Annotated in this window: 51 protein-coding genes and 4 pseudogenes (2 of these 55 cut by a window edge); 23 read left to right on the top strand and 32 right to left on the bottom strand. The window is 56.3% G+C overall.

The window, feature by feature from the left end:
- From GRAN_RS24725 to GRAN_RS24715, 3 genes are all read right to left on the bottom strand, one after another.
- Positions 1–1225: the 5' portion of a DUF418 domain-containing protein gene (locus GRAN_RS24725; protein ID WP_161571171.1), read on the bottom strand. Its footprint begins 14 nt before the window's first position; only the first 1225 of its 1239 coding nucleotides appear in the window; it begins with the start codon at positions 1223–1225; its stop codon lies beyond the left edge, outside the window.
- 204 nt (positions 1226–1429) lie between these two features.
- Complete coding sequence (locus GRAN_RS24720; RefSeq protein WP_128915744.1) at positions 1430–2359, bottom strand: helix-turn-helix transcriptional regulator; 930 nt, start codon at positions 2357–2359, stop codon at positions 1430–1432.
- 337 nt (positions 2360–2696) lie between these two features.
- Complete coding sequence (locus tag GRAN_RS24715) at positions 2697–4349, bottom strand: M20/M25/M40 family metallo-hydrolase (RefSeq protein WP_241655141.1); 1653 nt, start codon at positions 4347–4349, stop codon at positions 2697–2699.
- 659 nt (positions 4350–5008) lie between these two features.
- Here GRAN_RS24715 and leuB point away from each other — a divergent pair.
- The 7 genes and pseudogenes from leuB (at position 5009) to GRAN_RS24690 (ending at position 13101) form a co-directional block, all read left to right on the top strand.
- Positions 5009–6115 (top strand): 3-isopropylmalate dehydrogenase, encoded by a 1107-nt coding sequence (gene leuB / locus GRAN_RS24710; RefSeq protein WP_128915742.1) that lies wholly within the window; start codon positions 5009–5011, stop codon positions 6113–6115.
- A 161-nt stretch (positions 6116–6276) separates the two neighbouring features.
- Positions 6277–7713, top strand: coding sequence for a 3-isopropylmalate dehydratase large subunit (gene leuC, locus GRAN_RS24705; protein WP_128915741.1), 1437 nt, complete (start codon positions 6277–6279; stop codon positions 7711–7713).
- Positions 7710–8366: a 3-isopropylmalate dehydratase small subunit gene (gene leuD, locus GRAN_RS24700; RefSeq protein WP_128915740.1), complete on the top strand. Its 657-nt coding sequence runs from the start codon at positions 7710–7712 to the stop codon at positions 8364–8366. The genes leuC and leuD overlap by 4 nt, the downstream gene beginning before the upstream one ends.
- Before the next feature lie 1444 nt (positions 8367–9810).
- A pseudogene (locus tag GRAN_RS27225) lies at positions 9811–10032 on the top strand (site-specific integrase); the annotation flags it as partial.
- Between the two features lie 242 nt (positions 10033–10274).
- Positions 10275–10652 carry a tyrosine-type recombinase/integrase gene (locus GRAN_RS27220; protein WP_421800890.1) on the top strand — a complete coding sequence of 126 codons (378 nt, stop codon included), beginning with the start codon at positions 10275–10277 and terminating at the stop codon, positions 10650–10652.
- A gap of 297 nt (positions 10653–10949) precedes the next feature.
- Positions 10950–12176: a hypothetical protein gene (locus GRAN_RS25680; protein WP_161571170.1), complete on the top strand. Its 1227-nt coding sequence runs from the start codon at positions 10950–10952 to the stop codon at positions 12174–12176.
- Positions 12139–13101, top strand: a complete 963-nt coding sequence (locus GRAN_RS24690) for a site-specific integrase (RefSeq protein WP_161571169.1) — start codon at positions 12139–12141, stop codon at positions 13099–13101. Before GRAN_RS25680 ends, GRAN_RS24690 begins: the two co-directional genes overlap by 38 nt.
- Before the next feature lie 154 nt (positions 13102–13255).
- Here the strand turns inward: GRAN_RS24690 and GRAN_RS24685 are convergent, their stop codons facing one another.
- The gene (locus GRAN_RS24685) at positions 13256–13990 is read right to left on the bottom strand and encodes an SDR family oxidoreductase (RefSeq protein ID WP_241655140.1); all 735 of its coding nucleotides are present in this window, start codon (positions 13988–13990) and stop codon (positions 13256–13258) included.
- Positions 13991–14131: 141 nt separating this feature from the next.
- Between GRAN_RS24685 and GRAN_RS24680 the strand changes: the two genes are divergently transcribed.
- The gene (locus GRAN_RS24680) at positions 14132–15046 is read left to right on the top strand and encodes an AraC family transcriptional regulator N-terminal domain-containing protein (RefSeq protein WP_128915737.1); all 915 of its coding nucleotides are present in this window, start codon (positions 14132–14134) and stop codon (positions 15044–15046) included.
- Positions 15047–16126: 1080 nt separating this feature from the next.
- On the opposite strand, the gene GRAN_RS24675 is transcribed toward GRAN_RS24680, so the two are convergent.
- Entirely contained in the window at positions 16127–16825 is a 699-nt protein-coding gene (locus tag GRAN_RS24675; RefSeq protein ID WP_128915736.1) for an LVIVD repeat-containing protein, read from the bottom strand.
- A gap of 1406 nt (positions 16826–18231) precedes the next feature.
- Between GRAN_RS24675 and GRAN_RS24670 the strand changes: the two genes are divergently transcribed.
- The 3 genes from GRAN_RS24670 to GRAN_RS24655 all read left to right on the top strand — a co-directional run bounded on the left by GRAN_RS24670 (position 18232) and on the right by GRAN_RS24655 (position 21929).
- On the top strand, positions 18232–19428 hold the full coding sequence (locus tag GRAN_RS24670) for a metal-dependent hydrolase family protein (protein WP_161571167.1): 1197 nt from the start codon (positions 18232–18234) through the stop codon (positions 19426–19428).
- A 380-nt stretch (positions 19429–19808) separates the two neighbouring features.
- Positions 19809–21005 (top strand): metal-dependent hydrolase family protein, encoded by a 1197-nt coding sequence (locus GRAN_RS24665; protein ID WP_161571166.1) that lies wholly within the window; start codon positions 19809–19811, stop codon positions 21003–21005.
- A gap of 243 nt (positions 21006–21248) precedes the next feature.
- Entirely contained in the window at positions 21249–21929 is a 681-nt protein-coding gene (locus GRAN_RS24655; protein ID WP_161571165.1) for an aspartate/glutamate racemase family protein, read from the top strand.
- A 306-nt stretch (positions 21930–22235) separates the two neighbouring features.
- Here the strand turns inward: GRAN_RS24655 and GRAN_RS24650 are convergent, their stop codons facing one another.
- The 7 genes and pseudogenes from GRAN_RS24650 to GRAN_RS24615 all read right to left on the bottom strand — a co-directional run bounded on the left by GRAN_RS24650 (position 22236) and on the right by GRAN_RS24615 (position 29054).
- Positions 22236–22718 carry a YybH family protein gene (locus tag GRAN_RS24650; RefSeq protein WP_161571164.1) on the bottom strand — a complete coding sequence of 161 codons (483 nt, stop codon included), beginning with the start codon at positions 22716–22718 and terminating at the stop codon, positions 22236–22238.
- 653 nt (positions 22719–23371) lie between these two features.
- On the bottom strand, positions 23372–24403 hold the full coding sequence (locus GRAN_RS24640; RefSeq protein WP_128915731.1) for an IS110 family RNA-guided transposase: 1032 nt from the start codon (positions 24401–24403) through the stop codon (positions 23372–23374).
- Between the two features lie 217 nt (positions 24404–24620).
- Complete coding sequence (locus GRAN_RS27215) at positions 24621–24902, bottom strand: group II intron maturase-specific domain-containing protein (protein ID WP_421800887.1); 282 nt, start codon at positions 24900–24902, stop codon at positions 24621–24623.
- A 31-nt stretch (positions 24903–24933) separates the two neighbouring features.
- A pseudogene (ltrA, locus tag GRAN_RS24635) lies at positions 24934–25908 on the bottom strand (group II intron reverse transcriptase/maturase); the annotation flags it as partial.
- Between the two features lie 608 nt (positions 25909–26516).
- A complete protein-coding gene (locus GRAN_RS24630) occupies positions 26517–27236 on the bottom strand; it encodes a DUF4386 domain-containing protein (RefSeq protein WP_128915730.1) in 720 nt (239 codons plus the stop codon).
- Between the two features lie 427 nt (positions 27237–27663).
- Positions 27664–28390 (bottom strand): annotated as a pseudogene (locus GRAN_RS25955) (IS91 family transposase); the annotation flags it as partial.
- A 133-nt stretch (positions 28391–28523) separates the two neighbouring features.
- On the bottom strand, positions 28524–29054 hold the full coding sequence (locus tag GRAN_RS24615) for a class I SAM-dependent methyltransferase (protein WP_128915727.1): 531 nt from the start codon (positions 29052–29054) through the stop codon (positions 28524–28526).
- A gap of 308 nt (positions 29055–29362) precedes the next feature.
- Between GRAN_RS24615 and GRAN_RS24610 the strand changes: the two genes are divergently transcribed.
- The gene (locus tag GRAN_RS24610) at positions 29363–29695 is read left to right on the top strand and encodes a hypothetical protein (RefSeq protein ID WP_128915726.1); all 333 of its coding nucleotides are present in this window, start codon (positions 29363–29365) and stop codon (positions 29693–29695) included.
- Between the two features lie 213 nt (positions 29696–29908).
- On the opposite strand, the gene xth is transcribed toward GRAN_RS24610, so the two are convergent.
- The 3 genes from xth to dinB are packed head-to-tail and all read right to left on the bottom strand — an operon-like array spanning position 29909 to position 32198.
- Positions 29909–30667 carry an exodeoxyribonuclease III gene (gene xth, locus GRAN_RS24605; protein WP_277751256.1) on the bottom strand — a complete coding sequence of 253 codons (759 nt, stop codon included), beginning with the start codon at positions 30665–30667 and terminating at the stop codon, positions 29909–29911.
- Positions 30664–31041 (bottom strand): hypothetical protein, encoded by a 378-nt coding sequence (locus GRAN_RS24600; RefSeq protein ID WP_128915724.1) that lies wholly within the window; start codon positions 31039–31041, stop codon positions 30664–30666. The genes xth and GRAN_RS24600 overlap by 4 nt, the downstream gene beginning before the upstream one ends.
- A 5-nt stretch (positions 31042–31046) precedes the next feature.
- Complete coding sequence (gene dinB, locus GRAN_RS24595; protein WP_128915723.1) at positions 31047–32198, bottom strand: DNA polymerase IV; 1152 nt, start codon at positions 32196–32198, stop codon at positions 31047–31049.
- Between the two features lie 104 nt (positions 32199–32302).
- On the opposite strand from dinB, the gene GRAN_RS24590 reads away from it, so the two are divergent.
- From GRAN_RS24590 to GRAN_RS24575, 4 genes are all read left to right on the top strand, one after another.
- Complete coding sequence (locus GRAN_RS24590) at positions 32303–33517, top strand: DUF763 domain-containing protein (RefSeq protein WP_128915722.1); 1215 nt, start codon at positions 32303–32305, stop codon at positions 33515–33517.
- A 453-nt stretch (positions 33518–33970) separates the two neighbouring features.
- On the top strand, positions 33971–34522 hold the full coding sequence (locus tag GRAN_RS24585) for a TetR/AcrR family transcriptional regulator (RefSeq protein WP_161571184.1): 552 nt from the start codon (positions 33971–33973) through the stop codon (positions 34520–34522).
- Between the two features lie 208 nt (positions 34523–34730).
- Complete coding sequence (locus GRAN_RS24580; protein WP_338323471.1) at positions 34731–35603, top strand: aldo/keto reductase; 873 nt, start codon at positions 34731–34733, stop codon at positions 35601–35603.
- Positions 35604–36039: 436 nt separating this feature from the next.
- A complete protein-coding gene (locus GRAN_RS24575; protein WP_128915720.1) occupies positions 36040–37146 on the top strand; it encodes an ABC transporter substrate-binding protein in 1107 nt (368 codons plus the stop codon).
- Between the two features lie 549 nt (positions 37147–37695).
- On the opposite strand, the gene GRAN_RS24570 is transcribed toward GRAN_RS24575, so the two are convergent.
- Genes GRAN_RS24570 through GRAN_RS24560 form a run of 3 tightly spaced genes read right to left on the bottom strand, consistent with a single transcriptional unit; the run spans position 37696 to position 40786 of the window.
- A complete protein-coding gene (locus GRAN_RS24570) occupies positions 37696–38862 on the bottom strand; it encodes a vWA domain-containing protein (protein ID WP_128915719.1) in 1167 nt (388 codons plus the stop codon).
- Positions 38859–39803, bottom strand: a complete 945-nt coding sequence (locus GRAN_RS24565; protein WP_128915718.1) for a hypothetical protein — start codon at positions 39801–39803, stop codon at positions 38859–38861. The genes GRAN_RS24570 and GRAN_RS24565 overlap by 4 nt, the downstream gene beginning before the upstream one ends.
- Entirely contained in the window at positions 39800–40786 is a 987-nt protein-coding gene (locus tag GRAN_RS24560; protein WP_161571162.1) for an AAA family ATPase, read from the bottom strand. Before GRAN_RS24560 ends, GRAN_RS24565 begins: the two co-directional genes overlap by 4 nt.
- A 336-nt stretch (positions 40787–41122) precedes the next feature.
- On the opposite strand from GRAN_RS24560, the gene GRAN_RS24555 reads away from it, so the two are divergent.
- The 3 genes from GRAN_RS24555 to GRAN_RS24545 all read left to right on the top strand — a co-directional run bounded on the left by GRAN_RS24555 (position 41123) and on the right by GRAN_RS24545 (position 45325).
- Entirely contained in the window at positions 41123–42991 is a 1869-nt protein-coding gene (locus tag GRAN_RS24555; RefSeq protein ID WP_128915717.1) for an alpha-amylase family glycosyl hydrolase, read from the top strand.
- A gap of 79 nt (positions 42992–43070) precedes the next feature.
- Positions 43071–45020, top strand: coding sequence for a hypothetical protein (locus GRAN_RS24550; RefSeq protein WP_128915716.1), 1950 nt, complete (start codon positions 43071–43073; stop codon positions 45018–45020).
- A 17-nt stretch (positions 45021–45037) separates the two neighbouring features.
- Positions 45038–45325 (top strand): hypothetical protein, encoded by a 288-nt coding sequence (locus tag GRAN_RS24545; RefSeq protein ID WP_128915715.1) that lies wholly within the window; start codon positions 45038–45040, stop codon positions 45323–45325.
- Positions 45326–45657: 332 nt separating this feature from the next.
- Here GRAN_RS24545 and GRAN_RS25675 read toward each other — a convergent pair whose 3' ends face one another.
- The 4 genes from GRAN_RS25675 to GRAN_RS24530 all read right to left on the bottom strand — a co-directional run bounded on the left by GRAN_RS25675 (position 45658) and on the right by GRAN_RS24530 (position 47640).
- On the bottom strand, positions 45658–45798 hold the full coding sequence (locus GRAN_RS25675) for a hypothetical protein (protein ID WP_161571161.1): 141 nt from the start codon (positions 45796–45798) through the stop codon (positions 45658–45660).
- 136 nt (positions 45799–45934) lie between these two features.
- Complete coding sequence (locus GRAN_RS24540; protein ID WP_128915714.1) at positions 45935–46114, bottom strand: hypothetical protein; 180 nt, start codon at positions 46112–46114, stop codon at positions 45935–45937.
- 370 nt (positions 46115–46484) lie between these two features.
- A complete protein-coding gene (locus GRAN_RS24535) occupies positions 46485–47246 on the bottom strand; it encodes an SDR family oxidoreductase (RefSeq protein ID WP_128915713.1) in 762 nt (253 codons plus the stop codon).
- Positions 47247–47268: 22 nt separating this feature from the next.
- Entirely contained in the window at positions 47269–47640 is a 372-nt protein-coding gene (locus GRAN_RS24530) for a darcynin family protein (RefSeq protein WP_128915712.1), read from the bottom strand.
- 147 nt (positions 47641–47787) lie between these two features.
- Here GRAN_RS24530 and GRAN_RS24525 point away from each other — a divergent pair, with 147 nt between their 5' ends.
- Positions 47788–48345: a TetR/AcrR family transcriptional regulator gene (locus tag GRAN_RS24525; protein WP_206662847.1), complete on the top strand. Its 558-nt coding sequence runs from the start codon at positions 47788–47790 to the stop codon at positions 48343–48345.
- Between the two features lie 176 nt (positions 48346–48521).
- Positions 48522–50261 (top strand): DUF885 domain-containing protein, encoded by a 1740-nt coding sequence (locus GRAN_RS24520; RefSeq protein WP_128915710.1) that lies wholly within the window; start codon positions 48522–48524, stop codon positions 50259–50261.
- 234 nt (positions 50262–50495) lie between these two features.
- Here GRAN_RS24520 and GRAN_RS24515 read toward each other — a convergent pair whose 3' ends face one another.
- A complete protein-coding gene (locus GRAN_RS24515) occupies positions 50496–50675 on the bottom strand; it encodes a hypothetical protein (RefSeq protein WP_128915709.1) in 180 nt (59 codons plus the stop codon).
- 33 nt (positions 50676–50708) lie between these two features.
- On the opposite strand from GRAN_RS24515, the pseudogene GRAN_RS27210 reads away from it, so the two are divergent.
- A pseudogene (locus tag GRAN_RS27210) lies at positions 50709–51034 on the top strand (recombinase family protein).
- Between the two features lie 245 nt (positions 51035–51279).
- Here the strand turns inward: GRAN_RS27210 and GRAN_RS24505 are convergent.
- From GRAN_RS24505 to GRAN_RS24470, 8 genes are all read right to left on the bottom strand, one after another.
- Complete coding sequence (locus GRAN_RS24505) at positions 51280–51885, bottom strand: siphovirus Gp157 family protein (RefSeq protein ID WP_161571160.1); 606 nt, start codon at positions 51883–51885, stop codon at positions 51280–51282.
- Positions 51886–52162: 277 nt separating this feature from the next.
- A complete protein-coding gene (locus GRAN_RS24500; protein ID WP_161571159.1) occupies positions 52163–52726 on the bottom strand; it encodes a PRTRC system protein E in 564 nt (187 codons plus the stop codon).
- Positions 52727–53095: 369 nt separating this feature from the next.
- Positions 53096–53905, bottom strand: coding sequence for a PRTRC system ThiF family protein (locus GRAN_RS24495; RefSeq protein WP_128915706.1), 810 nt, complete (start codon positions 53903–53905; stop codon positions 53096–53098).
- Positions 53906–53966: 61 nt separating this feature from the next.
- Positions 53967–54626: a Fic/DOC family protein gene (locus GRAN_RS24490; protein WP_128915705.1), complete on the bottom strand. Its 660-nt coding sequence runs from the start codon at positions 54624–54626 to the stop codon at positions 53967–53969.
- Entirely contained in the window at positions 54627–54935 is a 309-nt protein-coding gene (locus GRAN_RS24485) for a hypothetical protein (protein ID WP_114210131.1), read from the bottom strand. It lies immediately after the preceding gene.
- Between the two features lie 169 nt (positions 54936–55104).
- Entirely contained in the window at positions 55105–55806 is a 702-nt protein-coding gene (locus tag GRAN_RS24480; protein ID WP_128915704.1) for a PRTRC system protein B, read from the bottom strand.
- On the bottom strand, positions 55757–56899 hold the full coding sequence (locus GRAN_RS24475) for a hypothetical protein (RefSeq protein WP_128915703.1): 1143 nt from the start codon (positions 56897–56899) through the stop codon (positions 55757–55759). Before GRAN_RS24475 ends, GRAN_RS24480 begins: the two co-directional genes overlap by 50 nt.
- 107 nt (positions 56900–57006) lie before the next feature.
- Positions 57007–57219, bottom strand: a complete 213-nt coding sequence (locus GRAN_RS24470; protein WP_128915702.1) for a PRTRC system protein C — start codon at positions 57217–57219, stop codon at positions 57007–57009.
- 79 nt (positions 57220–57298) lie between these two features.
- Between GRAN_RS24470 and GRAN_RS24465 the strand changes: the two genes are divergently transcribed.
- Complete coding sequence (locus tag GRAN_RS24465) at positions 57299–57589, top strand: hypothetical protein (RefSeq protein WP_128915701.1); 291 nt, start codon at positions 57299–57301, stop codon at positions 57587–57589.
- Positions 57590–57622: 33 nt separating this feature from the next.
- Here the strand turns inward: GRAN_RS24465 and GRAN_RS24460 are convergent, their stop codons facing one another.
- Positions 57623–57671: the end of a type II toxin-antitoxin system HipA family toxin gene (locus GRAN_RS24460; RefSeq protein ID WP_128915700.1), read on the bottom strand. The gene runs 1211 nt beyond the window's last position; the window shows 49 of its 1260 coding nt (coding positions 1212–1260); its start codon lies off the right edge, out of view; its stop codon occupies positions 57623–57625.

Below are 57671 nucleotides of genomic sequence, written 5' to 3'. Positions count from 1 at the left end.
TTGTAGTGAGTAGCATCGGCTGACGTTTCCAGTAAGTCAGGGAGCGCCATAGCCATTCCAGCGGGCCGAACGCGAAGACACGCAGCCACAGAGAACTAGCGATCAGGTTCAATGCCCAGATAACCGCAACTACGACGTACCACTGGTAGTATTCAAGTTTGCCGTATAGTTTCCATGGACCCCAGGCAAAAAGGAACTGGCAGAGAATGGTGGTGAGGATGTAGTTGCTGAAGGCAGTACGACCAACAAAGGCGACTCGCTCAAGAGTGCTCCGCAAATGCCCGCTTCTGACCAGAAGCAGCAGAATCGAAGTGTTGGCGAGCGTTCCCGCTAACACCTCTGCGGTGTAAGGAATGGCCAGCCATCGGTCAAAGGCAGCGACCGCGAAGCCTGACTTAAAGACTTGCCAAATCCCGAAGAGAACGAGCGGAAGAGCGAGAGCATAGCCGGCAATCACTAATGAAAGATATGCCTGGACCGGAAGCTTGTTGGTCAAGTATCCAGATTTGTAGAGACCCATTCCAGTGACCATGGCACCGAGCCACTCAAGAAACCAGAAGCTTGGAAACTTCAGTTTGAGTATCGCCACTTCCGTGGTGACTCTGGTCGGCCATCCAGCCAGAAAACCCAACCGGCGGGTCCGTAGAGTCTCTTGAATGGCTGCTGCACCCGCTTGTTGACGTTTTGAAGCGTCCTCTAAGAGCGCTCGCTGTGCAACCGTCGCGGAGGTGCCAGCGGCTTTGGCAGCGTTAAGCTGACTCTCTGTGCGCAACGTCGCGGTTACATCAAATGCCCGTGTACTGCCGAACGTTCCACCTACCAGCCAGAGGATGAGACCCAACATAAGCAGCATACGGGCGCCGAGGCGGCGCAGCGGGTAAAGGAAGATTAGTGCCATCGCTGAATAGTCGATCAGGATATCCCCGAACCACAGGATAAAGCCGTGGCAAACACCAAAGACGAGAAGCCATAGATTACGGCGGTAGTAAATGCTCCTCGCGCGCCTTAGAGCGGAGCGCTTTTCAAGTCGCTCTGTCAGTAGCACCACGCCCGCGCCGAAGAGGATGGAGAACATGCTTCGCATCTTGCCTTCAGCAAACATCCACTTGAGCACGACAATGGTGTAGTCGATCCAGGCATGCCAGCCGCTGAAAGCGGGACGGGGTAGGCCTGTGGGAATGTCCCAAAGAGACTCAGGTCCCGCAAAGTCCTCTATATTAAGCATGAGGATGCCCAGTAAAGCTACGCCCCGAAGGACGTCTAGTGTTGGTAGGCGTTGGGTCTGATGTACGGGAGCCTCAGTCGGTCCAGCCTCTACTTCGGGCGTCCCAGGTGGCAGCGGTTCGATTGAAATGGAAGTAAAGTTCTTATCGGGCATCTGCCGTAAGACTATCCGTTCGGCGGAGCCATCACTTTCGTAAAAACGCCATCAAAGCCTACGGCGATACTCGCTCGGCGTTAGGCCCAACTTTTGACGAAATGCGTAGGTGAAGTGAGCCTGGCTGGCAAACCCACAGTCCAGGGCAATGTCAATTAGGTTCAGAGCGGGCTTCACCATCAGTCGGCGAGCTTTTTCCATCCGCAGATCCAGTACGTATTGATGTGGAGAACGACCTGTATTTGAACGGAAAGAGCGTAGCAGATGCCGTTTGCTGTAGCCGATCTCAGTTGCCAGTGTGTGCAAATCCAGATTGGTCTCCGGTGTTGTCTCCAAGCGATTACTTAGACGACGCAACGTGTCGGCATCTATTTTGTTTTTCAACCATACTCCTCCGCTCGCCCCGCGGGTTATATCAAACAGCCGTGTTCGGAGGGAACGAATCAAACGATTTGCATAAAGGCGACCAGAGTGTCCGCCACGCCTCGCTTCGTCGCTCAACTTTTCGAGAGTGTGCTGCAAAGGCTTATCCATAAAACAACGCTTGTCCTGAGAGATGACGCCATCTGCCACGCTACGCGTGTTGCTCTCATTTAGGATCTCTTGCGAGATCTCATGCTTGAAGTCCGGGTCTAAGGCACAAATAAGACCGTAGGTAGGACAGCTCGGACGCACTGCTGGAAGAGCACCAGCTGTGTAAAGGGACAGGGTGCCGGGGTGAACAAGCTTAGGTACAAAGTTTCCATTGACATCTGGGTGATCGCAGCGGAGCGTCTCCGCATTGTTCCACAGACAAAGAACTAAGCCACTCAACTCCGACGCTGGCCACTCGCCGGCAGGAAACTGATGCTGCTCCAAGAGAAGGCCGGCCCAGCCTAGGCCACGGCTTGAAAACATAAGCTGAGACTTGCCGCGCATAAACTCGCGGATGGCCCGAGTCTTCTTGCACGTCGCAACGGTGTCTGTTTCTGATATCTGCATTGACTAGATCATTTCCCACTGAGCTTATGTTCTGGTCCACGTGGCCGTGGCCACCTCTCATTCTGTGATCTGTTCCACAGAAAAACGCATCTTCCTCATCCAAAGCCTCCCCTTATTCAGATCAGTTTTGGTAGAAGACCAACATTTCACCTGGTACAGAAATAGCGAGGCCGATCAGGTCTTGACTCATGCAAATCTTCACTTGCGTGTGTCTTAAACAATTGGGAGGGAGGCTCTGAATGCTTGTCAAAAGTCAAAATCCACGGCACAAATCTTAAGCTGTGGGCGGCCCGCAATGCTGCTGATACGCGGGAGAGATGTTATTTACACTCTCTCCTCATTTCGTTGCATCGGGGTAAATATCCTTCAGATGGGCGGGAGCTTCGGTTCCGATTGTAAGCGCCGGTCGGGGCAGCATGGTGTCTCGCATCGCGGTGTTGTACAAGAAAATAGCCTCGATCACGGCTGCCTGCTTAAGATCCGGCTCACTGAGGTGCTCATAGGTATCCAGTGACGTATGGTGTGTGCGGCTGACGTAGTCCCGTGGATCCTGAATGAACTGAAAACCCGGCAGGCCAGCCAGTTGAAAGGCGGCATGATCGGTGGCTCCAAAGTTGCGCGTGCTGATCGTGGTTAGGCCCAGATCGCCCAAGGGCTTCATCCACTGGGAAAAGATATCGCTCACACCTTGGTTTCCTTCGGTATAGATGCCCAGTAGCTTCCCGGTACCGTCATCCATGTTGTAGTACGCATCGAGCAAGGCTCCTTCGAATTTTGCGGTAGGAGGAGCGACGATCGGCTTCACGATGTTCACGGTAGCCGCATCATCAGGGCTGGACGAAAAATGTATGTCCGCAAAATGCTTGGCAACATAGGCCTGAGATCCAAGGACACCTTGCTCCTCACCACTCCAAAGTGCGATTCGAATGGTTCGGCGTGGCTGCACGTGCAGAGCGTTGAGGACACGCATTGCCTCGATGGCCACAGCTACACCCGCACCATTGTCCGTCGCGCCTGTGCCGGCATACCAACTATCCAAATGACCGCCGACCATCACAACCTCATCTTTGAGTTTGGGATCGGTGCCTGGGATTTCTGCAAGGACGTTGTAGCCCGGTACGTGCTCATCACCAAAGTGCGTGGCAATGTTGAGGCTGACCGTTACAGGAACCTTGTTATCCAGAAGCCTCTGCATCCGCCCCCAAGCTTGCGTCGTGACGACGGCCTCCGGGATCGGTTGCTTATGATCGGCGCGATATACCGACATTCCAAGGCTATCGAAGATATCGACATGGAGAGCGCCGTCGGAACCACCGGGAATCAAGACCGCGACAACACCTTCGTCCGCAAAAAACTTTCCAACGTGTTCGCGGAAGGCAATGCTCTGGAAAAACTTCCGGTAAAGAGCCAGCATGGCCGGTGTGGTTGCATACTGATCGTTCATGTCGCCGTTCAGCGGATACTGAGCGATCTCCGCAAGTTTTTCGGCTGTATCGTGCACCATCTCCGGACCCTGATTGGCATCGAAGGGTGCTTGTTCATAGAGCACGATTCTGCCTTTGAGCATGCCCTTCCAACGTGCCAGGTCATTTTCCGACGTCAGCTCGGTCAGATGGACCACCTCCGCGTTTACCGTGCCGTTTGTCGAGGGCGACCACGGAGTCGCTTGCGCTACGAAAACGCTGTTCGCGGGCTTGACCAGCGCCAAGGACGTGTTTATCTGTGTCCATGCCATGCCGAACTCGCCCCAGCTTTCATGCCGTACATTCTTGCAGCCCATAGTCGTGAGCTGACTGCGTGCCCAATCATCCGCACGCATCATCGCAGGCGAACCTGAAAGACGCGGGCCGATGTCATCCGAGAGGCCGCCTGCATACTCTATGACATGCGAGTGATTGAACTCCTCGTCGCGAATGCGCGAGTACATACCGAGATCGAGCTTTTCCGGTGTGGTCGCTGTAGGCTCGCCGGCGCGGACCGGATCAGCCACGCGCTGTGCTTCAACAAATCTCGTAGCCGGGATCGAGATCGATAAGAAAAAACCCGTGATCAAGAATGGACAGGAAAAAAACTTACAACTACTTCCAATTACCATTGCGGCGATTCTCTCCCTAGGATGAGGCGATGAACTTCTTGAGTCGAAGTGGCCCGCTCAAGTTCCGGTTTAGGTATGGCTAGAGTATTTAGTGCCGCCGGTGCATGAAGCGGTAAGAGCAAATATCAAAATACTTCTGGACTACGAAACTGTTTGACGACGAGAGAAAAGCTATCGATGGCTTGATCGCAAGCACTTGTCACTTATTGCGCTGATGTTGTCCCAATCGGCACGCCGGGTGGTAGTAGACACGCGCGGTGTCGGGTCAAAGCGGTCGGTTCCTGACGCGAGTCATTCAAGTTGACTACTCGCCGAGTAGTGAGCGCATTTTGTTTTGTTCTAAGTGGGACTGACCCATGTATTCACTTTTGACCGATGCAGCATGCATTGTGGCAGAATCGAGCGGTGACACTACTCTTTACGCGCATCTAACTTTGAGAATCGTTTGGGATGACCAAGGTATGAAGTAGATGCAATGAAGCTTCAGACGCGTCCATTTTGCAACGCAGAAAACCCAGGGAATCTCACGCACCTAAGCGCCTGAAGGATAATCAATGCACCTTAGAATTGCACTACTAGCAGGTGACGGCATTGGCCCGGAGGTCATCCAAGAGGCGGTCAACGTCCTTGATGCCGTTGGGGAGGTCGGCGGACACACCTTCGAGTACATGCCATTGCTCATCGGCGGCGCGGGCATCGACGCGCACGGCACGCCCCTACCCAACGAGACCCTGCAGAAAGCACTCACCTGCGATGCCGCACTGCTTGGCGCGGTAGGTGATAACAAGTTCAACAAGCTAGCCCCCAGCGAGCGCCCCGAAGCCGGCCTGCTCAAGATTCGCGCTGAACTCGGCGGATTCGCCAATCTGCGTCCTGCGATCGCCTACAAGGCACTCGCCAACAACAGCCCGTTACGCCACGAGATAACCGAAGGCGCCGACATAATGTTTGTGCGTGAACTTCTCGGTGGCCTCTACTTCGGTGAACCACGCTTGTGGGACAAGCAACTCCGCCGCGCTCACAACACCATGGTCTACACGCAGGATGAGGTCGAGCGAGTTGCAAGGATTGCCTTCGATATTGCAGCCAAGCGCCCGAAGAAAAAGCTCACCAGCGTAGATAAGGCCAACGTACTCGAGTGCTCGCAGATGTGGCGTTTCGTCGTCGATCAGGTCGCGAACGAGTATCCGAACGTCACGGTCGAGCATCAGCTTGTCGACTCGATGGCCATCCACCTCATGACGCGTCCACGCGATTTCGATGTGGTCCTTACCGAAAACCTCTTCGGTGACATCCTCTCCGACGAGAGCGGGGTCATCACCGGCTCACTCGGCATGCTGCCCTCAGCCACGGTCGGCGGCAAGGTCAACCTCTATGAGCCCATACACGGCTCCGCGCCCGATATCGCCGGCCAGGGCAAGGCCAATCCCATCGGCACCATCCTTACCGCAGCGATGATGCTGCGCATTTCTGGCGGTCTGGAGACCGAAGCAAAGGGCATCGAAGACGCTGTGGTTCAGGTGCTCGAAGCTGGGTACCGCACCCCTGACATTTTAAGCCGCAACGTGGACGGTCAACATGCCGTCGACACGCAGTTGATGGGAAGACTCCTCGTCGACCTCGTCAAGGCAAACTTGGCAGCGACCTTGTCGGCCTTGTAGCGTACCCTTTTGCGCTTCAGCCAACAGCCACCGACCATATTATTCCGACTGCTGTCGGAGCGTGAAGCGCGACGTAGTACTTGCTTCAGCGAAGATAAGTCCGGTCAAATCTGAATTCGGCAGCCTCCGCGCTACCACTGCACTACTCACAATGAGGGAAGATGAGCGAACCAAGAACACTGTTTGAAAAAATCTGGCAACAACACCTAGTCGTCGAACCGGTAGGCGAGCCGCCACTCCTCTATATCGACCTGCAACTAGTGCATGAAGTGACGTCGCCACAGGCATTTGAAGGACTACGCCTGGCTGGCCGTAAGTTGCGTCACCCAGAGCGGCACATCGCCACGGTGGATCACAATGTACCCACCACCAGTGTCGAGGACCGGCTGCACATCATCGACCAGATCGCGTCGAAGCAGGTGCAGACGCTCCGTAAGAACTGCACTGACTTCGGCATTGAATTCTTTGACGTGCAGGATGCGTCGCAGGGGATCGTCCACATGATAGGACCCGAGCTCGGTGCCACCAAGCCCGGCATAACAATCGTCTGCGGCGACTCGCACACCTCAACACACGGCGCTTTTGGCGCACTGGCCTTCGGCATTGGCACGTCTGAGGTCGAGCATGTAATGGCAACGCAGACGCTGCCGCTGACCAAACCCAAGACCTTCCGTATCAACGTCGAGGGGGACCTGCCCTTCGGCGTCACAGCCAAGGACATTATCCTCTATATCATCGGCAAGATCGGCACCGACGGCGCTACGGGCCACGTGATCGAGTACGCGGGCTGCTCCATCCGCGCGCTCAGCATGGAAGGTCGCATGACAATCTGTAACATGAGCATCGAAGCAGGTGCGCGCGCCGGCATGATCGCTCCCGACGAGACGACCTTCGAATATCTAAAAAGTCGCCGCTTCTCGCCACAAGGCGAAGCATGGGAACAAGCCGTCGCCCACTGGAAGACGCTGCCCACCGACGAAGGTGCCATCTTCGACCGCGAACTCCACGTTGACGCTTCAACACTCGTACCTGCCGTAACCTGGGGCACGTCTCCCGGCATGCACGCGACGATTGACGGAAAGGTGCCCTCGCTCGAAGATGCGAAGTCCGACGCCGACCGTAAGAGCTTCGCCAGCGCATACGAGTACATGGACCTGAAGCCCGGCATGCACATGGAAGAAATAACGATCGATACGGTCTTCATCGGCTCCTGCACCAACGGCCGGATCGAAGATTTGCGCGCCGCAGCCGCCGTGGTAAGGGGCCACCACATCGCCACGAAGATTCGCGCGATGGTCGTTCCCGGCTCGCAACAGGTCAAGCGCCAGGCTGAAGAAGAGGGTCTCGACATTGTATTCAAAAATGCAGGCTTCGAGTGGCGCGAGCCGGGCTGCTCCATGTGCCTGGGCATGAACCCCGACATCCTGCAGCCCGGCGAACGCTGCGCCTCCACAAGCAACCGCAACTTCGAAGGCCGCCAGGGTCGCGGAGGCCGCACCCACCTCGTAAGCCCTGAAATGGCCGCCGCCGCCGCCATCACCGGCCATTTCACCGACATACGTAAGTGGAAGTCCGCAGAAGGAGTACTACGCCAATGACCCCCATCAACGAACTCAAATCCAAAGCGATGCCGCTGCCGCTGCCCAACATCGACACGGACCAGATAATCCCAAAACAGTTCCTCAAGCGCATTGAGCGCACAGGCTACGGCGACTTTCTTTTTTACGATTGGCGTTACAACCTAGACGTGCCCGATTCCATTACGCCTAATGCTAGCTTCGTGATCAACAAGCCCGAGTACCACGGCGCGCAGATCCTCATCGCCGAGCGCAACTTCGGCTGTGGCTCCTCGCGCGAGCACGCCGCATGGGCGCTCAACCAGTTCGGCTTCCTCGCCGTCATAGCACCCACCTTCGCCGACATTTTCTATTCCAACGCAGGCAAGAACGGCATCATCCTCGTCCGCCTTCAAGAAGACCACGTGAAGACGCTGATGGGCCGCTCCACCAAGAACCCGGACAGTATCATAACCATCAACCTCGAACATCAGACTGTCACCGACGACGAAGGCTTCCATGCCCGCTTCGAAATCGAACCATTTCGAAAGTTTTGCCTGCTCAACGGCTACGATGACATTAGCCTGACCTTGCAACACACCGAAGCACTGACCTCTTTTGAAGCCGCGCACGAGAAACGTCTTTGGGCTATGCCAAAGTCCCATCTAGCGGGTGCTAATCAGCCGGCAATATGACTTCCGTTGGGGATCGACGCCATGACTTAACTCAGTCACACGCTGCAATGTACGTTACACAGAGCTGCTGCGGTCGCCACCGTTTCTGTGCAATCACCCTCCAGCCACCTCTGCTCTTCAGACCTTAGTCGCGATGATCGGCGTTGTTCGGGTACAAGAAACTCCAGGGCCTAAAAACGCATTGTTCACCCGTTGGGAGGTGCTTGCGTCTGGATATACTAAGGCTTCAGTGACTCTCCAAAAGCAACCTCTGAAGTAACAGACATCGGTAAATCGTCGCAGAGAAACATGTTCCTCCGCGAACGTGGAATTTGTTGATGTCGGCAGCGACGGAAGAGCTGATTTGTTCGCAGAGGGCGGACCAGGGCAGCCCACACTGGTCGAAGAGACCCACAGACGCCGACTTCAAAATAGCCAGGGGCTGTGTTACCAATGTCAGTTCTGAAAGTTGGGTTTTTCGCTTTGGCGCATACACAGCTCTTTTTGGCAGTTTAAGCTGTGACCGTTCCCACGAAGAGAACCGTCTCATTCTGTACAAATGTGGAAGAGGGCTTGGCACCGTTCTGCCGAGTCCCCACAGTTGGCTACAACTCAGTCGCCTCTCCTAATGCGGATGCCAGACATGCTATACGACGCAATCATTGTTGGGGATAGCTATGCTGGTTTATCGGCGGGAGTGCAACTCGCGCGTGCTAGACGTGAAGTCTGCATCATCTATTCCGGTCAACCAGGCAACGGATCCGTCAAACGCGTCGTCAGCGACTTTCCTAACCACCACGAAATTGGTGTGATCGATTCAACGTTGTCCGAGCTAGAGCGATACCCTTCCTTGAGAACCATCGATGGTATAGCTGTCGAAGCGCGAAGGGAAGGGACAGGAAGGTTTAGAGTGACCCTCCATTCAGGCGAAAGCCGCGTTGCCTCTAAGTTGCTCTTAGCTTTCGCAGAGAACAACAGCACATTTGCACGACAACTGGGGTGCGTAATAGATGATGGTGCTTTTGGGGCTCTCATCCGGACCGATCCAGGTATGATGACGACTGTTCCGGGAGTGTATGCCACGGGCAATGATGGCCGGTGCACGTCGGGTACGAATTCAGCCGTAGCCGATGGAATCCTGGCAGGTATTTCCATTCATACCGCACTGCTCTGAGGCTTAACGATTGCCGAACTTTGGAACGGGCGGCGGGTCAGCGATCGCATCGAGTTGGAGCGAAGGACCGGCAACTGAATCAGCAACTCCAACGTAATCTGTAACTTATGTGAAGTGTTTTCCGCTGGCTCGCCGCCGCCGCGCTCCCCTCGTGAGACGTTGGTGCCGTCGTGCCTGTTCTCCTTGGATCTCCACCAGGAGGTTCATGTGCCGTTCGAGTTCACCGTTCACCCGATCCGTTGCGATCGTTTTCTCTTGGTCGCATGCGACACTCCCGCTCATGCGTAGCTTTTGTTGCAGTCGCACCGCGGCCTGTCGGCCAATACGCTCGATGCTTATTCGAGGGCATTGGAGAGATATCTTGCATTCTTGAAGTCTACCCGCGTCGCGTCCGTCTCCGCGACGCGTGCGGATGTGGGACGGTATCTCGCTGCGTTGCAGCCTGGCGAGGTTGTTTTAGCGAACGCGACGATACAGCAGCTATTGACAGTTGTTCGCCTATTCCATGGATATTTGATGGAAGAATGGACACGTTCCCACAAACCAGCTGCACAGACCAGCAGCGGACGGGCGATGGTTGCACGCCATCACAAGCTGTCCTGGATTCCCAACGAGGAAGACTGGCATAGCATTCTTGCGGCGGCACGACAGGAGTCCATCCGCAACAGGACGATGCTTGCGTTTGCCTATGACGCTGGACTTCGCCGCGAAGGCTTTGCAGTCTCCAGAGTAGCGACATCGATCCGTCGTGACGCCTGCTCAAGATTCGAGCCGAGAGTACGAAGGGACTCCGCGAGCGCGCTCTTCCTTATTCCGCATCGAGCGGCGAGTTGCTTGTCCGCTATCTCGAACATCGCAGGACATTCGGCAACAAGCGTGGGCCGCTCTTTCTCTCCGAGTCACGCCTTAACTACAGCGATCCCATTTCGATATGGAGTTGGTCGAAGATCGTCCTCCGGATTGCACGCAGAGCTGGCGTCGAACGCTTCTCAACGCACACACTTCGCCATCTCTGTCTGACCGATCTAGCCCATGCAGGCTGGGACATCCACGAGATTGCAAGTTTCGCCGGACATCGCAGCGTGCAGACACGCTGCTCTATATCCATCTCAGTGGATGCGACCTTTCGCTGAAGCTCGCGGCGGGCATGGCTCAGATCCATGCCCGCCGGGTTCAGATGCTGGCGGAGGTCGTTCAGTGACAGCCAAGTGAGTAAGGAAGGATGGACAGCCATGGCACAACAACATCGGGCGGTGGGTTGATACCCTGACCGTCGAACAGCGCTCATCGCTCTTTCAGAGCAGCGCCCGTGCTCAGTGGGGACCAGAGAAGGAGATGCCTAAGAAGGCAGACGACGGACCCTGGACCTGGCCGATTGGTCTCGACCGATACGACCGTAGTTCCACGCGCACGCGTGCGAAGAGGATCTGTTGACACGCTATGCGGAGGCGTATCGCTTCTACAGGTACGGGCGAACGATGGACTTTGGTCCTTCGCTCAACCGGCTGGTGCAGCCGCTGAACGATACGCTCGACTACACGGGCATCAAGACCAACCATCGCAAGTATGTGCTGCTGTTCTTCCTGCGTGAGGTGGCTGAGCGCAAGCGTTCCTTCTGGGGATGGCCCACTGAAGAGTGGATCGATTCCATCGAGCGGAGAAGGATGGATCGTCAGCACATCGTCGCCATCGCTTATCTGCTCTTTGACTTTGCTGACCTACACCGTCTCAAGTGCGACCACGTCGTTTACGGGTGCCTTGCGCGCAAGGTGCTTGGACATGATTACATGAAGATCGTCTCCGACCGGGTCTTCGCATTGCTTCTGGAGTGGGGATACCTCAAGCACGGCATGAGCGCTCGCATCATGCGGACTGTCTTCGAGACGCTCCTGTTCATCCGCTCGCCCCATCTCGACCAGCTCACGTTGGAGCATTTGAAGAAGGTGATCGCACGCAAGCCACCGCGCATCGGCAGCTATTCCATCGTGGCTTTCTCCCGTGTGCTGGCTAGCATGGGAACTGTTCCAGAGGCTCTTGAGATCCATCGATCCGTTCCCGACAAGAAGTCTTCGGCCGCCCTAACTCTCGGCGTGCCGCCTGAGTGGGCGCGCCTCTGCCGTCTCTGGTTTGATCGATCCACGTATGCGAGAAGCTCCAGAACCCAGAGCTTTTACTTCCTGCTCAACGTGGACCGTTGGCTCGGTCATGTCGATCCAACGGTCTTATCACCAGGCGATTGGACGCGCGATCTTGCAGCGGAACTCATCTCCGTCGTCTGTCAGTGGCATGGTGGAGACTGGGGAAGCATCGATCCCGTTCATCTTAGAAGCCGAGGCAAGATACTCGCCCCAAGCACTCGCGCGAGCCGCACCTTCACGCTGCGGATCTTCTTTCGGGATCTTCAGGAGTGGGACCTGATCCCGCGACGGTTCGATCCCATGCGGCATCTGAACATACCGAAGAGTCTCGCCGCTTTGATCGGCCGCAACCCGCGGGTCATCGCCGACGATCTGTGGGGCCAATCTCGTCTGGGCTGGCCTCAACCTCGTTCCCGACGATCTTCCCCGTCGTGGCCCGGCCCATCGAGGGAACTTTCGACGCAACAGTTATCCCATCGAGTTGTGCAGGGCGCTCGCGACGACCTGGCTCTTCGCTGAGCTTCGTAATAACGAGATCCTCAGGCTGCGGGTCGGCTGCATCCGCTGGCAGCGCGATGCAGTCACTGTCCCTGGCACGGGCAACATACTTCCCGCCGATGCGGTCTGTCTGCTCGATGTTCCAGTCAACAAGACCGCAACGGCCTTCACGAAGCCGGTGGATCGTATCGTTGGAAATGCCATCGCTGCCTGGGAGAAGGTGCGTCCGCACGGCGCCAAGCGGGCCGACTGGGAGAGCGGAGAGTTTGTGGACTTTCTCTTCAAGCTCCGGCTCACAGGCGTTTGCAAGTCCTACCTGAACAACACCCTCATCCCCGCGCTTTGCGTTAAAGCCGGCGTGCCGCTGGCCGATGTGCGCGGCAACATTACTACGCATCGGGCGCGTTCCACCATTGGTTCGCAGCTCTTCAACGCGAAGGAACCGATGACTTTATTTGAACTGCAGGAGTGGCTCGGTCACGCAAGTTCGTCAGCGACCCAGCATTATGCGAAGATTACGCCTCTGGAGATGGCCAAGTCCTATGCCGATGCTGGATACTTTGCGCGCGACCTGCGCGCCATCGAGGTGCTGATCGATCAGGATGCCGTTCGCACTGGGATCGCCTCAACTAGACCATGGAAGTTCTATGACCTCGGACACGGTTATTGCACCTATGACTTCTTTGAGCAGTGTCCGCACCGCATGGCCTGTGCCAAGTGCGACTTCTATGTGCCGAAGCGATCGACCGCCGCCCTCATACTCGAAGGGAAAAAGAACCTGCTAAGGATGCTCCAAGAGATTCCTCTCGGAGAGGCCGAACAGGCCGCGATTGACGACGGTCTCTTGGCCTACGAAAAACTATTGATGAAGCTGGCGGATCTACCATGCCCGCAGGTCCGACCCCAAGACAACTCGGGAAAGATCTTGTGCGGATTACTGCGTTGAGACCACCGCGAACGACCTCGTCTGACGCCATGTAACCTTTCGGTGCGATCCGACTTGCTCGTGAGTTAAGCTGATTCGGATCCCAACCGATGATCCGACTTAGTTCGAGCTCGCCTAGGGACTCCGCGACAAGATCTGCTACCCGCAAGCGCAATCAGCCCTGGGCTGTAGGTCTGACTACGATTTCGTTTACGTCGACATCCGACGGCTGATCGATCGCAAACGCGATAGCCCGGGCGATTGCATCGGGCGATATCGCCATCTTGTCTCGCGCGGCTAAAGTCTGAGCCTTTACCTCGGGGTTTGTCATGGATTCGGCAAAATCGGTGTAGATGAAGCCCGGCGAGATCGCGGTCACCCGGAGTTTGTCCCCGGCCTCCTGACGCAGCCCCTCCGATATAGTCCTCACCGCATTTTTAGTGCCGGCATATACCGCCTGAAGAGGAACGATCCGAAGTCCAGCGGTCGACACGATGTTGACGAAGTGCCCGGAGCCCTGCTCCCGAAAGACAGGCAACGCTGCGGCGATGCCGTAGAGAAAGCCTTTCAGATTAACATCGATCATCTCCTCCCAATCCTCGACCTGCAGATCTTCGATGAGTGAGATTGGCCCGATCCCAGCATTGTTGATGAGAACGTCGAGTTGCCCAAAACGCTCGCAGGCCAACGTGACAAGTTGCTGCACGTCGGAACGTCGCTTGACGTCCATCCGTACCACGGCTACTTGACCGCCTACGCTGTGAATACGAGACGCCAAAGCTTGCAAACGGTCGATTCGCCGAGCTCCCAGGACGACCCGTGCTCCCCGCTCAGCGAGCATAACTGCTGCGGCCTCGCCGATGCCACTACTTGCGCCTGTAATAGCAATTACTTTACCCTCGATGCCCAATATGTAGCCTCCCGAAACTGCTGATCGAAACTCTTTCTAATGCCGATACTATGGAACTGTTACAAAAACTTGGTAGCTCGATCGTGCCGAACTTCTGCCTATTCGTGTCGAACGGTAGAATAGTGGCGAGGCTGGGCATCTATGAGGTTTACATCTGCCGAAAGCAGGAAGCTGCACTCGACCCGGACTGCGCTTGCAAGCAAGTTCATCATGAGTGCGGGAGCAGAGGGGAACGATGATCCATGGCTACCAGGAGTGCAGGTTTTCGTCCGATCGGCTCCGACAATGCCTGCTTCTCGCTTTTACGGCCCTGGTCTCGGCATCATTCTTCAGGGACGCAAGTGCATTGAACTGGGCAACGTAACGTACCGATGTGATGGATCGCAGACTATTCTCACCTCAACAGATCTGCCCGTATTGACCCAGGTGACCGAGGCCAGTCCGAAGAAGCCTTACTGCGCGGTATTTCTCAAGATTGACATCGAAGCAGCGAGACAGCTCATCGTAGAACTAGAGTTGGAGGGGCGGGAACGTCAGCCGCTGGGACGCGCATTGGCATCGGGGCCTGTCACTCCAGAATTGTTCAGCGCCCTTGATCGCCTTCTGGAACTCCGTGACAAACCAAAGGATGTCGCGATTCTTGGCAGTCTGATCCATCGGGAGATTCTCTATAGGCTGCTCACGAGCCAACAGGGAGTTCGGCTCCGTGAGATCGTTTCCATCGGAACTCGCAGTAACCGCACAGCGCAAGCAATGGCCTGGATCAGGCAGAATTACAAGAAGTCAGTACGCATGGAAGCTTTGGCCAGCATGGCTGGAATGGGACTTTCAACGTTTCATCATCATTTTCAAGCCATGTCGGCAATGAGCCCGCTACAGTATCAGAAGCGACTACGTCTGCATGAAGCCAGGCGGCTTATGATGTCAGAGTTCCTAGATACTACTAGTGCGGCGCTTGAAGTTGGATACGAAAGTCCAACGCAATTTATTCGCGAGTATGCCAGGCTCTTCGGTCAACCTCCCAGGCGCCACATCCAGTCGCTGCTTGCGAAGTGAGGGCTTTCTCCTCGCCGTAGTTCCAGCCTCCAGAGGGTCAGGGGAAAGCCAAACTATTCACCTCTGGACCAAATGACACAGCCGTCATCTTGAGAGAACGCCTCGCGAGGGGAGTGCGGCGGTGGCGAGCCAGCGGAAAACACTTGCCAGTTGCCCTGATTCCACATATTGCACAGTAACTCAGTTGCATACACCGTTATGTACACCGTTCAACGATCTAATAACGATCAGCTCACCACGGAATGACGTACCCTGTGAGAGAAGGTGCTTTAGGGCTGTCCGGTCCAAGCAGAGTGAGAGCACCGATTCAACCGGGTGGGAGGACAGTTTGCTCGGGTACTCGCTCCTGGGAACGTCAGCGGCGGCGGCTTGGGTAGTTTTCTTCTACATCGCTCGCATCGAAGTCGTGGTACGTCTTCGACGGGGTTCTTCCTCGGCCGCCCCGGGTGGCTTCAGGGACCGCGCGCGAGACGCGACGGACAAAAACCGCAGGCACGAAGCGATGCACCGGTCTGGTTGAGTTTGGTGTACGTCACCACACGCTTGTGTCGGCGCTCTAATGCCTCACGGTCCGCATGCCCGTACAGCATCGAGTACGCATTATCGTCAGCTCTTTCGGTTGAAGCATAATGACGCCGAAGTCGTAGCCCTGACGTCATGATTCCAACTCTGTCGACACGATCGAAGACGACCCGCCCATACCTCCAGACGAGGAGAAGATCAGGGTGTCAACGGTGCGTCGCGAGAAAGGCTCGCGCTTGCGTAAATGCCATGGGAGCGGCAATCAATCAACCAAGTAAGCACCGTATCGAAAACGCGCCAAGCCGCTCATCGAGTCGACAGCGCGCCGGTGCTCTTTGAGGAGACGAGACTCAAAGTCAAAGACGTCGCCCTCAGACCATCTCCGATGCGACGCCAGGAGATGTGCCAAGGATGTGAAAATTCCGCGAAGGATTGACCACATCATGTGCGCCCACACATACTAACTTTTGCTACCGACATTTGCGCATACGCCAAGGCCAGAAATTCGAATGACAGAATTCATGGCCTTGGCTAAATTAGGGAGTCCGCCGTCCCGTCTTAGTTAGTTAGTTGTCGTTGATGGGCTAGGAACGCCTGCTCGACATCGATGCGTCGCACTATAGTGAGGCCTTCGCGATTGAGCAAAAATGTCGTCCCGGTATCTTCATTCTGTAATTGATGTTCTACCTGTCTTACGATAGCGAGGACTATAGGCTGATCCCGCGAGGTAGTGTCAATGACTTCATATTCTTTGCGCGCTGGTCGCGCCGAACGCTCCGCCTGGTCCACCTCCGAGGCGCCAGGTTTATCCATAATCAGCGTAGAACCGTTGTCTTTCAGTGCGGACACTTCGTGTAACGCGGGGCGCTTTTCGTCGCGTAGGTCGAGAATTGCCGCTCCTTTCCCATTCCGATAGCGTACCAGCGCGGTCTTGTCGCTCAGATAGTCGATAAAGTCGAATGGGCCGCTGGCGGCGAGCTGCTGTGTAGCTTTCAACTTGATCCGTGAAGGATCAGTCACATCGAAAATGAGCAATCGAGAACCATTTTGCTGTTCTTCGTAAAGATAGTAACCGCCGTCTCTATTGGGGTACAGGAAGAGGTCTTCTCCGGGTACTTGAGCAGCGTCAGGAAGATTCTGTGGGGACATGACAATCAGCTTTCCCGAGGCCGAACGAATCTGAGCATTGCTAGAGATTGAGAGGGCCATAGCAGTAAAAGCCGCAAGCAAAACATTGCGGACACGTTCCTTATTCATTTCTCTCCTTGACATTTGATCGGTTGTAAAATCTGGTGGTGAAAGTTTTCATTCGGTCACTGCATCGGACTGACACATTGCATAGTCTCAATTTTGTAACCCTGTGTTTTGATGCAAGAGAACGATTGCAAAAGATAACGGTTTTGAGACAGGGGACGGATTGTTCCTGACAAGTTGCTAAGGGGAGACGCTCGGAACTTGGACGAAACTGTGCTCGACCACTCTGAATAATCTGAATCGATCAGCTACGAGAATTTGGTTTCAACTGGCTAGTTCTGTACACGCGGCATAAGTACCAGCCTCAGCGAGTGCCCGGCTCGAAGTGTGCCATTGGAGAAGAGAAACACTAAACAAGGAGAGCAACTGGGACGATGCAAGCGATACCCGCTTGCGCGGGCGGTAAACCTGTTGCCGCAGATCGAGATATCGATCGCGAACGGAAGACGAGAGTTCTGGCGTGTAAGGAATTCGGTATCGTGGAGCAGACAAACCTCCGCTGGCGCAAGAAATACTGTGGGTTACAAGGCACCAGGCGGAGCTGCTTAGAGAGATAAAGCAAGAGGTCAAAGCTTAAGGGCCTAGTAGCGAACCCGAGTCTGGACAACCTGACGTTTAAGGAATCCGCACCGAGAGTGTATGGTTCGCCCCGTTCTTGCGAGCGCAGTTCTACTTCTGACACATAGTGGTCTGCGCAAATGTATACGGCCTCGCAAGTGGGCTGCTTTTGGCGACCACGCGATGATGAAATCCGCGCATGCCGTTTCCAATAACTTGTAGCGGTGTTGAGGAAGACTGATTTCCCGCTCGGACCAACCCATGCCGATCGACCATTGTGTCATCGGTTCTCTGCGCTGCAAACTTAGGAAGGGCCTTTGTCAGGCATCAGCCCAACGTCAATGCCGTACACCGTAGCATTCACAATGCGCTTCCTCATGGCGGTGTCCTTCCGCTGCTTGGTCATAGTGGGTTCCCCGTTGAAGTCCGAGCGAATCATCCCATCACATCTGAGCCCAGAACATTATATGGAACGCGACTGCGGGCCAACGATAACAATTGGTTGGAGACTATCTTGTGACTTGTCCTGCCAAGGCAAGACCAGGGGGCCTTGCAAGCTGGCCCGAGGTGTTAGCTTCTCCGTAATGAATGAATTAATTGACAACACAAATAGCCTTCACACTTGCTCTGTTGATGAGGATGATCGAGTTCGTCTAGGCCGACGAGCTGGGTTTATAGAGTGCGCCCGCCGAGCCCTTTGTTCCCCTGGATTGAAAGCGTTCCTGGCTGCCGCACTCGGACTCGCCGTTTCGTGCCCTGCTCGCGGCGCAGAGCCGCCAGCGCCGTCGCACTGGACGATCATCCATGCGGGGATGTTGCTGTCGGACGCCCGGACTGATCCTCAGCCAAAGATGTCAATCCTGGTGAAGGACGACACGATTACGGCGATTCGCGACGGCTATGTCGGCGCGGAAGCGATCCCCGCTCCTAAGCCTGAGCACGTGAAGATGGTGGAGCTGCAGAATCAGTTTGTCATGGCCGGCATGGTCGATGCGCATACGCATATCGTTTTCCCCAACTTGGACGTTGCCATAGGCTTGTTTAACGTCGGCCTCATGCTTCGGGGCGGAGCCACCACGGTGCGCGATGCCGGAAGCTCACCGGAGGCGATCTTTCCGTTGCGCGATGCTATCGTGGAGGGGTCAATCCTCGGACCGCGTATTATGGCGTCGGGATCACCGCTCTCGATCACGGGGGGGCACGCGGATTTCCGCAATGGCAAGCTGCAAGACGAACTCTCACCACCTGCCTACTCGAGCGCGGTGTGCGACGGAGTGAACGAGTGCGAGAAGGCGACCCGCAAGCAGATCCAGTTCGGCGCCGATCAGATCAAGGTGATGGCGAGCGGCGGAGTCTCCGACGATTCCGATACTGGTCTGGGCCCAGCATTCTCTGAGGCGGAGCTGAAGGCAATTGTCGTTACGGCACACCGCATGCACAGGACCGTCATGGCGCATGCGCTCTCCGCAGAGTCGATCGAAGCCGCCGTCGACGCGGGGGTCGACTCCGTCGAGCACGGTGACTTCCTGAATGAAGAGGTCGCAAGATTAATGGCGCAGCACCATGTTTTCTTCGATCCGACGCTGTACTCTCTGGTGGCGCTCCAGAACGCGATCGATCATCCGACGCCTTCGATCCCGATGACGGAGAAGAACATTCGCAAGTTCCGGACGATGATGGCTACCGCTCCACGGATCGCTGAAAGAATGGCTCTGGCGAAACGCTTCGGGCTCACTATCCTCGCCGGATCGGACAACGGCGGTATCATCACGGACGAAGTCGTCGCGCTGGTCGAGCAGGGCCACTTGTCGCCACGGGAAGCGTTAGTCGCGTCTACGGTCAACGGAGCCGATGCGCTTCATCTGTCCGGTCAGATCGGAACGCTTGCTCCCGGCAAGTCGGCGGACGTTATCGCCTTCGACGGCAATCCGCTCACCAACATTGAAGACTGCCACAAGCTGCATTTTGTGATGGCCCGTGGACACGTCGCGGTCAGCCCGGACACCGGCGAAGGAGATCCGACACCAGCGTCCACTCTGCCGAAGTAACTTGAAATCCCAAACCTGTAGTTAAGAGTCCGTTGCAGACTATTTTGCGACCCGTCCTGCCAAGGCAAGAGCAGGGGGCCTTGCAAGCTGGCGCGAAGTGTTAGCTTCTCCGAATGAACGAATTACTTGACAACACAAATATCCTTCAAACTCGCTCTGTTGATGAGGATGATCGAGTTCGTCTAGGCCGACGAGCTTGGTTCATAGAGTGCACCCGCCGAGCCCTTTGTTCCCTTGGATTGAAAGCGTTCCTGGCTGCCGCACTCGGACTCTCCGTTTCGTGCCCTGCTCGCGGCGCAGAGCCGCCAGCGCCGTCGCACTGGACGATCATTCATGCGGGGATGTTGCTGTCGGACGCCCGGACCGATCCTCAGCCAAAGATGTCAATCCTGGTGAAGGACGACACGATTACGGCGATTCGCGACGGCTATGTCGGCGCGGAAGCGATCCCCGCCCCGAAGCCCGAGTACGTGAAGATGGTGGAACTGCAGAATCAGTTTGTCATGGCCGGCATGGTCGATGCTCACACGCATATCGTCGATCCCAACCTCGATTTCGGAATGGGCCTGTATAACGTCGGCTTCATGGTGCGGGGCGGCGCCACCACGGTGCGTGACGCCGGGAGTGTGCCGGAGGGGATCTTTCCGCTACGCCAAGCCATCGCGGAGGGGTCGATCCTTGGGCCACGCATTCTGGCGTCTGGATCGCCGCTCACCATTACGGGAGGTCACGCGGATTTCCGCAATGGCAAGCTCCAAGCGGAATTATCGCCACCTCTCTACTCCCGCGCGGTATGCGACGGCGTAGATGAGTGCGAGAAGGCGACGCGTAAGCAGGTGCAGTTCGGCGCCGACCAGATCAAAGTGATGGCGAGCGGCGGAGTCTCCGACGATTCCGATACTGGATTAGGCCCGGCGTTTTCGGATGCGGAGCTGAGGGCGATCGTCGATTCGGCGCACCGCCTGCACAGGACCGTGATGGCGCACGCGCTCTCCGCGGAGTCGATCAAAGCCGCCGTTGACGCGGGAGTCGACTCCATCGAGCACGGCGACTTCCTGAATGAAGAGGTCGCAAAATCAATGGCGCAACACCATGTTTTCTTCGATCCGACGCTGTACGTTCTTGTGGCGATCCAGAACGTAATCGATCATCCGACCCCTTCGATCCCGATGACGGAGAAGAACATTCGCAAATTCCACGAGCTGATGAAGACTGCTCCACCGATCGCTGAAAGAATGGCTCTGGCGAAGCGCTTCGGGCTCACTATTCTCGCCGGATCGGACGACGGGGGCACGGTCACGGACGAGGTGGTCGCGCTAGTGGAGCAGGGCCACTTGTCTCCACGGGAAGCACTCGTCGCGTCTACGGTCAACGGAGCCGAGGCGGTTCATTTGTCTGATCAGATAGGAACGCTTGCTCCCGGCAAGTCGGCGGACGTTATCGCCTTTGACGGCAATCCGCTCACCAATATCGAGGACTGCCACAAGCTGCATTTTGTGATGGCTCGAGGACACGTCGCCGTCAACCCGGACACCGGCGAAGGAGACCCGACACCAGCTTCCACTATGCCGAAGTAACTTGAAATCAACTCGTCCTTGACGGGGGGTCGGCAGGGTCGATGGATGGTTTTGATCGAAACCGTGACCACAAAGCATACGGGAGATACGGAAACCCCTCACATTCGGGCGATAGAAGACCAGCTTCGCCCGTTGTGATCGGCTAATGCTCTTATGTAGGCAGTACCCGTAATCCTGGCACTGGCGGGCAGTGTCGGAGACCGCCGGGACTGTATTCAACGTAGTTTTTCTCGAGGTGTCACAGTGCACATTGGACTTATCGGCGGCATCGGCCCTGCGTCGACCGAATATTATTACCGGGCACTGACCAAGCGGCACGCCGCTGCAGGCCAGAGGCTATCGCTGACTATTGCGAACGCGCATGCGCCAGAACTGGTGGCCAATATGGAGGCGGCGAATGCGAGCGGCCAAGCTGAATGCTTCGCCGGCTATGTCAATCAGTTGCGAGCGGGCGGCTGTGAAGCCGTTGCATTGAGTTCTATGGGGGCTCATTTCTGCATCAAGGAATTAGAAGCCGTTTCTTCGCTCCCGGTCATCAGCGCAATCCCTTCGCTAGAATCGCACTTTCTTACCATGGGCGTAACCCGTGTCGGCGTGCTTGGGACAACATCCGTAATGCAGTCCAAGCTTTACGGGATAGGCTCTGTCGAGGTCATCGTGCCCCCAGCTGAAGAACTCGGGAAAGTCCACTCTAACTACATTGCCATGGCGTTGTCCGGTGCAGCGACTGACGATCAGCGCAGATTCTTTGCCTCTGCAGGGTTGAATCTCTACCGCGATCGCGGTGCGGAGGTCATAGTTCTTGGCGGGACTGATCTGTTCCTTGCGTTCAAAGGAAGGGAGGGTGACTATGGTTATCCTATTGTCGACAGCGCTCTGATTCACGCTGAAGCGATTGCGCGGGTCGCGATGGGCACGATATAGCAAGAGCCATGAACGCCAGTACACCCGCAACGGCGCGCCACGCCTCGCCCCGTCGTGGAAACAGTCGATCTAAGTGATTCTTATGGGTTATGGGAAACTGACGGCATCGCACTTTTCGTGTTTCTAGCAACTGTGCCCGAGTGTCACAGCCGGAGATGAGACTCCTCTAGGGGTCTCGCACGGATCCTCGTCCGCCTGCTAGTTTCTGCAGCCTCGGCGACATAGCTGGAGCCCTGACACTTCTGATAGGAAACCAACAGATCGTTCCCCCTTTGTCCAAGGGGCCCTTGCATTGTGGGCAAGTGCTCAGGGGGTTGGCTGACGGTCTTCGGAGTGGCGGACGTGGACCAGTCGCCACGTCCCAGATTCTCTGCGGTAGGCCTGCGTTTCGACGCCATGTGCGGTCACAGCCGATCCGTCTTTCCGCATTGTCGCGTAAAAAGTCCAGTGGAATTCAGACCAACCAGTATCACCGTTCACATAGATCGTCATGCCACGCGTCTGAAGATCGCGTTTCGAAAACATGCCACCCATTACGTTCTGAAAAACATGCTGCTCGATTGCATCGAAGCCGTGTTCTTCGCCCAGTGGATAGATGAACGAGACCTCGGGCGAGTGAGACCAGATTTCCGAGAGCAAGTTCAGATCAACGGTGTCCACGGCCTTAGTGTACTGCTCGATGAGGTGGTGGATTGCCAGAACGTCACCCCGGGGGCCGGGGCCGGTCTGGGCGGCGGCGTACGCCGGCATGAGGCAGAGCACAGCGGCTATTAGGATGCGGGTGCCCATAAACCCTCTAATCTGGTTCATCGTTTCAGAATGAGCCAATAGACGCCTCTTCGCTTCGGCAAAGGCCAATCCGCCTATCGATATCAGTCCCTTCGTTAGGAATGTCAGGTCCGGTCGTTGCCAATCCCAGCGCAAGCACAAGAAGGGCTATGCTCGTTTTGGGTATTGCGTCCTAGTGGTTCATCGGCCTTTTCGGCGAGTGTCTCAAGCACCCTAATGTCTACATCCGCGAGCTTCTTGATGTAAAGGCATCCCTTGCCGGTAGTGTGTCTGCCGAGTTTAGCGAGTAACGGCTCAGCACCATCAAAGCCGATCATGCCGTACAAAACATTTGCGGCCTTACGTGGCGATTATGTATGGTCCGCGGCGTGACTGCAAGGATTAGTTTGGTCGAGAGACAAGTCTGCGGCAATGTATTCGGCCTTTGGTGGAGCCGCGTGCTCCTGGCCAGGATGAGTTCCGCTGCGCATCTGTCCTAACAAGCCGATCGGTCGTTGAGGCCCTTATCGTCAACAGGTTTCAGATACGCCGTTGTGACTGTTCTTTCGTCCTTGCTGTTCCTATGCAGACCTTGGTGGGAAAGCCGTCGTCGTAGAGCGGGAAAGTGGGAGCGCTCAGCGCTTCCAAGCCGCAGGCGTCTTTTCCGCTCTATTTCATGCCGCTGCGAGACTCGCTACAGGCCTGTAGTCTTCTCCGCTGGAGAGCACGGCCCATGCGATGCGGGCAAGCTTGTTCGCCATGGCGACCACCAGTACGTTGCGTGGGGCTCTGGCTTCGAGTGCGTTCATCCATGCCCCGATCGAGTAGCGATCTCGCTTTAGTCGCATCGCGGCAGCGCGTGCTCCGTGAATCAGAATCTTGCGAAGGTAGGTGTTGCCCCGCTTGCTGATGCCCAACAACCTCGCCTTGCGGCCAGTCGAGTATTGCCGCGGCACCAGGCCGAGCCATGCTGCGAAGTCTCGGCCCTTGCGAAACGCAGCGCCGTTGCCTATCGCGGCAACTATGGCCGTAGCAACAACGGGGCCGATGCCTGGGATCTTCCGTATGCGGCAGCACCCCGCATCGTTGGCAGCGATCTGTTCGAGGCTGTCGGTGAGCTCATCAATCTGCTCTTCAACGGCCTTCCACTCCTCATACAGGCGACCGATCAGGTTGCGCATCATCGGCGTCAGCGCGTTTTCCGCGTTCTCGAGAACGTCAGCCATCCCGGCCTTCAGCTTCGCAGGCTTCTGCGCAAACACCATGCCACGTTCCAGCAGGAAAGCTCGGATCTGGTTAATGACGGCTGTGCGTCGCGACACCAGCCGATCACGAATCCGGTGCATCGCCTGCAGATCGAGCTGGTCGTCCGTCTTGATCGGCACGAAGCGCATGTTCTTGCGCTCGACGGCTTCAGCTATGGCTTCGGCGTCAACTAAGTCGTTCTTGTTGGACTTCACAAACGGCTTCACGAACTGCGCTGGAATCAATCGCACGTCGTGGCCTTGTTGCCTCAAAGCTCGTCCGAGGAAATGCGCTCCTGAGCAAGCTTCCAAACCGATCAACGAAGTCTGCATGTTCGCCGTGAACGCCAGAAGCTGCTTCTGTGAGAACTTCTTCTTCATCAGAACCTTGCTAGCCGCTCCCAGCGCCACAAGGTGAAACGTCGTCTTGCCCAGGTCGATGCCTACCGAATGTATCTGCATGTCGATGATCCTCCTCTGAAACCGCTGCTACCATCCTCCACCTTAGCGGAGGTTTACAGCGGTAGAGTCGAGATGTGGCGCGGTGGTTTAGGTGATCCCTATCTGTTTCCGGCTCTTTCGTCTGCCGGTGCCTCACTAGGTTCACCTTGCTCCGTTTCCACATCCCGCTCATCGAACCGGACAGGCGGATCTCCCGCATCCGGCTCTCGGAGAAGACTCACGCTTTCGCCCACGGAAAGTTGCGTGTCCGTTTGTCCAGACGAACGAGACCCAAGGCTCCATGAAGATGTGTATCCGGAAACATCCCGTTTGCACGTCCAGAGAGCTTATGTTTCGTTCGCAACCACAGACGCAGCCTCATCGTCGCGTAACCATCTACAGCACGATAGGCTGAACTGACCGGCCCAAGACAAAAGTAGTTCGCCCATCCGCACATTGTGCGATTGAGCTTCGTCACTATTGTCGCTGGATCCAACGAGGTTGTACCCCGTCCGGTCATTTCGCGTATCTCCCCCGCAGATGCGTTGCACCCGCTTTCGCGCTGGAACGGTGCCAAGATAGGCCCGTCCAGTTTTGGGGCTGTAGCATTGACCAAACGTGTATCCAAGAAAATCAAACTTCTCTTCCGGCACAGAGCAGACCCGCGTCTTCGAGTCGTTCACCGTCAACTTCAGCTTCGACATCATCTTCCGCATTGTGGCTAGAGCTTGTTCCGCCCCCATCCGACAGCAGATGACAAGATCATCGGCGTAGTTCACGATGTACGCTTCCCAACGCGCCTCGTACCCGAGCTCCTTCCACCCGAGCACAAACCGGCGCATATACAGATTGCTGAGCAACGGGCTGATCGGAGCTCCTTGCGGAGTACCCCGACCTTCGTCTCGATTGCGCAGGCTCCGAAGTTTATTCCCACGCTCATCGGTTTCCTCAACCGGAGCTTCCAGCCACATCCTGATCAGATGCAACATCGCTCCGTCGACGACCCTTCGAGCTACCGACCTCATAAGATCGACATGTGGAATGCTGTCGAAGTAGCTGCTGAGATCCGCATCTACAATCTTCCTATGGCCAGTGTTGATCAGCTTGTGGACATGACGCACTGCGTCCAACGCGCTGCGGTCTGCCCGATAGGCATACTGCTCAGGCTGTAGGTCGGCCTCGAAAATCGGATCGAGCACCGACATTGCCGCCGTCTGCACAACCCGATCCCGGACTGTTGGTATCCCTAACGGCCTCTGCTTCCCATCCGGCTTGGGTAGGTATACCCGCCGCACAGGCTGCGGTTGATAGGTTCGACTTTTCAGTTCATGCGCCAGCTCGTCTAACCATCGCTCCACACCGTACTGCTCGATATCCTCGAATGTCTGATTGTCCGCTCCCGCTGCTCCACCATTGGCTTTGCAGCGTTTGTAGGCATACACCAGAACATCCGCGCGGTACACCTTGTCGTACAACGCGTGGAAACGAAAGTCGGGCGATTCCTTCGCTTTTGCGTGTAACGCCATCTGCAACTTCTGAACGCTTGTCAGGGTTGTTAGGTTCATCACCAATCCCGTTGTCCCTCGTCGCTTATTACGTTCGCCTTCAACTGAGGCCTCTTCCCTCCACCGGCATTACCCGGCTTCATCGGTACTACAAGCCTCTCCGCCACCCCAAACGGCCCGGCCTGTCTCTCGCGAGCTGCCAGTTGATCCAACCACAATCACCGCTGGGGCTTCCCGTGTTGCCTTCAGTCCCCTTTGCTTACATGCCGTCGCCACTACCCCGGCAGGTTGAAGGAAGCTGTTCGCTCATACTCTTCCCCCTCATCGGCCTTCCCCAAGTCCGCGGCGGGTCGGCTCCTGCATCATGGATTTCGAGGCTTGCTCAGCGTTCACTCACGTTACGGCCTGCACGCTTGCAGAGTCGCCTTTACGACCCTCTTCCACCGGAGGCTTCAGCAGCTTCGTTACCTCCACCGCTGCTCCGATTGCTACCGGGCGGAACGAACAGCTCCCGGGTGGGACTTGCACCCACTGTGGACTAAACGCCTTTCACGGCGCACGCGGACCATCTCATTAGCCGACTTCTCAGGACTTGATTTCCGATGGCTGAAACGATGTGCTGTCCAGATTCATAGCCGCAGGGCAGGTGCACCGGAACCTGCTTGAGAAAGATCGATCCCCTTGATCAGCAACCAGAGGCCGAGACCTACCTCGGCCAGAGCCATGGGCAACCATCCAAGCCGGAGATAGCTGGAGAGCCCTGGCCAGCAGAGGAAGGCAAAGCTGACTGCAACGAAGATTGGGCAAGCCCATAAGCTAAACAGGGAGAGTAGCTTTGGGATGTAAGTCGACCTGGAGAAAACGTAGAAGAAGAATGCAGATCCGATGCCGAGAAAGATCATGGAAACATTGAACTCGATTCCATTCGCTTGATTGAGGAGCGTCATGGCTGACGAGAGTTGTTTTGAGGTGAAGACGGTGTTGATGCTGCCGCTTGTGTAGGCTTTCGCGGCGACAAAACTCAAGACTGAGAAGGTGGCTGCAAGCACATTCTCGGCCAGCCGAAAAAGCAGTCCAAAGAGCGCCAGAGTACTGTCAATCGGCTTGAGAGTGACGTAGAGACTCATCGCGAGAAGGATGCACAGGACCGCATTGAGCAACAGGCAGCTCAGTCCCAGACGATAAGCCAGCTCGGAAGAGGCTACCCGCAGAGCTGTCTCGCTAAAACTGCCGGCGACAATATAGCGCCCGCAGATCGCCATGCCCGAGATGGGGACGACATAGGTGAAGAGGTAAAGAAAGCCGGCCAGACGCGCCCACCTTCGCTGCGTTATGACTTCGCTGCTCATCCTCGCCTCCTGTCACGCTTAAGAGGCATTACGGAGCATGGCCACTCGAAGTTCCCACGAGCGGAGGATGAGTACCGAGAAACGTTAGGACCCTATCAGGGCTGCCCCGTGCACGAAGCCGGGAGCTGCAACGCAGTCCGTCGGGGCAGTTTTGATAGGGCCGTTTGAAGGAAGGCGTTGGCGCGGCGGATGCGGTGAGGGCCTATGGGATTTGAATGGGCGATTGCGGCTCGGAGGTCATTTCTTCCAGGGCTCGGCGAGGTGTAGGGCACCCGAAGCGGTGGGGCGTGAGCGCAGCAAGGGCCTGTTCGGAGGTGAACGCAGAGTAGCTCTTGAGCTGTTTCGACACGAGGATGCGCGACGGTGCGTTGCGTACGAGAGCACCGCTTGGGGCGACCGGGTTGATGGCGTTATCGTTCATGTCTGGTCAGGAGCTATCGAAACGACGCGTGGGCGGCGAAGTGGTGGACGGCACAGATAGAAGCTGACGAATGGTGATCCGTTCGATGACGAGCATGGGCTCGGCGCAGAGCGGGCACTTGATATGAGCTGTTGGAGCAGGCTGTGGTGGCGGCGCAGCGACCTTCAGTAGGAAGCGGCAACGCAGCAGCGATGCGGACCGTTTACGGTTGGCGAAGAGTCCGAAGTGGCGGATGCGAACCAAGCCCTTAGGCAGGACGTGGATGAGGAAGCGTCGCAGGAACTCGTCAACTGAAACGGTCATGATCTTCTGCTTGCTCCCAGCTGCGTAATCCTTCCATCGGAAGGTGACGCAGTCATCCTTGAAGCTGACCAGGCGATGGTTGGAGATGGCGACGCGGTGCGTGTAGCGGGCCAGGTACTGGAGAACGTGTTCGGCTCCGCCGAACGGCGGCTTGGTGTAGACGACCCAGTCCTTGGAGAAGAGCTGCCTGAGGAAACGATGGAATCGTTCCGGCGATGCGAGGTCCTTGAGCGAGCCGTGGAACTCGAGCTTGCCCTGGGAGCAGAAGCTGCTTGAGTTCGGCCGTGAACTTGCCACGGAAGACGCGGCTGAGGACTCGTACGGGCAGGAAGAAGCGAGATGAGGTGGCAACCCATCTGGAGCCGTCGAGGGCGAGACCACCGCCCGGCACCACGCAGTGAACATGGGGATGATGTTGGAGGTTCTGACCCTCCGCATCTTTACGGCGGAAGCGCGTCACTGATCCAGCTTGGTCTTTGCCGTACTTCCACGATTGTTGGCGTTGCACCCAAGTGAACGCTGAGCGGACGGCTCAGCCGCTCGGGCGCTCCTTCCAGGATCCATCAGGAGGATGTCTTGGAGCGCTGTGCCAAAGCTGAGTACATCGTGCCGCCGAACAAGGAAGGCCGAGTCGCCAGCCTTTCGACGCGGTCCATTCCGACCTCGCTGAAGAGTTGAGTTAGCTTCTCGAAACGAACTGGATACGGACCCCATCGACTCGATTTGGACCGCTCGTACTCGACAACCAAGAAAAGATCAGTCACAGTCAGAAGTCTTCTCAGTAGCGACTGTTGCTCGCGGATGAAGTGCAGCGTGTTGGCCATGAGCACTCCTTCCACGATAGGTAACCTAATGGTTTGGCTCTCGAGATCTCCAACGATCTTGCGAATCTCCACTTCGTTGTGCCGGTCGGGGATCTCCTCGAGGATGCTTCCGTCGAAATCGACCGCGTAGATCGTGCTACCGGGTGCAAGCAACCGAGCCAAAGCTCGCGTGAAGGTCCCGTTTCCCGAGCCAAGATCGCACCAGGATTGACGACGGTCCCACTCAATGAGGGATGTTCGAATGAGGGCCGAAGCCTCGTCGATGTTCATCTCTTCAATCTACGTTACTGGGTAGACGAAGCCACCGATCGAACTCTGTCCAGCGATTCTAACTTTTTACACCTTACTAGTAAGATCTGTAGTCAGCACCCGCCAAGATCGCTCTTCGATACGATAGGCATCAAATTCAACGGACGAGTCTTGGAGTTCCTCTTCGCAAATGCCGTCATGGCATCACGATTTAGCCGTGGCTCCTCCGTTACCATGCAGTGTTTGGCGACATTCTCATCAGCGCAGGTCAGCCTCAGTTCAGGATTGGATTTACTCGACCTAACCCTTGGTATCCATCGATCTCCCTTATGAAACGACACGAAGTGCTCCAGAAACTCCGTCACATCGGAATGCGCGGAACCGATCTGCTCCATCGGATTGAAAGCAATCCACGAACAGATGAAGCTGAGGCCGAGCTTCGCGAACTTGCACAAGCCATCCAAGGGGAACTTCGCGACGAATACGAGCGAATGCGTCCAGAACAATGGACGAACAGCCTTACCGTGTTCGAGATCAGCGTCTACTCCCCGACGATCTGCAGAATGTGGAAAGACACGGGCATAAACGGATTGGACGTCCATGCAGAGATCGGTGCCAAATGGCGCGAAGTATTTGCAGCCATTATTCATCTCTCGAGATAACTGTGGCTGTGTCACACCCGGTTGTCTCCATCCGAAGCTATCTCAACCGCCAAGCGAACATAATAGGCTGCCATTTCGCCATAATGGTATACCCTTGGGGGCCCTGGGCTGGGCGTTAGCTGTTGTTATAGCGATAACGTCTCACTGGCTGGCGAACAACTCGGATGGAAGTTTCGATTGCCTTCCAGTACGCTTCAGACACGAATGAGACGGCTACTTCAGGCGCAAGACGATCGGAGTATGGTCTGATGGTTTCTCGAGCGCCCGAGGTCCCTTATCGATCTCACAGCATTCAAGCCTCTTAACAGGACTTGGAGTGAGCAGGAAGTGATCGATACGGATGCCGCGGTTTTGTTCGAAGGCTTGTCGGAAGTAATCCCAGAACGTGAACTGGCCGCCCATTCCCGGATGCAATGACCGGAACGCATCAACATAGCCAAGTTCGAGCATCTCTCGATAGCGGGCACGCGGTTCCGGTTGAAAGAGTGCATCGTGAATCCACGATGCGGGTTTGTGGCAGTCGATGTCCTCCGGAATGACATTGAAGTCGCCGCCAATCACGGTCGGCACATCGCTCTTCAACCAAAGTTTCATCTGTTGCCTAAGACGATCCATCCAGGACAGCTTGTAATCGAACTTTGCCGTACCCACTGGATTTCCGTTCGGCAGGTAGATGTTGACGACGCGAATGTTCGCAATCACTACTTCGAGAAAGCGGGCGTGACCGTCTGCTTCGTCACCGAGCAGCGTTGTGCTGGCGACCTCGATCGGGCTGCGAGACAGGATCGCGACGCCGTTGTAGCTCTTCTGTGTCACGGAGACCGAGTCGTATCCCTGCTCTTTGAACCAGGCGGAAGGAAACTCGGTTCCTTTCAGCTCCTGAAGAAGAAGAACGTCCGGCTTCTTTGCCTCCAACCACGTTTTGACATGTTCCGCACGCGCGCGAATCGAGTTGACATTCCAGCTTGCTATCTCGATGACGCCCTCCCGGACTTCTTTTTGGCAGGAGTGGGGCTCTTGCGAACCGGTGCAGACTTAGCAGGCTTTCTCGAGCCGACTCTTCTCGACTTATTCGGTTTGACGAAGGCGCCCTTCACGGCTTCGAGATCCAGCACATATTCATGGACCGGGATCTTTTCAAGTATGCCGCGAAGCTCTTCGCTTATCGCCGGAGACAGGTCACCTGCCCGCTTTGCTTCGTGGGAGAGTTCGCACAGGATGTCCTCATACTGCGAGATACACCGCATCGTGTGAAGCAAGGCGTCCAAATGGTGATAGGCGTTAGATAATTTAATTGAAGAAGCACGAAGCTGGCGGTGGGCGGAAGTAGTTTTCTTACGGTTCATATGATCTAGTCGTTGGATGCCAAAATGGCTTCAACCTCGGCGCTCGCATTGCTTTCAAAGAGCAGCGAAGTCGGTTCTGGGTCCTCTTGTAAATTGCTCAAGCCGACGCCAACCAGACGGAAAAGCTGTCCTGACCCGAGTTCTACTCGTTCTCGTAACGAGAGGGCGACCTCCGTGAACTCCGCAAGCGAAGTCGGCATGACGAGCGGGGTGAGACTCCGGGTCAGCGTGTTGAACTCCTTCGTCTTCAGCTTGAGGACTACCGTGCGCGCCATCCGGGCATTTTGGCGTGAAGCGGCCCAGACCTTTTCTGCAAGTTTGCGTACTAGCGGTTCAGTCTCCGCCAGCGGGATATCGATCTCGAACGTGTCCTCGGCCGAAATGGATTTGCTCGCCCGATTGGACACAACAGGATTGTGGTCGATCCCGCGGGAGAGTTCGTGTAGGCGACGGCCGTACCGGCCGAAGTGGTGTTTGAGTGCGGAGATATCCATCGCGCCGATATCGCCAACCGTCGCAATCCCGATTGTTTTCATGCGTGTTTCGGTCACCTGTCCAACGCCGGGGATGCGACCTACTGGTAGCGACAGCAAGAAGCCTTGTGCCTCGTGAGGTTGAATGACGAAGAGCCCATTCGGCTTTTTCCAATCCGATGCGATTTTTGCCAGAAACTTGTTTGGCGCCACCCCCGCGGACGCCGTGAGATTCAGTTCCTCACGGATCTGTTCGCGAATCATCTTCGCGACACGCGTCGCGCTTGGCAACCCCAGCTTGTTCTCCGTGACGTCGAGATAGGCTTCGTCGAGCGATAACGGTTCGATCAGGTCAGTGTGCCGTTGAAAGATTTCGCGAGCGCCCTGTGAAGCGGCTTTATATCGGGTGAAGTCTGGCGGTACGAAGATGGCGTGTGGACACATCCGCTCCGCAGTCACTGCCGGCATCGCAGAACGTAACCCGAATTTCCTGGCTTCATAGGACGCTGCGCAAACGACGGATCGCTTGCCCTTCCATGCAACCGCGACGGGCTTCCCACGAAGCTCCGGATTATCCCGCTGTTCCACGGAGGCGTAAAAGGCGTCCATGTCAACATGAATGATTTTGCGGACCGTGGGCTGATTCGATTGATGTCGTTCGGCTGAGATCTCTTCCGCTGCCATAGCCTGGAAACCTTTCAGGTCAAATCGAGGTCGGAACAAACATCTGCCACAAGTTGATTGTAAGCGAATAAAGGGCGAATATGGAGATGAGGTGATCAGAATCAATGAAACGCTCCGGCACAGCCGATCTCCCACTCCACGGCGGGCGGGTCCCTTCATGGCTGGCCAATCGGATGACAGAACTGGGTACTGCCATTGCCGAGCAGGTGATCCTGAACTACGGACACTCTGTGTTCCTCACGCGATTGAGTGATCCCTTTTGGTTTCAGGCATATGGGGCGGTAATGGGGATGGACTGGCACTCCTCCGGCATCACGACGTCGGTTCTGGGAGCCTTGAAGCGTGGGTTGAACCCGCGTTTCTCGGATCTTGGCTTGATGTTCTGCGGTGGCCGCGGACGGCATTCGGTTCGTACACCGGACGAGCTGCGTGCGTTCTCGCTGAGGAATGGGCTGGACGGAGATGCGCTGGCCCGCACCAGCCGGCTTACCGCGCGCGTTGACAACAACGCCGTAGCCGATGGCTTTCAGCTGTACCTCCACTCCTTCGCGATTACAAAATCGGGCGAATGGGCGGTCGTACAGCAAGGAATGAATCCCGAGAACCATCTGGCGCGGCGCTATCACTGGCACTCGGCCACGGTGCGCGACTTTGTCTCTGAGCCCCATACAGCCATCGTGGGCGAGCCTAAGGGTGAGATTCTTAATTTAGTCGATGCCCGCGCGGGCAAAGCACAAGATGCGTTGCTCACCATTGCAAGAGGTCCCATCACGACCGCAATAAACGATGCTCGCAAGCTGGTCATGCCCGCGCATCATGACGTTAGAGCGGAAGACCTCGATTTGAAACGCCTGGGAGCAGTTCTGGCCGTTGCACATGAACAGGAACTACGCGACTTCGCCTCTGTACTCTTAGTGGAAGGACTCGGACCCCGAACGCTCCAGTCTCTAGCTCTGATCGCAGAAGTCGTTCACGGAGCGCCTAGTCGTTTCTCCGATCCGGCGCGCTTCTCCTTCGCTCACGGCGGCAAAGACGGGCACCCCTTTCCGGTGCCACTCAAGATTTACGACGAGTCGCTTACCGTGCTGCGGCGCTCACTCGATGCAGCTCGTCTCGGGCACACCGAAAAGCTGGAAGGCTTTCGGCGTTTGGATCGATTGACTCGTCACGTAGAAGCAGAGCGGGAACCCATTGCCGATTTCGGTGCGGCGATTGCGCACGAGCGCGCAATTTCGGCATCGATTGGAGGCAGAACGGTCTTCGATGACAAAGCACTGCGTAAGAGATCGGCGCAAACGCCGCAACTGAATCTCTTTTGAACGATTGTTTCCGTTCCGTCCCCAGGGGATCGGGTAAACAACGGCGGCACTGGGAGAAGCTCATGGCAACACAAACTGGATTATTCGCCGAATTGGCAGACACTGTCTGCCGTGCCTGAAGGGTTTCGCTATGACGAGGACATCGTTAGCGAAGCTGGAGACCGTTCTCGTGGCGGCATTGGCAAAGCTTGAACTTAAGCCTTTCGAGTTTCAAAGCACGTTGGGAATCCCGAGGACTGGCTACGGCGGAACGCAGATCAATTCCGCTATGCCGAAATGCAGTACCGAGGACAGGCGCACTTATTTGGCATTTTGGGGAGCCCTGGCATGGCGCATTTGTGATTACTATACGATACGTGTAGTATTGGGGCCATGAGTGCTTCTCCAAACGACGTGCCCTCATGCGTAAGAGCTTATGGTCGACCGCGCAGTTCCGCCTCCCAGGTGGCGATTATGAAGGCTACTCTCGATTTACTCGCTGAAAAAGGTTTGCGGAATTTGACGATCGAAGGAATTTCCGAACGAGCGGGGGTAGGGAAGGCCACTATTTACAAATGGTGGCCAAGCAAAGCCTTTGTCGCGCTGGACGCATTCCTCGACCGGATGCAGGATAGTATCCCGACCGATGATACGGGATCGGCGCAACATGATTTTCTGCATCAGCTGCGGGGGGCGATTGCCTTTTATGAAACGTCCCTGGGGCGCATCTTCCGTCATTTCATTGCCGAATGCCAGGACGACGAGGCATTCCTGAAGACCTATCAGGAGCGGTTCCTTGAACCGCGCCGCGCAGCCGTGCGCCTCATATGGAGTCGTGGAGTTGGCCGCGGTGAGATCGACCCACGGTTCGATTGCGAGTTGGTGATTGACATGATTTACGCGCCTCTGGTGTATCGCTTGTTGACTGGCCATCTCCCATTTACCAGTGAGAATGCCAGTCAAGTGACAGAAGCTATCTTCGGAGGCATTCGCCCCAGCGTAGGCGTAGCAGAAGGCATCCACTAACACAAACGACAGAGGAGAGTATCGTGGCACTTCGATATAACACGCTGGGCAATACGGGCCTTCTGGTCTCAAATCTTTGTCTTGGAACCATGACCTTTGGGGATGGAGAAGGGATTTACGGAACCATCGGCTCTGTTGATCAGACTGGCGCAGACGACCTGGTTATGGAGGCATTAAGAATCGGGTCAACTTCTTTGACACAGCAGATGTGTACTCATTTGGCCAGAGCGAAAGAGTGCTTGGACAGGCATTTAAGAACCTTGGGATCAGTCGGCAGGACGTCGTGATTGCCACGAAGGTGTTCATGCGGGTCGGCAAAGGTCCAAATGACGTAGGAGCGTCGCGGGGCCACATCATGGACGGGGTGGAAGCTAGTCTCCGGCGTCTCCAGACCGATCATATCGACCTCTATCAGATTCACGCGAGCGATGAGGTGACGCCGCTCGAAGAGACGCTCTCGGCGCTCGACGCGTTGGTGCAACAGGGAAAGGTTCGCTACATTGGATGTTCGAACTGGCCTGCCTGGAAAATAGGCCGTTCGCTCGGAGTTTCCGAGCGCAAGAACCTAGCGCGGTTTGATGCGGTGCAGGCCTATTACTCGCTAGCTGGACGGGACTTGGAGCGCGAGATCGTTCCTCTGTTGCAATCAGAAAGGTTGGGTCTGTTGGTGTGGAGTCCCCTTGCCGGCGGTTTGCTCTCGGGCAAGTACACACGTTCCCAGAAGAAGCCTGCCGAATCGCGGCGCTCCAGCTTCGACTTCCCGATCGTCCACAAGGAGCGAGCCTGGAACATCATTGATGTGCTCGGTCCCATTGCCGAAGCACATGGCTGCAGTTCGGCGCGAGTGGCTCTGGCATGGCTTCTTGCCAAACCAGCCGTGACCTCAGTGATTTTGGGTGCCAAACGGATCGAGCAACTACGCGATAATCTCGCGGCGGCCGATCTACTTCTTACCCCGCGCGAAACGGCCCTGCTAGATGAGGTAAGCGCCCTGCCGCCCGAGTACCCAGGTTGGATGATCGAGGTCCAAAATGCAAACCGTCTTGATAACAGCGAGCAAACCTGGAGCAAATTTCGGTAGTGTCCTAATTTGACTTCGTAATTGTCTTCCATATCCTCCGAATGGTCTGCGATGTCAAAACTCCCATGCTGAACCACAATGCCGCATCTGCCAGAGAATGTCTGCAAGGTTGCATGTATCAAGCCTCCATTGAGGCACTCAGCGTGCCTTGAATAAATTCGGTTACGGTCTGCTTCCGCGCCTTCACTGCGGCTGTCAGGTTTTTTAGGTCCTCATCCGTGAGACGAATACCGAACCCACGGCGTTTCGCCTCACCTTTCGGCAACTTTCGACTATACCAAAATCCAAACTAGGACACCCAAATTTACTGAGCCTTGACCTAAAGCAGAGCCGTTCTAATCAGGCAAGTCTGCACCTTGATCGACACATTTTTCGCGCCGTTTACAGCGACAGGTTCGCTCGGAGACTGGCCGACACAGCGTAGAAGGAGGAGCTTATGAGACACAAGACGATTCGAGTTGGTTTCTGTACGGATCTTACTGGGCCGTATCGTAACGTTGATGGCTTGGGGGGCGCTGAAGCGATCCGGATGGCCATTGCGGACGTGGAGGGAGAGGCTGCGGGAAGCCGTGTAGAGTTGCTGCTGGGCGATCACCACAATGACTCGGAACAAGCGAAGAAGATCGCTTTCGACTGGTACACCCAGAGCGGCGTCGATCTGATTATCAGCGGCGTGAATTCAGATACCAGTCTCGCGATGTCCTGTGTCGCGGCAGACTTGCACCGGCCGCTGATGGTCGTTGGGGCAGGCACCTCCGTTCAGACCAGAGAGCGCGCTTCTTCGTCCGTGATTCAGTACGCTTACAACACCGTCGCTCTCGCAACCGTCCCCGGTCTTGTCTTGACCTCAAAAGGCGATAGCCGTTGGTTTTACATCACCGCAGATTATCCTTTTGGACGGGAGCTTGAGGCTCACGGGCGCGTGGCGGTGTCGACAGCTGGTGGTACGGTAGTTGGGGCAGTGATCAACCCTCATGGAGAGGAAAACTTCGTTCCCTATATCGAAGCGGCGCTTGAAAGTGGTGCTCAAGTTCTCGGACTCGCCAATGGTCATGCTGCCCTCATCAAGGCCATGAAAGCGATGGAACTTCTAGGGGCCACCTCCAAATTGAAGGTGGTCGGTCTCCTGACGTTCATCGATGACATTTACGAGATGGGGCAAGAGCAGGCCAAGGGCTTATATCTCTGCGATAGCTGGTATTGGACGCGCGACGCCGAGTCGCGAGCCTGGGCTCATCGCTTTTTCTTGCGTCAGCAACGAATGCCGTCCTCGTTACAGGCGGCAGACTACTCAGCGGTGAAACAGTACCTCCAAACTGTGAAGGAAATTGGCAGCACAGACCCTGACGCGGTCACCGGCGCCCTACGTTCACGCGTTCTGGACGATATGTACGTCAAAAGCGGTCGCATACGAGAGGATGGAATGATGTTGCACGAGATGTATCTGCTGAAAATCAAAGAGGCAAGTCTTTCGAGTCATCCCTGGGATTGCTACGACTTGATAGCCACTGTGTCTGGAGATCAGGCTTTTCCCACCGTGTAAGTCCCATAGGAAGACCGGACCCTCCGCGCGGCTTTGAAAATTGGTTTACGAATGACCTACTTTTTGCGGACTGCGCGGAGCACCGGCTGAGAATACAGCGACAGGCTGCCAGGTTCGCATGGCCGCTTGAGCCAAGACCGATGCCTTCGTCTTGCCTCCAGACAGAAATGGATTCTGAGGTCCCAGGAAGTGAAGCCGCGATCAATTTACATCCTGGATAGAGCGGCTCGATTGAACTGGGAGCATAGCCTGCCTTCAGTCAGTTCCTTGCGATACTCCCCGACGTTCCGAACCCTCGAGACCGAACGAAGGCCTTCGATCGAAGCGGTCCGACGTTTGAGCGCTCCAAAAGCCGGCGAAGCGGGCCTGCCGATCTTCGGACGTCGTCCGTTCAGGATCTGAAGATCAAGACTCAGTGTTTTCGCCGTTGGAAGCTGTTCGCTGCTCACACCTGGAATACTTCGGGCATGTCGAGTTCAGCTCGATGACGTTCACACTGGTCCCGCGCCTTCTCTAAGTTCTTGTCCAGCAAGATGTACCGATGCAGGCCTAAGCAGCCCGCATCGGTACGACCTGTCCGAAAGAAGCACGGAGCGATCCCGTGGATGCCCAGATCACAGGGTAGTCAGGCTCTTCCTCAGGAAGAGTCCCATAGAGATCCGTCAAGAAGACCACCATTTGAGCAGGTACTTGATGTTCCTCTACCCAATGAAAACAGGGCCTGAAATCGGTCCCGCCGCCGCCCGCTGGAGTCAGGCAGATCGGCTCACCGTAGGAATAGACGTCGGTTTTGTGGACTTGGGTGTCGAAGTAAAGCACATGGACCCGCTCCGGTCTCTGGCCCTCGAGAATAGATCGAATCTCCGCTTCAAAAAGAGAGAGTTGTCTTGCATTCACCGAACCCGAGCAGTCTACAGCAACGACTATTTCCCCGACGCCATCCCGAGTGATCCCGGGAAGGTAGAGCCCACGCCAGAGATGGCGGCGGTTTGGCCTCATCCATGAGTAGTCGGCAGGGAGTGCCTCCGACCATGACCGGCGCAACAACTCACGCCAATCGATGTTCGCCTCCGCGGCGGCATCCAGACTCCGCTCGACTCCTGCCGGGACCTTGCCGGCGATCTTCGAAAGCGTCTGCGCCTGTTCGACTGCGATCTGCCAATCGCGTGCCTGTTCTGCTATGTCCTTGTCTTCTGCAAATTTCGGTTCCGGGGCATCCAGAACTTGGCCAATTCCGCCTACGGTAATTGGCGCCACGGGATCGTCGGAGCCTCTCGAACTCTGCTTGTCTCCAGCTTTGTCATTCTGCTCTGCGTCAAGCAAATTGTAGATCCTCTCAGCGCTCATACCGCGGAAGCGCTTGTCCACCAGGACGCCCTTGGGCAGGGACAGACCCGCATCCAAAACCAGTGGATTGATCGCGTAATCACACGCTTCGTTCCAGCGGTTCGGGCTTCGGTTTCCCCGGCGAGTATGGTGCTGGAGGGCGGGATGCAAGACCTCGTGCGCGAGAACGCCCACCAACTCGGATGCCGCCAGGGTGTCGACGAAGGCAGGGTTAAAGAAGAGAGAGACTCCGTCGGTGGCCATTGTTTCTACGGAAGAGGTCTCCTTGCCAGCAAGACGGAAGAGGAGCGTTCCAAAGAAAGGATGATCCAGGAGGAGTGTAGTGCGCGCCTTCCGGATCCGGCTCTCCACGGCAGTCAATTGCCTCATAGTGCCACCGACTCGCCCATATAGGCAGTCATATGGGCGAGGATGCCGGAGAGCTCCGGCATCTCGACAGGTACGGTAGAGTTCTGCGGGATCCGCGATTCGAGCACCTCATCCATTTCGGCGACGATTCCCGCAGCCTCTGCGACCGTGGCGCTCCGACGCGAATCATCCTTCCTCAGCTCTTGCGCCGTACAGTTGCAAAGCCGCTCTCGAATCTGGGTCGCGAAGCGGTCAAGGTCGGGATCCTGATTGACGTTCAGTTGCGGCAACAAAGAGACAAGATCGTGGATGTTTGTCACCAGCGTCGCATGGAACCGCGACTCGGGCTCGCTCAACCGATCCACCATGTGACCGACCACAGCCCTCAATCGCTTCCAAAGATCCTCGCTTCCCTTTGCAAGTCGCTGCCTCACGTTCGCATCGATTTCACGAGCAATGCGCGCCTGTTCTTCCGCCGACATCGTAACTCGGAAGTCGTCCCCAGTGGCGATGGGAAGAATCTCGACGTTGACGCTGAATTTCTCGCGCAACTTGTCCACCGAAGGATAATCCTCCTCGCGGAAGAGGCTCCCAAGTTCTGCCCTGGCCTCTCGAATGTAGCCCGGATAGACATCGAGGAACTCTTCCACCCCGTGAGAGAAGTTCGCTTTGAACTCACGCATCCGTTCGCTCAGTTCGAAGAGGAAGTGCGAGGGCAGAAGCCGAAGTCCCTCGTCCGACCAAGGAAGTGTGACCTTGTAGAAATACTGTCGAATCTGGCCGGCCAGTGTTCTCAGTTCTTCGAGCCGCGCCGCACCCATGAGGAGTTGCTTGTTGTAGCGGCCCGCGCGCTCCTGCGCGCCGTGCTGGCTGGCCACGTCACGGCTGACCTTACGGTCGTGTTTAGTCGCTGTCCAGATGCTGATATGAACAGCAGCCAGCATCGCCCTCTGAGTAATCATTGGATGACCTCCGCATGTTGAATGCCGAAGCGAATGAACTCCGGCGTGCTAGTGATCGCACGATCGCGTGCTGCGGCGTCGCGCATGGCGAGAACACGCATCTCTGCTGGCATGCGGTCCAGGTAGGCAAGTCCTTTCGCGACGGAATGATCGGATAAAGCTCGTCCCAGTGCTGTTGCAATCGCAATCTGCGCTGACGGCTCGCTGGGAAGCGGAGCTTTATCGGGGTTGAGCAGGATCTCGTCGATCGAAGGCAACTCTCGGAATAGCCGTAGGAACCCGACAAACTCCGCCGTTGCAGCAGGTCCGATGGTGCCCTCTAGCAGTTCCGCTTCGATTTCGACCGCGGCAGAGCCAACCTTGCCGGACATGCCCTTCAAAACATTCGAGGCCATCTGCCATGAGCGCGGCGTGGGCCAAGCATTCTGGTCGGAGGTAACGTCCCCATCGTGGAGTAATGCGGGCTTGAAGCGAAGGAACGCAATGATCTCGGAACGTACGCCCGCACGCACTGCCCAACGGCACCATTCCGGGAGATCGGCTTCCAGATGCAGATGGACGAAACGATTCCGGAGCGGTCGTGGCATGGAGAAGTGCACGCCTCTTTCAGAAGCAGGATTGCCAGCTGCAATGACCACCCAGCCGTCAGGCAGCACATACTCGCCAAGACGTCTGTCGAGCACTAGCTGATAGCAGGCCGCCTGGGTCATCTGTGGTGCCGAAGTCAGTTCATCCAGAAAGAGGATCCCTTCACCACTTATGGGAAGGAACTTAGGGGGCGCCCATTCTGTCTGCTGCGAGGCGATATGAGGCAGACCGCGCAGATCGACTGGGTCGAGCTGCCCTGCACGTATGTCCCGAAACTCGCGGTTGGTGTCATTCGCAACCTGGAAAACTATCTGTGATTTGCCGACGCCGCACGATCCCCAGAGGTGAAGGGGCACACGTTCGCCGATCAGCGCCTGAAGCGCTTCGTAGAGCATGGAGGGTTTCATTGGACTGTCCTTTGGAAGGTGAAATGGAACGCAGAGTCGGAAAGCGGCTATGCAGACCACGAAACGGCCCGAGTGCGGCGCAGATAGCTTGCCGTCCGTGAAGGCTTGATCCCCAGGAGACTCAAAGTAAAAATAGCTATAGCGTGAAGACTGTCCCTTTGCGTAAATGTAGGCAAATCGGCAGACCTCATCTCCTCGTGCTTTCAGGGTCTTGATGTAAGCTCAAATAACCGAACTTCTCATCTGACCCGGGCCACGTCGTTTCTAGCTTGGTTGCATCAGTGCTGTCTGCAGCGCATCTTCCGCAGTCCTGAGGAGCCGTCAATGCCGCCATCGCAACGCCCGTTCATGGGCGCTACACCGTATCAGGATGTTGCCGCTTCGGGAGTAACATTCAGGGTCTGGGCGCCTTTCGCCGCTGACGTCTTCGTAGCTGGAACGTTCAACAACTGGTCGTCTGACAACGATGCTCTCTTTTCGGAGGGCAACGATTATTGGTCAGTCGATATTCCGAATGCGCAGGTTGGCAACCAGTACCTGTTCTATCTGCAAAACCCTCAGGCTCCATCCGGCTGGCAGCCGTGGAGAATGGATCCCTACGCCCGCCAAATCATACGAAACGGCCAGGGAACCCTGAACGGCGTGATCGCCGCAAACAATGAGGCGCTCGCCGATGTTCCCGGCTACACAATGCCGAACTGGAACGAGATGGTGATCTATGAGATCAACGTTCGTACATTCGTCTCCGATTCCGGAGCAGCCTTTACGGACCCAAATGGCCTAAAGACAGGCTCTTTCGCATCCATTGCGGCGAAGCTCGACTACCTGCAAGGCCTCGGCGTTAATGCCATTGAGTTAATGCCGCTCTTCGAGTTCGATATCCCGCTCGACGCCGGTTACAACTACGCCTACATGTTCGCGATTGAGCATGAGTTTGGCGGCCCAGACGGCTTCCGCGAACTTGTCCATCAAGCGCATCAGCGCGGTATCGCCGTAATCGTCGACGTTGTCTACAACCATCTCGGCGCGGACGCGGACACGATGTGGAAGTTCGACGGATGGTCAGCCTCGCCAGAGTTTGGCGGGATTTACTTCTACAACGACTGGCGGCGCGAGACGAGTTGGGGCGACCGCTTCGACTACGGACGCGGCGAGGTCCGGCAGTACATTCGCGACAATGCCCTGCGCTGGCTGGAGCAGCGCTACGCAGACGGTTTGCGCTGGGATTCTGTAGGTTCAATTCGCAATGTCTACGACAACAACAATGATCCGGGCCATGATCTAAATGATGGCTGGTCGATTTGCCAATGGATAAATGATCTCATCGATCAGAGACAAGGCTGGAAGATCACCATCGCCGAAGATCTCAAGGATAACGAATGGATTACCAAATCCACAGGCGCCGGCGGAACTGGCTTCGGCGCACAATGGGGCATCAGCTTCTTCTGGGAGCTCCACGATGCGATGACAGCACAAGACGACAGTGCTCGCGACATGCAGGCTGTCGCTTTCGTGATCGGGCAAAGTTATAACCAGAATGCCTTCCAGCGAGTTATCTACACAGAGTCTCACGACGGCGTAGACGCAACCGCCAACCCGCCGATGGCGCGGGTGCCTGAAATGATCTGGCCCGGCAAGGCCGATAGCTGGTTTTCGAAGAAACGTTCGACACTTGGTGCAGTTGCTCTCTTCACCTCGCCCGGCATCCCGATGCTCTTCATGGGACAGGAATTTCTCGCATGGGGTGCGTGGAACGTGAACTACATGATGGACTGGGCGCACGCATGGCAGTTCACTGGAATCACCAACCTCTATCGTGACCTCATTCACCTTCGCCGCAATTGGTTCAACAACACGCGCGGACTCCGCGGACAAAACACGAACATTTTCAAAGTGGATAACACATCGAAGGTTCTCGCGTATCACCGCTGGGATCAAGGCGGTGCTGGAGATGATGTGGTCGTCATCTTGAACTTCGGCAACCAGGGATGCACAAACTACTTCTTGGGTCTTCCCCGACCGGGCCTCTGGAAGGTTCGCTTCAACAGCGACTGGAGCGGATACGACGCATACTTCGGCAACTGGTTCAGCTACGACACGACTGCTACCAGCGGTGGAACGGACAATCTCCCATATGTCGCCAACATCGGGATAGGACCATACTCCGCGATCATCCTGTCCCAGGACGCGTAATTGGCCCCTAACTTACCCCCAAAAGCGGTCCCATGAGCAGAACCACCGATAGACGCATCACCTGTACAGGAGAACAACGATGAGCATCTCCACTAGCCTGCAACGAATTGTCGTCGCTTCGATCTTTCTGGTCTCTATATCCACCCTTTCTGCGCAGACCATAGTGCCATGGCTGACTCACTCTATGGACAACGCCCGCAGCGGTTGGAATTCTCACGAAACGCAGCTGACACAGGCCTCCGTCGGCACGAAGGGCATTGTGCGAAGCACCATCATTGCCTTGGGGGGAAATGACGCCCGCGGCATGGAAGCACAGCCACTGATCCTTCCACAGGTCACCACTCCACTCGGCGTGCGCGATGTCCTTGTACTTCCGTCAATGGCTAACGTCGTTCGCGGCGTCGACGCCCATGATGGCTCCGGCATCTGGCAAACTGTCCTGGGAACACCAATTACCGGCACCAAGGCCATCGACATGTGGCAGATCAACCAGTTCTGGGGTTGTTTGTCCACCGGCGTCATCGACCCAGACCTCAAGCGCCTCTACCAGGTCTGCTGGATCGTGCCCAACGCACAGGGCACGCCGCTGCCTCCAGCGCCCGCATCGACTGAGGCCAAAGTTGCGCGCTATTTCATGTTCGTCTTGAATGTCGGCGACGGCACACTGGTCGCCGATCCTGTCATGATCCAGGGCACAAGCAACGGCGCAGACTTCAACGCATTTCCTCGCAAGCAGCGCTCGTCTCTCGTCGAGACTGATGTAAACGGCGTCAAAACGGTTTTCGGCTGCTCCGGGACCATCAATGAAACCGATCCCGGAGCCGCAGGCTACTGCTTCGCTTTCGACGTCGCCACCAATAATGAGACAGCGCTCTTTGCCACAACTTCCGGCGCAGGTGCCGGAATTTGGATGGCCGGCCAGGGTGCTGCGGCCGACCCTGACGGCAACCTGTACGTCATTACAGGCAATGGCGATTTCGATGGGTCCGCCCAGTGGGCCGAATCGTTCCTGAAGCTCCGCTACATTCCGCCCTCCGGTCAGAACCAAGGCGGCATTCGCGTTGTGGACCACTGGACACCTTGGACCGACCTAGCCCGTAGCAGCGGCCAACCAGTTCCTCAGGGAAAGCTGGCGGGCGTCAGCGCTCCTAGTGAGCCGATGATGGCCATGAATCGGCCTGTTGGGGCCTCCATGAACATGTCCTTCAAAGGCGCAGTCACCAAAAGCGCCGTCGATGCGAAGGGCAATCTGGTTGTCCGTGTGTATCCCAAGATTCCTACTGGAGATTGGTCTGACGAAGACTGGGGCTCGGCAGGCCCAGCGTGTATTTTTTCCCTCGGCATCTGTATAGCCAGCGGCAAGGACGGCATCGCCTACCCAATCAAAACAGCTTCCATGGGCGGCACCACTCTGAAAGACCTGAAGAATCCGCCAGCCAACTGCACGAAACTGGCCGGGCCGCCTGTATGGCTCACCGTAGATCCTGGACCCGTGGATCCATGCCCGAAAGATCCTAGGACGCTCAACTTCTTCCCTTGGGGTGTCACCGCGCACATGCATATGACGCCGGTACAGTTCTTTGACCCGCTTCTGCAGGCATGGACCATCTTCGCCTGGGGTGAGAACTATCAGCTTCACAAGTGGAAAGTATCACTGAACGGTCAGCTCACCTATCTAGCTCAAGGGAACCAAGTCGCCAGCATCGAGACCCCGCACACCGCTACCCACCATGGAGGTATGACCGGTGGCTTCTGCTCTGGCTCCAGCAATGGATCCGATGCCGATTCTGCCATTCTCGTCTGCACAATCCCCTATAACGACGCCAACCAGGATAAGACCAACGGGCGCCTCTTAATCTACGATCCGATCCACCTGGCCGCCGATGGCTCCTTGAAGCTACTCTGGGATTCGCAGGCGCAGGGCATTCCGTTTCTTTTCAATAAGTTCAACCCGCCCATCATTGACGGCGGACAGATTTACGTCCCGAATTACAGCGGGGGCGTCGATCTTTACCGCCTGACACCTTAGCGGAACGCTGTGTAAGTTTGGAGAAGCCGACTTTTTATGAGCCGGTCAATGGTGTCAAGGATTGTTCTTTGTTTTTCCTTCATAGGATTTTTGCTTTGGTTGTTGTTCTTGGTATCGTTGCTCTCCACCGCGTTTCTATCCGCACTTCGGATGAGCTGTCTTCATGCAAGCTCGGTGCCCGTTCGGGGGCGAGAGGAGAGTCGATGCTGCCATTTATCGGCAGCCTCGAAGGCCAAACCGGATCGCAGTCATCGGAACACGGTGTCGTCGCAACAGGTGAACATGTTGATCACTCAAGCAGCTAGTTCGTAGAACGGCATATACGTAGCTTGGGTCCTCCAGAGATGATGAGCATCACCGCAAGCTTGCGGGCAACGGCAACGACGGCCTTACTTCTGGCCTGCTTGTCACCTCGGGCGGCTAGGCGCAGGCTCCACTGTCGTAAGACCGAGTCTCGTCCGTGCGGTCGAAGAAAGCGATTGGAGCACTCGATCAGCAGACTTCGGAGATAGGCGTTACCGGCGTGGGTGATGCCGAAGTGCGGGTCATCATCTCCAGACTGACTTCAACGCGGTCGCAGGCCCAGATAGCACCCGACGTCGGCGACTTCGTCCGAACCTCTCTTTACTTCCGAGCGTCAAACGAAGGTTAGGGCGGTCTCTGGATACTCGGTTCGGCCGAGCTGTTGGATCTGCCGGGCGTACAGCTTGCTCTTTACTGTCATCTCCGCGATCTGCTGAAGCACCGGACCGAGCGCCTGTGCCAGTGCAGGCGGCATAACGGCCAGGCTACGCTGGGCCAAGCACGTTGTGGCGGAGGTAGGCGTACGGGAGCCGCACGACTTCGTCAGACCACGAACGGCATTCAACGAAGCGGTAGCAGTCGCACCAGCAGCGCTCGCGCACGGATCAGAGTTAGCGCCTGCTGTTGCTCTCGACGGTACGATGGGCGATCGGACCAAGGACGTTCGGATCAAGTCGGGCATATGCTGCCAGCTTCTCAGCATCGGCCTGATCGCTCTTCCGGTCACTGTGTGAGATCGCCCGCAACTCGCGGACGTTTGCCACGATGACTTCGTGACCTAGTTCCTGCAACTATGCGCTGATCCAGATCGAGTGTGTTCCAGCCTCCATCGCAACCCGCGATGGAACCACGTCGGTGAACCACTTTTCGATGGCGTGGGGATAGTTCTTAAGCGGCCACGGTCGACCACTTCTCCGTCCTGGTTGAGGGTGCAGTAATGACTCCAGACGTCGCTAAGGTCGATGCCGATCGTGATCTCAACCTTGGCCTGTCTGCGTGGGACTTCAGCGAAGAGGTGCTGCGCTGGCTTATTCATGGGAACAGTCTGCTCCTCCTTTGGAGGACCTGCTCATCGAATTTATCGGTAAGAATCTGGATGCTACTGCGCAGTGCTTGCCACGCTACACAGAAGCATCCACATGTGGAAGCAGCGATCTGCTCCTAGCGTTCTTGTGCGGCCATCCATCCATCGTTGTACTTGCGAAAGAACGTATCGTAATCGCCTCGCTCTGCAAAACGCATCGGCTTCGATCGTTCTGAAACGATTTCCGCTGCTGCCGGTTGGTCGCGCAGCAACTGGATCGTCTCGGCGATGTAGTCCTTCAGCGGCATCGCTTTGGGGTTCATCCCACGATCCCCCTGCAAATCCGTTTGCACCCACGGAGGAATGATCTCAACGACCTCAATGGAAGAATCTTTGAGCTGATAACGAAGCGACTGCGTATAAGAATGCATCGCCGCTTTGCTTGCGCAATACGACGGCATCCTGGCCGCAGGCAGCATCGCCAGAGCCGACGATACATTCAGAATGGCGCTGTACGGCTGAGCGAGCAATTGCTGCATCAGTGCTGCCGTCAGCCGCATAGGCCCAAGCAGGTTTGTATTGATCATCGCTTCAGCATCAGCCACGTCACCAGAGGTGAGGTCTTCGACCTTCTGGATTCCCGCGTTGTTGACCAGCACATTTAGGTTGGGAAAACGCGTACGGACCTTAGTTGCGAGTTCTTCGGTGCTGGCCGGAGCATCTTGATCAAACAGCAGGTACTCCATGCCGGCATTTGCCGATGCGACTGCCTGCAAGACGCCCTCGCGCCGCCCGGCGATGATCACACGATTGTCAAGACGGTGAAATGCCTCGGCAAGGCCCCGCCCGATGCCGGAGCCTCCGCCGGTGATGAGTACGGTGTTCCCTGAAATCTTCATGATGTTCCTTTCTGTATAACTCTCAGGCTGAGACAGCGTCCCGGTCATAGTTGCGTGCGTAGGCATTCTCCACACCTGCGAGGATCTCGACGATCGAGAAGAAGCGGTCCCATAGCGGCGTCTCCCGCAACTCTTCGACGACCATCTCGTAGGCATGCCGCGATTTCGCTTCCCACATCCAAACGTCGGTGACGCGTGTGGAGAAAAACTCTGTATCGAAGATGCGGCAACGAACTTCGCCTTCGTATTTCTTGAGGATTGGTTTCATTCGTCCGTTGAAGTGATTGAAGCGTTCCGCGACCGGCATCCCGAGCCACTCCGGCATGGTCTTGACCAGCATGAAGACCGTAAGATCGTCGTGTGTCTGGTGCTGTGTGTTTTCATTGGAAGTCATTCTGTGTTCTCCTTGAAATGAGGATATGAGCATTTGCTCACAAAGGGTACTCGCGTTCTTATGACCAAAAAGCAAGCCGCTGCCGAAGCTCTAAAGCCAAGAAAGACGCCGCTGCAACAGCGTTCTGCGGAGACCGTCACTGTCCTCTTGGAAGCCGCTGCTCGCATTCTGGAGCAGCGTGGATTCGAGGGTTTCAACACAAATGCCATCGCCGAGCGTGCTGGCGTGAGCATCGGCTCGCTATATCAATATTTCCGCAGCAAGGATGCACTGCTAAGTGGGCTCATTGAGCGCGAAGTCGCTCCGCTACTTGCGGTCAGCGAAAACCTCGAACAACACTCCACCTTCCGTGCGGCGCTCAAGTCGTATATCGGCGCCTCGATCCGCCATCAGATGAAACGGCCAAAGCTGGCGCGGCTTATTGATGTCGCGGAGAAGCGCGAGGCCTTCAAGAGCCAGGTTTCCGGGACGACCTCGCGTCTGGAGGTCATGATGAAGAAAATGCTCTCACTACCCGACGCTCCGAAGGTGCCGAACCATGACGTCGCTGCGGCAGATCTGCTCGCACTGATGCGCGGTCTCATCGACGCGGCAGGCGAACGGGGAGAAGGCGAATCCAACGAATTGCTACAGAGAACCGAAGGCGCTGTCTGGGGATATCTGCGCTCGTATGCGAAGAAACCTTGTAAGGCGCTCCGAACATGAGTCGAATGGATAACTACCGATAAACGCAGTTTTCGCCAGTTATGATCTTGATGATCACTAAGTGGCCGAAGCACGTGTCAGGCCCCGGGGACTGGACGAGTGACTCGACCTGATCTCGCCAACCGAGGCTAATTCACTGATTCAAGCCACATGCTTCGCCTTGATATGGTGGAAGCATGGACATCTGTCGGACCGCCAAAGTTGCCCTGCTCGCAATCACCATCACTCCCACGAGCGGGCACTCACAGACAACGACCGCGAAGCTAAATCAACTCGCTGATCGCTTTGTGGATCAGCAACTTCGATACGATCCGACTCTCACTTATACGAGCGGTCTGCCAACCCACGATCACAGCCGCTTTGCCGACCGAAGCCCCAAGGCGCTCTCAGTGCACGACCAGGAAGAGCGCGAGGATCTCAAAGCGCTTCTCACCTTGCCAATCGCTAGGTTGGCTCAACCAGACCGTGCGACCTATTCAAATCTGCGTGAGCGCCTGGAGTCCGACCTCCAGCTCCGAGTATGCCGGACCGAACTTTGGAATGTGAACCACTTTGACGGCTGGCAGTCCGAGTTTGCTGAGGTAGCCGAAAGGCAGCCAGCAGGCTCTGCCGAAGAGCGGAAGCAGGCCCTACAGCGTTGGGGCAGCATACCCCAATATTTAGATGTGGAGATTGCCAATTTAAGGCTTGGGCTTACGCAGGGCTACTCCGCGCCGCAGTCGGTCGTGCGCAGAGTGATACAGCAAATGGATGCTCTGGCGGTTGCGGACCCGGAGCAATCGGTCTTCTACTCGCCTGCGAAACGCAGTGGAGATGCTGCCTTTCAGAACGCATTCCACCAGCTCATTCTGAACCAGATCAATCCAGCTTTGAAGTCTTACCGCGACTTTTTGCAGACGGAATACCTGCCAAAGGCGAGGGCGGGCGTTGCAATCTCCGATCTGCCTAATGGGGCTGCCTGCTACCAAGCGTTTCTTCGCTCCAGTACCACCCTGGAGCGAACGCCGAAGGAGATCTTCGACCTCGGTCAGAAGACGGTGCGCGAAAACGTAGCGGAGATTGAGAAGATCGGAGAGGCGAAGTATCAAAGCACAGACCTGCCGACCATCGTGGCAAAGATCAAAAGCAGTTCCGTGGAACACTTCCAATCGAAAGACGACCTTCTTGGGTTTTCGCAGCAGTTTCTTCAACGGGCGAAGGATGTGACCGCTAGCCAACTCATCACCCGGATGCCACAACAGGATGTTGTCATTCGGCCGCTCTCGGCCTTTGAAGAAGATGCAGGTGTTGGGTCTCGTTTTCAAGGACAGCCCGATCCCAGACAAGCGGCCGTTTTTCTGATCAGACTAGGTGACTGGCATACCGAGACGCGGTCCGACGCTGAAATCAACACGGTACATGAAGCAGTGCCCGGACACTATCTACAAAAGGCCTTGGCACGTGAACTACAGCCACCTACGCGCTTGTCGAAGCTGATCGATAATGACGCGTACACGGAGGGTTGGGCACGATATGCGGAGGCTATGGGCGAAGAGGCCAAGATTTACGATACAGAGGATGCCGACGTGATGCGCAGGTTGTGGCCGGCACGCGGCATGGTTGTCGATCCCGGCCTCCACGCGTTCCACTGGACACGGCAGCAGGCAGTGGACTACATAGTGTCTTCAGGCCACTTTTCTGCAGACGCGGCCAATGATTATGTTGACCGCATGGCGGTAATGCCCGGCCAGCTTACCTCCTACGATTCCGGCGGACTGGAGATCAAGGCCCTTCGTGCCGAGTCGCAGGAAAGGCTAGGGGCTCTCTTTGATCTGCGTCATTTTAATCAGGCAGTGCTGGAAGAGGGAGTTGTTCCTCTTGGAGAATTGCGTGCCCACCTCAAGGCTTGGATGGCCGACGAGCTGCTTCACAAATGATTGTGACGGGATCAGACTTGGACCTACCGGGAGACGTGTTGTAACCCCACTGGCAGTCATAAATGCACTTCTCGTCACTGAGTCGCTTAACGTTTCAGTTGATGCCAAACGCCGTTCTCGGAGTGACCTCAATGAGCGATAAATCGCCGGAGTCACTTATCGAGAAGGGGGGCGGACCCTCAGGCGCTCATGCTCTTTGTGGCATGTTTTGGTGCATGTCGCGTGTCGCAAGGTTCACGGCCACAGCACAGCAGCGGGTAACGAGTCCGGATCGATTGGTGCGCGGCCACGACGGTATTTTTTTGCAGCGGCACCGATGAGGATGCTGCCGTCTTCACGCTCAGTGATGGCGCACGAGAGGCCCGTGACATCCACCACCGCCGATGGACGCTCGATGGTCTCGCGTACCTTCACGCGTACCGGAGCTCTGTTCCGTGGTGAAATCCCATGAACGCAGGCATCCACCCTGAAGACGGCGGGTTGCGAGCGAATTCGCCACGAAAAGGTTACTGGAACCGTCCGGAACTGCAACTCGTGCTCGATCAAATCCGTAAAGAAGAAGTGCTGGTCGTCTGGAAGCTGGACCGGCTTTCGCGATCCCCGCGAGATGTGCTGACGATATCGAGTGAATCAGGGAAGCGAAGGCAGGCTTCCGTAGCCTCAAAGAGGCGATTGACCCTACGACGCCGGCAGGCCGAATGATGATGCAGATGATTGGCTCGTTCGCAGAACCCGAGCGAGCCATGCTTCGAGAATGCCTCCGCCGCTTTTGAGCGGTCCTTCAGCAAATGCTCGAAATGCGATGTGCCGTTCTGCGTCTCTTCTTTCGGCATGATAGACGTCGGCCATCTAACGGCACCGGTTCCAGATCGTCTCCGGTCGGAAACTGGCGCCGATCTGGTGCCAGGTATCCCCGCCGACCAGATTGTCTAAGGGCGTAACCACCATACGGCTTCCATGGCATTCGAGGATTACCATCCCGTCCCTATAGAGACCATTGGGATCGCGTTAGTTTTGCTCAGGCGACCCGTAAATGGTATCCACGCTTGACCTCTGCTCCTGGAACCTCTTCGTTCCTCGAAACGGCCGCTTTGATTGCGGTGGTGTCGGGGACCTTTCCTTCGATCGCCCTCACGAACGCGAACGCCAATTCCTCTGGCAGGAATGAAAGAACCGTTTCCCACATCGTGCCGTCGACGTTGAGATGAATGCGCTGGCAGGCGAGAGGGACCAAGGACTCGTCGGTAATTCTTACAGAGTCCTGAGAGTTAGCCTGTATCCGGAATGTGTACTGATGCCCCTCCAGCCTGGGCAGGCCGCGTTTCATAAGCAGGTACATCACCATAGATTTGGTCCGTTTCACGCTGCCCTCGGCAGCGCGTGCACGGTCCAAAAGCCGGGCGGCTTCCTGTCGACAGCACCGCTCTCTGAACTCCATCATGCGAACGAAGTGGCCTATTTTGTCAGCCTTTTGTTCATAAGCGCTGCAGAACGACTCAAAGCGTTCCATCAGTTGTGCCGGAAGTTCCTCGTTGGCCACATTGAGCGCTTGAACTTCCTCAATAATTTCCTCGAGTTCAGTGTCGATCTCGAGAAGCGAAAGCTTGTCTGGTAAAGCTGTCATAAGTCTTCCTAGTCGCAGGATGGACATTGCAACAATGCGTTCTGTTAAGCGGCAGTTATGAGTTGTTGCAACACGGCTCTGGCTTCGGGTCTCGTTTCTCTGAGGCTAGTCTCTCTACATGTCGATCTGGGACTCTTCCATATCTATCCATTGTTCTTCCTATTCTCGGTAAACTCGGTGTCAGATGCGATTCCGGAACAGCCAGAAGAGCTCCATCGTGGTCCCCAGCTGACGTGTTGGCTAAAGAGCACGATGGAGCCCTTTACAGCGAAGTGCATCAAGCTGCCGCGTCAAGATTGTCGGTATGCTCTCTTTGCGAGTCGATCTCGCTGAGGATTTCGTCCTCGTCTTCCGCGCCAGCGGTATGGAGGGCCTTGCTTGTTTCGGCAGCGGGCCCTGGCATCAACGCAGGCGAGAGATCGAACAGGCTTGGGCTGCGCGAGGCCGCAAGCTTCGGAGTCGCGACGGGCTTCAACTCTTCGGCAGACGGCATTCCGCTAGTCGCGGGAGGATCCTTCTTGCCGGGATTGGCGTTGTTCTTCGATCTCGCGCGTGCCTCTTCCTGGGCAGTCTTTGCCGCCGCGTCCATCTGCGCTCTTGCGCTCGCGAGGGTATTGTTCAACTGCAGGTGTGCGGCCACATAATCGGTCAGCGTTTGGGGCAACTCGGTATCGAGTTCCTCGGCGGTCCCGGTCACGCTCAGAGGTGTTGTGAGCGCTTCATTCTCTCCGTCCTTCAGCTTCTTCGGGACTACGTTGACGCGTATCTGATCGTGTTCGAGATGGGTCACAGTGAGCAGTACAGCACGATGGCGCAGATAGGGAGCAAGTTCACGGAACATGGAATCCTCCATAAAACATCAGGTTTTCGGCACAGGATTGTCCCATGCGCAGGTGAATCGGTCTGCCAGGGCCGAGTCTCTCTCGTATGCCTCAGGATCGTTCTCTCTCATCCAGAGGTAACGGTAGACCTGGGTCATAGCGTTTTGCATGGGGACCTTCATCTCGGCGTCGTTGATGCGAGAGTATGCCGAGTTGTCTGCGCAATGAGTGCAAAGCTTTCCGGTATGAAGGTCTTCGAGGGGGCCGTTTCGAAATGCAAACAGGGCAATTGTTTCGGCATCTCGTGCGATACGGGGATCAGTTAATGTCATTGAGGCGATACTCCTATCGCCTCAACGATAACGCCGCGAGGTTCCGCAACGAGTGAATTAGGTAGGACGCGAGGTAGGTCTTCGTCTCCGCCCACGCTTCCACATGTCGGGATCGATCGGAAGTGAGCTCATCTGCCCGGTACGGGCGTTGAAGAATCCGCCGTGATACGTCAGCGAACCATATCGGAACAGTTGGGCGAGCATCGCGAGCGCACTCGAAGCGAGTGTTTGATTGATGAAGGGTTCTTGGCGATCGAGGGCTTCGACAGCGGAGCAACTGGGCAAGGGACTCTCACCGGCTTCAACGTCCACGATCTCGGGATAGAGCTCACTTACGGTGCGCAGTCGCTCTGCCTTTCTTCGATTGCGCTGATTGAGCGGCTGTCCCAACACATACTGTCCGCTCGCCGCATTGTTACCGAGATCGAGCCAATAGCAGCACCGGCTCAGACCTCGGTGAAATGCAGCATCGATTGCCCTCCTGCCGGCCCTGGAGTCAACGCAGCCGATTACCACATCGAACGGCCGATCGTGAACGCGATCCAGGGAACACTCATGGAAGTGGTTGGGGACAGCCGACCAGCGCGTTCCCCAAAAGAGATTGATTCGGTTGATCAATATGGTTGCTTTGTTTTGTCCGACGTCGGAGACCGAGAAGGGCTGCCTGACGCAGTTGGTAGGTGAAACTGTATCGGCGTCCATCAGGCTCACGTTCAAACCGAAGGAATGTCCCCAGGCACGCATTGCCTGATCAAGATAGGGCAGTCCCATGACGATGGAACTGCCAGTGCCCCCAGCGCCCACCACGAGAATCCGGATAGGACGCTTACCAAGCAGATCGGGCGGAATCTGGTGTGCAACACGCATGATCTCCTCACTTCTGCGCAAAGCGGCGCTGTTCGAGTGGGAACAGAAGAAGTCCTTACTTTTACGAGGCTGAAGGCGGACCTTTGAAGTTCACTCGGAGTCGCGAGGCTGTGCTCTCAACAGAGAGAACGCCCTCTTGCAGAAAGGGCAACACAAACTGGTCCATGGTGGCCTTGCCCGGCTGCAACAACTCTCTCGTGAGGGTTTCCAGAAATTCCGTCTTGTCCATCGCTTCCCACTGGATGTGAAAGCCCGCCCGCCGGGACAGCTCAGCAAAGATGGTGAGGATGGTTCTGCCATTGCCTTCAAGAAAAGGATGAGCATGGGCAAGATAGCCAAACACTTCCCCCGGATGGCCGCGCAGGTAGTTCCTATCTTGTCCCAGATGGAGAGCGTGTTCTGCGGCCCGCTGCACGTCGGCTGGATGAGCAAATAGTGTCTTGTACCCAGCCTTGACGATCGCGATTGTGGGCGCCGTGGTAGACCGATCCTGACCTGCCCAGGGATAGACCGATTGAAACAAATTTTGGTGTGCTGTTGTGACGTGTTCGTAAGTGATCGATGGAGCCTTGCGAAGAGATCGAACGACGTGCACGATCTCTTGTTCGAAAGCCGCCGTCTCAACATGGCCAATGAGATTGAGGTCCTTTTCCTGATAGTGGTTGCGTAGGTAACCCGCAGTGTCGTAGTCCCCAAACGGATCGAGGACGAGAAGTTCCATCTATCGGAGGTAATGGATCTGGAGGAGACCTCTTTGGAAAGAGGAGATGACACCGGCCCGGCCCAGCGCCACCAGCAACTCCTCGATTGGATCGAGATCCACCACGCCGTCAGAAAGGCGGGAGACTGCCTTGACGAACTTGTCGTTTGGAAGACGGCGGACCGAGACCCCGCGCTCACGTGCAGTCGATTGTGCCCATTCAGCGATGTCGCGCCGGCTGCGAGTTGCAACCTGGCGGATTTGCTGGTCCGAAAATTTTGGAGTCCTGCGTGAAGGCTTCGCGACCAGTACTCCGGTAGATGCGATCATCGGTTCTCTCCTCGTTACATTCTATCAATTCTGCCTCAGTTTCTCCTAGAAGAATTTCATTCCATCTGGAGAAAGTAGCCGACGTAAACTGAAGAAAACAGGCATCTTGTTCGGACTCTGCATCTCTCGCTCTTCGTAGAATCCGCACATTGCAGAGCAGGAGTTCCGATCACTTGCCGCGGACGAACTGCGCCAATGTCTCCGGCAACTCAATCAGGCACTTCGTTGGGAATGGTTTACGCTTTCCGGCAAGTTCGTTCCACATGGCCGCGAAGCCCCCGGCATGTTTCGTGAGCCGGGCTACGTTGCCATGGGTGAATGCGCTTTCGTAGAAGCCTTCCTCCCAATCGATAATGGCAGCCACAGAAGCAGACTCCGGACAACGCATTGATCCAAGACAAACCTGCCCGCTATGCGAAACGTTCCAGAAGGGAGCGAATGCAAGCTTGGTGATTGCGGCCGGCCGCCTGTTCTCCATGAGGGCGCGAACCGCCAGTGTTCCGCGTGATGCCCGCCAGACGAGAGGCGGCTGGGGAAATGTCTTCCCGTTCAACTCGGTGGCTTTGTCCTGCGTATTCCCATAGAACATCTGGCGCTCGCGCCGCGGAGTCCACCAGACGAGCGTCTGGTCTCCCGTTGCAAGGACATGTGCCGGCAGAACCTCTAAGTCGCAGTTCCGCCTGAGGGACCGGAGCAGCGAATCGACGAAGTTCATGGTGAGCGGTTGTGCAGGCCCTAGCGTAGGGGTTGCCCCATCATTTCGCAAAACGCCATGTTGGGTGACGAAGCTCTTCTGAACGCTCTTGTAGATCAGTAGTGCCTCATGCAGTTCGAACCGATGAGTCTGACCGATCGAGAGGTGTACTTCCATGATCTTTCTCCCACTGGGTGAGTTCTTCAGCGAGTTCAAACAACTCCTGATTGAAGAGAAGGAACCGCGTTACGGAACGAATCGCGTTACGGACTTCGGTCGGGTTCTTTGGATCGAAGAACACTAGCAATGCGGGCTCGGAGGAGCCCTCAAGCATCTGCTGTCCCTCTTCATCGAAGCATGCGGTGATTGCGTCTCGTTCCTCAAACGCCACCAGCAGCGATGGAAGCGGCGGTGAATCGTAATTGAAGGTGTCGAGGTACTCTCTCTGCGGTCCTACGTTCAGCCGTGCGAGCCTCTGCATGCGCCTCAGGTGCAACAACCAGCTCTTGTGTTTGCTCTTTTGCGCCTGATGCAGGCGGCATCGGGCGTTCTGTCTTCGCCCTCGATATTCCGCCTTCAGATCTCGGCGGATGCACTCCGGTAAAGCCTTCTCGACCTCGGGAAACTCATACTGCTGGTCGGCATCCTCCTCGCCTTCGGCCATCTCTCGCATTCCTTCCTCATACTGAAGGGCGTCTTCGTGGTCATAAATGCGCATCAGTCGGTAGCAGGAGTAGATGAACTCCCAGTAGAAGGCCGCGCCCAACCCTTCGGACTCTTTCTCGAGCGCCTCGATAGCCGGCCCGATCTTGAGGTAGCCGCATCCGCTGCACTCAATCGTTACCGCCAGACGTCCACCGGGGAGCGGTTGGGGATCGCCATAGGACTCAACGGAACCGCTGATCGCAAGATGAAACTCAACGTTCCTTTTGAATAGATTCCATCGCTCCTCGCCGATCCTTCGCATGATGGAGTTCTGTGCGAAGACAAGGCACTTCTTGCCGCACTCCTTCCAGCTCTCGACGGTCCCAAATCCCTCCCTCACCAGCCCCGCGCATAGCTCGTAGAGGAGCGTGGCTCCCTCTTCGTGGTTGTACTCGAGCGCGGCTCCGTCAAGGGTGGGAAGGGTGTGGAGACAGGGCGGTGCCAGCGTGGCTAGGCCAACGGCACCAGCAGCTCCGAGGGTGGCTGGAGCCTCTGGCCTCCGCGTTCGGCGTACTGAGGAATGGCGTCGACGAGGATCTTCGCTAGCTCGACTGACTCTTTGCATTTGAGGTGCCTCACCAGTAGCTCGGTGCCTTGCGTAGGTGGTGCCCAGATCATCTCAGCGAAGACCTTCAGAAGGTCTTCCGAGGTTCGGACAGGAGATGCCATGACTTAGCCTTTCTCGCCGATGGCTCGGACAAACTTGTAGCGCAGAGCGTTGCCAACATCCTCCGGCCCTTGAACCGAGGCAGTCGCTATCTCTGGAAACCGCGGCGTAAGCAGATCGCGCACCTGATCGACAGAAAGGTGGGGGCCAGGATCAGGAATACGGATACCGTTGTAGTAGAACTCGCGCAAGAGAACTTCGGTCTTAAGAGCAGGCATTACTTGAGCTCCTTGGATTGGATTGATTGGTTTGAGGTCCGGGACAGACGGATGTAGGCTCGTATCGGAGGATGTCACGATGAAAACGGAAAAGAAGACCGGGCTAAAAGGCAGCCTGATCGTAGCTGGTGTGTGCACGTTGATGCTCTGTGCCTGGAATAAGCAGTTCGGTCCAGTCGTCGGCTTGCTGTTTTATTCCTTTGTGCGTCACGGGGTCCAGGCCACGTTGCCGGACCACCGCTCGTTCGCACTGTTGGTGCTTTTCTTTGCGCTCTATGGCTGGAAGCAGATGATCCGCTCACTGCAGAAGGACGCCTGGCAGCGCTGCAAGGACCTTCTCAGCGATACCTTCGTCCCGCCCCTGGCGTAGTCCATTGCCAGAGTCAAGCTTGCGGCGTAGCTCTCAGCGAGAAAAACCCGGATAGATGAAGGCAGAACGGATCGCGTCTACG

Origin of the sequence: Granulicella sibirica, assembly GCF_004115155.1 — a bacterium.
In the GTDB taxonomy this organism is placed as follows: Bacteria; Acidobacteriota; Terriglobia; order Terriglobales; family Acidobacteriaceae; genus Edaphobacter; species Edaphobacter sibiricus.
This window is presented reverse-complemented; position numbering and strand designations above follow the sequence as displayed.

Excerpts from the sequence above, each read along its gene's own strand:
- GRAN_RS24585 (WP_161571184.1), top strand. The coding sequence starts at position 33,971 with ATGAAGGCTACTCTCGATTTACTCGCTGAAAAAGGTTTGCGGAATTTG.
- GRAN_RS24520 (WP_128915710.1), top strand. The coding sequence starts at position 48,522 with ATGGACATCTGTCGGACCGCCAAAGTTGCCCTGCTCGCAATCACCATC.
- GRAN_RS24495 (WP_128915706.1), bottom strand. The coding sequence starts at position 53,905 with ATGCGTGTTGCACACCAGATTCCGCCCGATCTGCTTGGTAAGCGTCCT.
- GRAN_RS24720 (WP_128915744.1), bottom strand. The coding sequence starts at position 2,359 with ATGCAGATATCAGAAACAGACACCGTTGCGACGTGCAAGAAGACTCGG.
- GRAN_RS24680 (WP_128915737.1), top strand. The coding sequence starts at position 14,132 with ATGAGGTTTACATCTGCCGAAAGCAGGAAGCTGCACTCGACCCGGACT.
- GRAN_RS25675 (WP_161571161.1), bottom strand. The coding sequence starts at position 45,798 with ATGCCGCCTGCACTGGCACAGGCGCTCGGTCCGGTGCTTCAGCAGATC.
- GRAN_RS24555 (WP_128915717.1), top strand. The coding sequence starts at position 41,123 with ATGCCGCCATCGCAACGCCCGTTCATGGGCGCTACACCGTATCAGGAT.
- GRAN_RS24535 (WP_128915713.1), bottom strand. The coding sequence starts at position 47,246 with ATGAAGATTTCAGGGAACACCGTACTCATCACCGGCGGAGGCTCCGGC.
- GRAN_RS24465 (WP_128915701.1), top strand. The coding sequence starts at position 57,299 with ATGAAAACGGAAAAGAAGACCGGGCTAAAAGGCAGCCTGATCGTAGCT.
- GRAN_RS24550 (WP_128915716.1), top strand. The coding sequence starts at position 43,071 with ATGAGCATCTCCACTAGCCTGCAACGAATTGTCGTCGCTTCGATCTTT.
- GRAN_RS24600 (WP_128915724.1), bottom strand. The coding sequence starts at position 31,041 with ATGAACCGTAAGAAAACTACTTCCGCCCACCGCCAGCTTCGTGCTTCT.
- leuD (WP_128915740.1), top strand. The coding sequence starts at position 7,710 with ATGACCCCCATCAACGAACTCAAATCCAAAGCGATGCCGCTGCCGCTG.
- dinB (WP_128915723.1), bottom strand. The coding sequence starts at position 32,198 with ATGGCAGCGGAAGAGATCTCAGCCGAACGACATCAATCGAATCAGCCC.
- GRAN_RS24665 (WP_161571166.1), top strand. The coding sequence starts at position 19,809 with ATGTCAATCCTGGTGAAGGACGACACGATTACGGCGATTCGCGACGGC.
- GRAN_RS24630 (WP_128915730.1), bottom strand. The coding sequence starts at position 27,236 with ATGAGCAGCGAAGTCATAACGCAGCGAAGGTGGGCGCGTCTGGCCGGC.
- GRAN_RS24575 (WP_128915720.1), top strand. The coding sequence starts at position 36,040 with ATGAGACACAAGACGATTCGAGTTGGTTTCTGTACGGATCTTACTGGG.
- GRAN_RS24570 (WP_128915719.1), bottom strand. The coding sequence starts at position 38,862 with ATGAGGCAATTGACTGCCGTGGAGAGCCGGATCCGGAAGGCGCGCACT.
- GRAN_RS24470 (WP_128915702.1), bottom strand. The coding sequence starts at position 57,219 with ATGCCTGCTCTTAAGACCGAAGTTCTCTTGCGCGAGTTCTACTACAAC.
- GRAN_RS27215 (WP_421800887.1), bottom strand. The coding sequence starts at position 24,902 with ATGACCGGACGGGGTACAACCTCGTTGGATCCAGCGACAATAGTGACG.
- leuB (WP_128915742.1), top strand. The coding sequence starts at position 5,009 with ATGCACCTTAGAATTGCACTACTAGCAGGTGACGGCATTGGCCCGGAG.
- GRAN_RS24675 (WP_128915736.1), bottom strand. The coding sequence starts at position 16,825 with ATGAATAAGGAACGTGTCCGCAATGTTTTGCTTGCGGCTTTTACTGCT.
- GRAN_RS24615 (WP_128915727.1), bottom strand. The coding sequence starts at position 29,054 with ATGAACATCGACGAGGCTTCGGCCCTCATTCGAACATCCCTCATTGAG.
- GRAN_RS24650 (WP_161571164.1), bottom strand. The coding sequence starts at position 22,718 with ATGGGCACCCGCATCCTAATAGCCGCTGTGCTCTGCCTCATGCCGGCG.
- GRAN_RS24490 (WP_128915705.1), bottom strand. The coding sequence starts at position 54,626 with ATGGAACTTCTCGTCCTCGATCCGTTTGGGGACTACGACACTGCGGGT.
- GRAN_RS24530 (WP_128915712.1), bottom strand. The coding sequence starts at position 47,640 with ATGACTTCCAATGAAAACACACAGCACCAGACACACGACGATCTTACG.
- GRAN_RS24475 (WP_128915703.1), bottom strand. The coding sequence starts at position 56,899 with ATGCAAAGAGTCAGTCGAGCTAGCGAAGATCCTCGTCGACGCCATTCC.
- GRAN_RS24485 (WP_114210131.1), bottom strand. The coding sequence starts at position 54,935 with ATGATCGCATCTACCGGAGTACTGGTCGCGAAGCCTTCACGCAGGACT.
- leuC (WP_128915741.1), top strand. The coding sequence starts at position 6,277 with ATGAGCGAACCAAGAACACTGTTTGAAAAAATCTGGCAACAACACCTA.
- GRAN_RS24565 (WP_128915718.1), bottom strand. The coding sequence starts at position 39,803 with ATGATTACTCAGAGGGCGATGCTGGCTGCTGTTCATATCAGCATCTGG.
- GRAN_RS24505 (WP_161571160.1), bottom strand. The coding sequence starts at position 51,885 with ATGACAGCTTTACCAGACAAGCTTTCGCTTCTCGAGATCGACACTGAA.
- GRAN_RS24500 (WP_161571159.1), bottom strand. The coding sequence starts at position 52,726 with ATGTTCCGTGAACTTGCTCCCTATCTGCGCCATCGTGCTGTACTGCTC.
- GRAN_RS24640 (WP_128915731.1), bottom strand. The coding sequence starts at position 24,403 with ATGCAGATACATTCGGTAGGCATCGACCTGGGCAAGACGACGTTTCAC.
- GRAN_RS24560 (WP_161571162.1), bottom strand. The coding sequence starts at position 40,786 with ATGCTCTACGAAGCGCTTCAGGCGCTGATCGGCGAACGTGTGCCCCTT.
- GRAN_RS24480 (WP_128915704.1), bottom strand. The coding sequence starts at position 55,806 with ATGGAAGTACACCTCTCGATCGGTCAGACTCATCGGTTCGAACTGCAT.
- GRAN_RS24670 (WP_161571167.1), top strand. The coding sequence starts at position 18,232 with ATGTCAATCCTGGTGAAGGACGACACGATTACGGCGATTCGCGACGGC.
- GRAN_RS24610 (WP_128915726.1), top strand. The coding sequence starts at position 29,363 with ATGAAACGACACGAAGTGCTCCAGAAACTCCGTCACATCGGAATGCGC.
- GRAN_RS24590 (WP_128915722.1), top strand. The coding sequence starts at position 32,303 with ATGAAACGCTCCGGCACAGCCGATCTCCCACTCCACGGCGGGCGGGTC.